We start from the raw sequence: 57,671 nt of genomic DNA, 5'->3' as shown, positions 1-57,671 counted from the left end.
AACCAACCCATCCTACAAGCACGAAAGGCATTACGGCCATAAGCATATCGAGACTTCTCCCTGCGACGCTACCAGAAAGCCAGAATAACACTTCATCCAAAACCTTTTCATTGACGACCAACATTCCGTTGGTATACGAGGAGGCAAGCGCACCCAACGCAGCTCCTGCCAAAGTGAGTTTAATCGGTGTCATCCCTCCCCGACCCAGTGATCCTAATCCGTACACCGCAAGTCCACTCAGCGCGGCGCCGAGAAAAGCAATCCACGTGAAAGCCATAATCGAATTCACGGAGAAAAACGTCAAAGCAAAGACGATAAAGAAAGATGCCCCGTAGTTAATTCCAAGTATTCCCGTATCGGCAACAGGGTTTTTAGTGAGTGCCTGAAGTAACGCCCCCGCAACTCCCAAATTCGCACCCACAACTGTAGCCACTAAAGCACGAGGTACCCGAACATCCCTGATGGCGATATGTTCATTTGTCCCATTGAATTGGGTATATGCTTCAATGGCATGCCGCCAGTTCGTGTTAATTACACCATAGACTACACTCAAATATATAAGGAGCACCATCACAAGAAATAGAATAAAGATGCCGCTAAGCTTCAAGGCCGTATTTGTTAACCGCGCGTTCATATCTGATTTTCCTTTCTCCCCAAGAACATGGATTACAATCTAATTTATGATCTCATCATAATGGAACACGCATTATTATGTCAATGATAATCATTTGCAATCGGTTTTCTCTTCAAGTGATGGTTTGGGAAATAATCTTTTTTATCCGTTCACCCTTGATTTTCCGGACTTTATTCTTCAGTTTTTTGAGTATTTCTCTGTTTCCATCTTGACAACTTCTATTTTCCTTGTTACGATCTATCTCATAAATGATAACTATTTTCAATTAGGAGGATGCACAATGCTACGACGTACTTACCAGAAAAGAAGATTATTGAGTTTAATTCTTGTAATTGTTACCTTCCTGGCTTTAACAGGATGCGGAACTTCCACAGCTTCATCAGGCACAGCGGATTCAGCGAAGACCCCTGAAACTCGAATTGTTAAGCATATTATGGGAGAATCAACAGTACCTACTACACCGAAAAGAGTCGTCGTTCTAACCAATGAAGGAACTGAAGCCCTTCTTACCCTCGGCATTAAACCCGTCGGTGCGGTCAAATCTTGGACCGGAAATCCCTGGTACGAACATATCAAGAACGATATGGAAGGAGTCCAAGTCGTTGGAGACGAAGGCCAACCGAACCTTGAAGCAATCGCTGCCTTAAAACCCGATCTCATTCTCGGGAACAAAATGCGTCAGGAAAAGATTTATACCCAACTTTCAGCCATTGCTCCGACCGTCTTTACAGAAACACTTCGTGGCGAGTGGAAGAATAACTTCACGGTTTATGCGGACGCTTTAAATAAATCGACTGAAGGACAAAAAGTCATCGGCGATTTTAACAAGCGCATCGCGGACTTCAAAAAACAAGCAGGAGACAAACTCTCTACTCAAGTTTCGATCGTTCGTTTTATGTCGGGTAAAACAAGAATCTATTATTCACAAACCTTCTCCGGTATCATCTTGAAAGAGCTTGGATTTGCACGACCTCAATCCCAAACTAAAGATGCTTTTGCTGATGATGTAACCAAAGAGCGTATTCCTGAAATGGACGGGGATATCCTCTTTTACTTCACCTATGAAACCGGTAACGGAGATGCCAACAAGGCTGAGCAAGAGTGGACTAATGACCCTCTTTGGAAAAACCTCAGCGTAGTAAAAAGCAATAAAACCTATAAAGTCGATGATGATATCTGGAACACTGCGGGTGGCGTTATTGCAGCAAATCTTTTACTAGATGATTTAGGCAAGTTCTTCTTAACAAAATAGTAATAAAGACCGGAACTAAGCTATTTGTGCTTTGTTCTGGTCTTTTGAATGCTTCTGAACTGTATTGGTAACCCCGCTGCTTTCTGTTACGCAAAGAATTAGGATATTGATGTAGGCTACCTCTAGACAGGGGAACATTATTGGACCCGTTTTGTAATCATATAGTTAATAACTAGAGTAGATATTTCAAGCACACCAGTCCACAAGATGGGCGTGGTTGATGGAAAGAGTAAACCTCCCATAATCCATGAAAGGACAACCACGTCAGTTGACCTTCTTTGCTGTGAAAACTGAAAGAATAGAATTCACTTGGAAGGAAATTACTGCTACATTATTATGCAATAACCTCTCACCCGCCCAAAAGGTGATCATTCGACTAAGTCGTTTAATTAATCTTTGTGACTGAACCTATGAATTTATTTGCGGTTTCATTTTAAATCCGGAAGCCTTTTCTGAAGGCATCCGGATTTACTTTTGGACCAAGATTTATTACTTGGAGATATTATTGAGATCCCAGCTTTTAATATCGGCTAATTCAAATACCAAATGGTAGCCACTTCACAATTGTACCGAATTGACATTAGTATGGCAATTAAATTAGATACCCAAATGATCCATCCTGGTTCGTGTTTTAACTCATGACAAGAAATGTCGAGTTAATAGAAACGAGGGGTACCTGAAACCTGAGCGGAACGGTGAGTAACGACTCCAGAACTGATATTCCGGAGCCGTTACTAAGCTTGAAAACGGACAATCAACACAGTTTAAAATTACCATTGACTAAACAAAATATTAATGCTAACATACGTTTTACATAGGTGATATTGAATATCAATTGCATTAATATAGTAGAAACTATAACTAGTTTTCTATCAGAAAAGGCTTGGTTAACAGTTATCAAATAGGAATAATGTAAAATGATAAATTTAACATTTAGTTGAGTATTTAGAATCCTTAAAAAGAGAGAGCTTATTAAGTTATCAAAATACATATCATTAATAATCATACAGAACTAAAGGGTCCTGTTTAAATCGGAAGAGGGGGAAGGTGTAATGGAAACTTCAATACTGGAGGACAAGGTAATATATGAACAACTGAGTGAAATATGTGATTGGCTTCACAAAAACCTTTACTATGATGGCTATCTAATTCGCTTATTGGACCTTATTGGCGCTACCATGGTGGGCGTAAAACCAGCTGAATTGCTCAAGATTCCTATAAGCGAAGGTGAAAGAAAAAACTTAGCTTTGGAAGAATTAAAAATCTACTTTTCGCGAGATAAAAACATCAAGTTAAGAGAAATAAAGAAACAGAATGGAAGAGTACAAGTTTTGTTTTATCATTCCACTTCTCTAGAAAATACACTTTGCAACAAAACAAACTTAAGATTTCTTAGAGGCCTTGGCTATCCATTTAAAGACGTACTAGGATATATAGGCCATCCTTCATTGAAACTGATTAAGATAAATGGATGGAAAATATATGGTAGTGAAAAGTTGTCTAATAAGAGGTACGAGAGCTTTTTACAAGCCAGGACAAAAGTACGAGAACTTATTTACCCGCTGGCTAACTACCATTAAGTATGGAACGGGAAAGATCTGTAGTGCTCCTGAATGAGAGGAGTAATTTTTTAACACACATATTGAGAATGATTATCATATTAATACTTAAGTCGCACTAATAAATTAAGTAGATATATAGGTTTCCATAGATTAAGGAGGGACATTATGCAAATTAGCAGAAGAGAATTTCTAAAATGGTCCGTCGCAGCGGCAGTAGCCCTAGGTTTAGAAGTCAGTCTTGGTAGTGTTAGCAATGTTCTTGCAGCTGAAACAGATCCACCGATTATTTGGCTTCAAGGATCAGGGTGCTCAGGTTGTACAGTATCGACGTTAAATGTTACTAATCCCACTACTATTGACAATGTTCTCTTAAACAAAATCAGTATGAAGTATAACAGCACCCTGATGACCGCTTCTGGTGACCTAGCAATGCAAACCTTAGACCAAAGTGCAACTCAATATAAGGGGCAGTTTATTCTAGTGATTGAGGGTGCAGTGCCAACTGGTGCCAATGGAAACTATTGTGTCATTGGAGAAGTTGATGGAACTCACTTAACCATGGAACAAGCTGTCTTGAAGTATGGACCAATGGCAAAATATGTGGTTGCAGCAGGAACTTGTGCTTCCTTTGGAGGGGTTTCGGCTGCAGGAGCCAATGCAACGGGTTGTCTAACCGCCAGCTCTATACTTAGTGGAAGGACTGTAAACCCTGTGGTTAATCTACCTGGATGCCCGGTTCATCCAACGGTTCTAATTCAAACACTTTTAGATTTAATTCTCATTGGCATGCCTTCACTTGATAGGTCTAACCGACCAAGTAACTATTTTGGAACAAAGATCCATAGTATGTGTCCGCGAAAAGGAACCACTGTTGTAAAACAACTGGGGCAATATGGGTGTTATAAAAACGTAGGCTGTAAAGGACCTGGTACTCAAAATGTATGCCCTTCAATGAAATGGAATAATGGACAAGCATGGTGCATTGGGGTTAACTATCCTTGTATAGGATGTGCGAATCCTGATTTCCCAGCGAATCCTCTATGTAAGGTATAATGAGTAATTTATTAAGGGAAGGGATGAAATCAATTGAGTACAATAGTATTAGATCCGATTACTCGACTCGAAGGACATTTGAAAGTTTCGGTAACCCTTGATGCCAATAATGTTGTAACCGCTGCTCAGGCAACGGGTAACTTATATAGGGATTTTGAAAATATGCTGATCGGAAGGGGTCCGAAGGATGCATCGTTTCTAACCCAACGAATTTGTGGAGTTTGCCCAGTTTCTCACGCTATTGCTTCCGCAAAGGCTACTGAACAAGCCGCAGGGTTTACGCCAAGTCTTCAGAGCTTATTATTAAGAAACTTGATTCAGGGTGCTAACTTCATCTCTAGTAATGTTTTGCACTTTTACCAACTAGCATTAATGGACTATGTTCAAGGCCCACAAATGCACCCGTGGACGCCTGGATATACGCAGGATTTCAGATTTAATGCGACCGACAGTCAAGTCTTGATTAATAACTATGTCGCAGCATTATCCATAAGAAGACAAGCACATGAAATGGGAGCCATCTTTGGCGGAAAGCTTCCCCATGTCGGCAACGTAGTTCCTGGTGGAGTTACCGCAATCCCGTCCGCGACAGACATTACAAACTTCCGCAATTATTTAAATACTATTACTACGTTCATCCAAACTACGTATGCAACTGACGTCAACAAATTAGCGTCAACTTATAGCGACTATTATACGGTAGGCAAAGGGTATGGTAATTTGATATCCTTTGGGGTCTTTGATACAAATACGTCTGGGAATAAGCTATATCCGGCAGGAACGGTAACTAATGGCACGATCGGGAGCTTTACACAGACAAATATCAAAGAATATGTGGGACATTCTTGGTATTCTTCACCATCAGGCTCTAATCCGGCCTCAGAGACTACGACTCCAAGCTTTGGTAAAGCAGGTGCTTACACTTGGTTAAAGGCACCGAGATATAATGGAGCTGCTTATGAAGCGGGTAGCATAGCAAGAACATGGCTCTCGGGAGAGTATCGTCGCGATGTTTCTGTCATGGACAGGCACTTAGCGCGCTACACAGAAACGAATAAAATTGCGGGGAATATGCAAACCTGGTTGAATCAAGTGGTTGTCGGTCAAAATCAGTTTACTAATTTAGGAACTCCTGCTTCTGGCTCTGGAATAGGGTTAACTGAGGCACCCAGAGGAGCACTCGGTCACTGGTTATCGGTTGCAAGTTCAAAAATTACGAAATACCAAATCGTTACTCCAACTTGCTGGAACGCTTCACCTATGGATGATGCTGGCATTGTAGGGCCGATGGAAAAGGCTTTAATTGGAACGAAGGTTGTAAATACTGCGCAACCCGTCGAGCTTTTAAGAATCGTTCACTCCTTCGATCCCTGCACAGGATGCTCCGTTCATGTGATGTCGCCTGAGGGACTGGAAATGTCCAACTTTGTGGTACAACCCTTAGGAGTTTAGCGATGAAGGACACGGTCATCATTGGAATTGGTAACATTCTCCTACAGGATGATGGCGTGGGAGTTCATGTCATAACACACCTTGAAAATGAAACCCTTCCATCGACGATTGAGTTAGTCGATGGAGGTACTTCCACCCTAGATACACTTGGCTACTTTTTGGACTATAGAAAGGTCATTGTGGTCGATTGTTTGAGAGCAGGCTTGAAACCAGGCACTATCTATAAAATAAAACCGGAAGATATTAAGAATTATCAAAAAGAAGACCTTTCTATTCATGATGTTCAGATCTTGGATGTTGTGAAAATGGCAAATATGATGGGTCAATATCCTGAGGTTGTTATCTTTGGTATAGAACCGAAAACAATCTCGGTTAATTTAGAAATGACGGACTTGATGTATGCCAAAATACCTGAAGTGATTGCGAATATTAAGAAAGAGCTACTCTTAGATGTCAAAGTAGTCTTAGGTGAAACTAATGCATGAAATTTCTATTATCCAAAGCGTAATTGAAATTGTCACCAAGCAAGCCCTTGAAAATAATCTAACAAAAATTAATAAAGTTTCTTTAAGAATAGGAGAGCTATCCGGTGTCATGCCTGAATCCTTAGAGTTTGCTTTCGATAGCTGTATCAAAGGTACGATGCTGGAAGAGTCCACATTGAACATAGAAATCGTAAGCGCATTAGGTGAGTGCAAGAATTGTAATCTAGAATTTCCAATAGAACATTTTAGCAAGCTATGTCCCAGCTGTAACAAGTTCTGTACGAACATTATTCGTGGGTATGAGCTTTATATCAATACCATTGAAGGAGACTAAACGATGAGTGAGATTAAGGTAGTTGCCAACATCCTCCATACAAATGAGGAGATAACCTCTCTAAATAAACGATTGCTCAATGAAAAAGGGATCTATGTTATTAACATGATGAGTTCTCCAGGTTCTGGTAAGACATCGCTGCTGGAAAAGATCATTTCAAAACTTAAAGATAGAATTAGAATTGCAGTTATTGAAGGGGACTTGTACACAACTAAGGACGCCGAAAGAATCGAGGCACAAGGGGTCCCAGTGGTTCAGATCAACACTGGGGGAGCTTGTCACTTGGATGGAAAGATGATCAAAGGTGCCTTAGATTCTTTAAACCTGGATAATGTGGATTTGCTTGTGATAGAAAATGTCGGCAATTTAGTCTGCCCAGCGGCTTTTGAACTGGGTGAAGACATAAAGATCACAGTATTGAGTACCACGGAAGGTAATGACAAACCCTTGAAATATCCGCGAATGTTTGAGAACAGTGGGGCAATTATTTTAAACAAAATGGATTTATTGGAACTGACTAATTTCGATAAAGCCGAGTTCTACAAAGACATTAACTCTCTTAATGCCTTAGCGACTATTTTCGAGACATCCTGTGTTAAAGACCAAGATCAGGGTATTGATGAATTATGCTCATGGTTAAGTCAGCAAGTGAACATTAATAGGCAGTTGTAAAGCATGTATCTGATTAATACTTTTACGAACTAAAAAGGGGGAGATCAGTGTGTGTCTTGCCGTCCCGGGAAGAGTGTTAAGCATTAAGGGGCAGATGGGGATTATCGAAGTTGGAAATATCAAAAGAAAGGTCTTTTTGCATCTAGTACCGGAGGTATCCGTCGATGATTATGTGCTTACGCATGCAGGGTGTGCTATTCAAATGATTGACGAAGTAGAGGCGAAAATTACACTTGATATATTAAAGGAGTTAGCCGAAAGTGAAGTTTGTCGATGAATTTAGATCGAGGGACTATTCCAGACTATTAGTAGAAAAGTTGCAAAATCGTTCTGGGGATAAGATTAATATCATGGAAGTCTGTGGCACTCATACTATGGCAATTTTTAGGTATGGTATTAGAGACGTTCTTCCAGCCAATGTGACGCTTATATCCGGACCGGGCTGTCCTGTTTGCGTTACTCCTCAGAGCTATATCGATACCGCCTTAGACCTTTCAAGTCGAGAGGATGTCATTCTAGCAACCTTTGGGGATATGATGAAAGTTCCGGGTAGAAAAAGCTCACTCCTAAAGAAAAAGGCGGAAGGTTCGGATATTAGACTGGTGTACTCTCCTATGGACTGCCTCACCATTGCTGCGGACAATCCTACTAAAAAGATTGTTTTTTTGGCAGTAGGCTTTGAAACAACCGCACCGATGACTGCGGTAACGGCTATTGAGGCAAGAGAAAAGGGCCTAAGCAATCTTTTTTTCTTTACAGCCCATAAAATAGTGCCCCCTGTTATGGAAGCACTGGTTACTGATAAAGAGTTGAACTTGGACGGCTTTTTATTACCGGGAAATGTTAGTGCAATTATTGGAACTGAACCTTACGAATTTCTAAGCAAGGATTTTAATATTCCTGGAGTAGTGACTGGTTTTGAACCCGTAGACATACTTCAAGGTTTATATACTTTAATAAGTTTAATAGGCAAAAAGGACTATAGTATTGCTAATGACTATAAACGAATAGTAAGAACTTCCGGCAATTCTGAAGCTAAAGAGTACATGAACAAAGCCTTTAATGTTGTTGACTCTAATTGGCGAGGAATCGGCAAGGTTCCCAAAAGCGGCTTGGAGTTTAATTGTGATTTCGAAGAGTTTGATGCCCTTAAGCATTTTAAAATTAGTTATGAAGAGTATGATGGCAGCTCGGGATGTCGATGTGGCGAGATACTGAAAGGGAAAATAAATCCAACCCAGTGTCCCCTTTTTAAGCAAGCTTGTACACCGGAAAATCCCATTGGATCTTGCATGGTATCGTCAGAAGGCACTTGTGCGGCTTATTTCAGATATTACAAATAACCCGGGAAATGGAGGAGTAAAATTGAGTGCCATAACACTAAGTCACGGAAGTGGCGGTACCCAAACCAACCAATTAATCAACGATGTATTTTTTAAATATTTCAGTAACGATATATTAAACCAGATGAACGATGCAGCTCACTTAGCCATAGACTTTAAGAAACTAGCGTTCACCACAGATTCTTTTGTGGTAAATCCGCTTTTCTTTAAGGGAGGAAATATCGGTAAACTAGCGGTTTGTGGAACAGTCAATGATTTAGCCGTAAGCGGAGCAAAACCACTTTATTTAACATGCGCCTTTATTATTGAAGAGGGCTTTTCTATGGCCGACTTAGAGATTATTGTTAAGACCATGGCAGAAGAGGCGGAGAATTCTGGGGTAAAAATCGTGGCTGGAGATACCAAGGTTGTCGAAAAGGGCAACGTCGATGGGGTATATATCAATACTTCAGGAATTGGGGGCATTTATGAAGATGTCAATATAAATTGTGCCAATGCTAAGCCAGGCGATGTAATAATCGTCAACGGTACAATAGGGGATCACGGTATGACGATAATATGTGAAAGAAACAACTTCGGTTTTGAGGGAGATTTGAGCAGTGATTGTGCCTCTTTGAATACATTAGTTGATCGCATGTTAGAGGTCTACAACGGAATTCATGTGATCAGGGACGCTACAAGAGGGGGAGTAGCATCGGTTCTTAATGAAATTAGTGACTCTAGTAATGTATCTATAGTACTCGAAGAAAATCTCCTTCCAATAAAAGAGGAAGTAAAAGGTGCAGCGGAAATGTTAGGCTTTGATCCATTATATATTGCAAATGAAGGAAAGCTCTGTGCCTTCGTACCAGAAGCTCAGGCACAGCAGGTGCTTTTGGCCATGAGAACACACCCATTAGGTAGGAATGCCGCAATCATCGGTAGAGTAACAAATGAAATAGGTAAAAAAGTATATATGAACACCATTGTTGGAGGAAAAAGACTCGTGGATAGGCCATCGGGAATTCTACTTCCTAGGATATGCTAAAGCGGTAAATGGGATTAAATCTGCAAACCATTCTTAAGTCCTCCACCTTGGTTTAGGTTGGAGGGCTTTATAACATAATTGAACGATGGGTTTTAGTGGCTTTATTTGATAAGGATGTGCATTATGACTATTAAGAGATATTTCATTGTGGTTAACGGGATTGTACAAGGTGTAGGATTTCGTCCTTTTGTCTATAATCTAGCGAATTCCTTTGATTTAAAAGGAAACGTTCATAATAATTCTGACGGTGTTCACATTGATGTTGAGGGTCATAAAGAAACTATCAGCAAATTTCTGCAAAGAATAGAACACAATCCACCGCCACTTGCCCGAATAGAAAAAATATCGATAAGAGAAGAAATAGTCAAAAACTATTCCTTTTTTGAAATTATAGAAAGCAAAAAAACATTTGATATAATAACCTTAATATCACCAGATATAGCTATTTGTAAGGATTGCGAGGAAGACATTAAAAGCTCGACAAATAGGAGAAGTGGCTATGCTTTTACCAATTGTACAAATTGTGGTCCAAGGTTTTCGATAATCAAAGCACTACCTTATGACAGAGAAAAAACCACCATGAATGAATTTAAAATGTGTAAGAAGTGTGCAAGAGATTATTCAGATCCTACAAACAGACGATTCCATGCACAACCGAATGCCTGTCAAGATTGTGGTCCAGAGCTTTGGGTTGAAGATAATGAAGGCAATAGATTAGAGATAAAGAATCCTATTAGTTTTGTTCAAAACAAGCTTGCGGATGGAAAAATATTTGCTATAAAAGGTTTAGGGGGCTATAACCTGGTCTGTGATGGAGGGAATGAAGCGGCTATCCAAACCTTAAGAGCTCTGAAAAGAAGACCCTTCAAACCGCTTGCTGTTATGATGAAAAACGTCGAAACGATTAAAAAGCATTGTAAAGTCACTGAACTTGAAGAAGAACTGCTAACAGGAATCCGCATGCCAATAATTATTTTAGATCAAAAGCAAACCTATGATTTACCAAGAGTTATTGCTCCTAATCAGAAAACTCTAGGTGTAATGCTACCCTACACTCCGCTTCACAGTTTATTATTTTCTGACAAACTTGAAACTCTGATTATGACGAGTGCCAATGTGAATGGACTTCCCATTGAATACACAGACTCCGCTGCTAGAAAGAGTCTGTCTGGGATTGTTGACTATTTTTTAACACATGATCGGGAAATTTATATGCCAATTGATGACTCTGTCTTAAGGGTGGTGGAGGAGAAACAAACGATCATAAGAAGGGCCAGGGGCTTTGCACCAGAGCCCTTTAAGGCATTAAATATGAGGGATATCTTAGCATGTGGTCCAACTATGAAAAATACCTTTTGTATCAGCAAAGACGGTTTTTTGTTTTTGAGCCAGTTTAATGGGGACCTAGAGAATTTAGAGACCTTTGAACACTATAAAAACAATATTGAGCGTTATAAAGAGTTATTTTCTTTTTCCCCAAAAGTAATCGCTCATGATCTGCATCCGGAATATTTGTCGACTAAGTACGCCTTAGACTATGATTTGCCAAAAATTGCTGTGCAGCATCATCATGCTCACATAGTTAGTTGCATGTTCGAAAACGATCTAGAACGAAAGGTCATTGGAGTTTGTTTTGACGGAACGGGCTATGGGACTGACGGCAAGATTTGGGGTGGGGAGTTTATGGTCTGTGACAGAAAGGAATTTACCAGAGTGGGTCACCTAGATTATGTTAAAATGCCTGGAGGAGAAAAGGCCATTAAAGAACCCTGGAGAATGGCAGTTTCTTATCTATATAAAGCCTTAGGGACTAGAGAAGATTGTGGAAGGTTATTTGAACTATACGGTGAAGCTGCCGAAAAGCTTACTAAATTTTTGGATTCAAATATTAATTGTCCTCAAACCTCAAGTATTGGAAGACTCTTTGATGCGGTATCACATATTATTGGAATCACAGATAAAGTGACTTATGAAGGCCAGGCAGCCATTGAACTTGAAGCCTTATCAGACATCGAAATTCAAGAAGCATATTCTTATAACATAATAAAACAGGATATGTATATAATAGAACTTTATAAAATGATCAAAGAAGTTATCATAGATAAATTTGATGGGGTATCTACTAAAATTATGGCTTCGAAATTCCAAAATGCTATTGTGAATTTGAGTGTAAGCATGTGCACTTACCTCAGAAGAGACACAGGTATCAATGAAGTTGCCTTGAGTGGGGGTGTATTTCAAAATCCCTATTTACTAAAGAAAATCTCACAAAATCTGAAGAAAGAAGGTTTTGAAGTTTATACTCATACCCACTTACCTTCCAACGACAGTGGTTTGGCTATTGGACAGATAATTATTGCTAATTCAATAATTGGAAACGATTAAAGACGAAAGCAGGGGAGACACAGAATACAAATTCTCTTGTCCAAAAGAGAATTTACCTTTTTATTGACGTTCTCAGTGTATATATTGATAGATTTAGCAAATAATATTCTAGTCAATAAATACTTTATAGGGAGGTTGAATCGATGAAAGTACAAAAAATGAATCGTCCAAATGAAGGAATTAAATGTGTTGTTAACACCTGCCACTATTATATGAGTGGAGACCACTGTACAGCAGAGATGATTGAAGTTCAACCTAAAAATGCTCATAGCACTCAAGAAACAGATTGCGCAACTTTTATGCCAGAAGGCTAAGCGTAATAGTCAATCAAGTCAAACAAAACAATATTTTTTCATTTTAATCGCAAGAGGATTCCTATCGCTAGAACAGACGCAGATAAACACAAACTAAAGTCAGCAAGGGGCAGGAAACCACACCGCAGATTTGGAAGCTCAAAGTACAAGTTTCTGCTAATATTAAAAACAGCCGACTCATACTCGGCTGTTTTTAATTTGTCTATATAAATCTTCTGAAGTTGGTCACTTAAGCCAAATATTAAGCTCTTAGTCTCATTAATCGCATACTATTTAATATTACTATTATTGCTGCGCCAGTATCACTAAGGACTGCAACCCATAAAGTAAGCCAACCAGGGAAAATTAGCACTAAGGCAGTTAGTTTAACGAGAAGGGAAAACCAGATATTTTGCTTGATAATCTTGAGCGTTTGTCTACTTAACTTTATTGCGTGAGGAAGCTTTTCGAGAATATTTGCCATTAGAACAATGTCTGCGGTTTCCATAGCCGTATCAGTTCCTGCTCCACCCATAGCTATTCCAATATTAGCTGTAGCTAATGCAGGGGCGTCATTGATACCATCACCAACCATAGCAATAACTTTTCCTTGCATTTGAAGCTCTCTAATCATATTTGCTTTGTCTGCAGGGAGTAATTCAGCGAAGTATCGATCAACTCCAGTCTCAGAGGCCACTTTTCTGGCAGTTCCTTCGTTGTCGCCAGTGAGCATAAGGATTTGTTCGATACCCAAACTCTTTAGCTTGTTCAAAGCACCAACGCTTACATCTCGTACAAAATCAGCAACTAAAATCATACCTAATATTTTTGCCCGAGTTCCTACAACGATAACGGTGTTACCTTCATTCTGTGCATTAATAAAAGGCTTTGAATATCAGGATTAATAACTAATCCCAATTCTGTAAATAGGTTCGGTTTACCAGCATAATATTGCGTTCCGTTAATAGATGCCTCAGCCCCCTTGCCGACAATAGCCTTAAAGGAATCTGCTTGCTGACTGGAAATATTGTAAGCAATAGCATAGTCTAATATTGCTAGCGCAATTGGATGTTGGGAGTATTCTTCAATAGTTCGAGCAACACTTATGATCACTTGCTCAGAGCCATCTATCGGAATAATTCGTGAGACTTTTGGTTTGCCAGCCGTTAGAGTACCATTTTTATCAAAAGCAATCACTTGCACAGTACCAGCAACCTCTAAGGAGGTACCTCCTTTAATTAAGATGCCGTTTTTGGCCGCGTTCCCAATTGCTGATACGATAGCGACAGGAGTTGATATAACTAAGGCGCAAGGGCAGGCTATTACGAGTAACTCTAATGCTTTGTAAACCACTCATGCCATGTGCCTGAACCAAGCAAAGGTGGAATAACCATGGTTAGCAGGGCTAAAACAAATACAATAGGTGTGTAAACCTTGGCAAAACGATCCACAATGGCTTGGGTTTGTGCCTTTTTCTCTTGGGCTTCTTCGACAAGATGAATAATCTTCGAGATTGTAGTATCTTCGATCAGCTTGCTAACTCTGACTTCGATTGAACCGTTCTCATTGATAGTCCCTGCAAATACGGTATCTCCAGTACTTTTGTCGACAGGAATTGACTCTCCGGTAATTGGCGCTTGATTAATACTTGAAGTTCCTGAGATAATTTCGCCATCTATGGGAATTTTTTCTTCCAGTTTTACAACAATAATATCGCCAATCGAAATATCTTCAACAGATACACGGCTCAAATCTTGGCCAATTTTTAACCATGCTTCGGGAGGTGTCAAGTTCATTAAGTCACGAATTGATTCTCGCGCCTTATCAATGGTTTTACTTTGCAGGGTGTTACCCATAGAAAACAACCAAACCACAGTTGCAGCTTCCAACCATTGCCCAATGAACCCTGCACCAAAAGCAGCTCCACGCTTTAATATAGTTTGACACTTACCAAGTCCCAATTCATGACAATCCCACGGGCCGGACACTCATTCGACACGAAATCTACCAATTAAAAATAACTGCAACCGTTGCAACCACCGTTGCAACCCGATCCAAAAATTGCAGTACGATTCAGTACGTGGCTAAAGTTAAAAACAGTATAAACCGCTGTATGACTGCATTTCAGGATTCGCTAGGGTAGCTCAGGATATATTTAAACTCACTCGTAATGTGTAGGTCATCGGTTCGATTCCGACTATTGGCTTTATTGTGATTACTACACACCTCCAGAACCTCCGATAAGGCTAATAATCTGCAGTTCTTCATTTTAACAATTATGGGAAGTTTCATAAAATGTTTATAATCTGGTCAAGCACTTAGAATCAATACAATTCGGAGGTGCTATTTTGTCATCAAATCAGACTACCCACAACAATCATTATATTCCGCAGTTTTACCTTAAAAATTGGAGCCAAGACGGTATCAACATTTATATTTACAGTTTGCTTGTCCCTGATTCCAGAAATCCCTTATTGGATGAATAATATGCTCCGCGAGAGCCATCGGCGGCTCTGTCACACCGAAATATTCACTATTACACTTTTTTGGACAGAACCTTGTCTAATATAGTAGCAATACGCTCCTGAGTACCGGGCTTGCATACTACTTGTAAAGGCTGAACCTGCATAAATTCATGGTAATCATCTGCAGATGTCACAAACACTATGCTACATGTTGACATGGAATCGGATTGCCGTATTTGTTTGGCGGTTTCGAGACCAGTCAGCTTTTTCATACTATTATCAAGAAAAAGAAGGTCAAGAATCATCCCCTGCTTATTAAGTTCTTCGAGAAGCTCTTCACCACTGCCAAATTGGTAAATATCAAATAAAACCCCCTTTTCTTGTTCATATAAATGAATGAATGCCTCCAATAACTGACGACACAAGGGCCTGTCATCGCAAATGCCAATAGTAAACAAAGCTCATCTCCTCCACATATTTAAAACGAAGCTTTTTATTGTACGGGGCGTTCGTCTTCCGTATTGTTCAGCACCAGCAGTTCGAAGCTGGCACGTTCAATATAAAGTTGTTCAGTATCTCTTTGTAACTGCTATAGCTCCGCAATCACATCGGCGGCTCTTGTTGAATAATTTTAGGACAAATAGTCCAATATGTCAATAGGACTTATCGTCCTAAGATATACTTAATTTGGTGATGCTGATGCGATTAAAAATACGTGATGTTCGTGAAGATCATGATCTAACCCAACAACAAGTTGCGGAATACCTAATGTGCGATCAATCTTTATACTCCAAATATGAGCGAGGGGAGCGTGATGTTCCACTAAATATCATGATTAAACTCGCACAGTTTTATAAAACCAGCCTTGATTACCTGGTCGGGTTTACAGAAAATAAACGACCTTATCGCTGAGCTTGCATTTTTCAGCAGCCCGCTAAAATGCTCTGGCATAGTTAGGGTGGAGTAGCCATGTTAAAAAAGAGTATGGGCAGACTTTTCGGAGTTAAATTGAAGGCAGACCGCCTGAAAGGCGCGGGGCACAGCATTCTATTTGATTTGCTACTTGATAAAGAGTTGAACGTACCATAGTTGATCCTGTATTAAAGGCGGCCGTAGGGCTGCCCTTTTGTATCTCGTTGCTAAAAATTCCTTCTCTAATTCTTAGCGCCATCCAAGTTTCCTTTCTTGATCCCCCTAGTCAATTTCTCTTTACTTCTTGGCTTGTAACATACATTTTTTGCGAGAACATGATAATATACCCTAACGGATTGGTTTTGATCCACTAGAGTCCGTTATATGATGGCGGCCCATTCGACCGCCATCGTAGAGGGCGATCCGCCTAAACCTGAGGCGGATCGAAGAGGTCGTTACTCTCTTTCCGCCATGGCTCCACCAGGTCATGGTTAAATGGTTTGTCAGGGGCGGCGAGATGGCAATAGTAATCGTGATCCAGTCGCAGTGTTTGCTAAATCCCTCTGTCATTTGTGCCCAGAATATGGCATAATACAAGGGAATTCTCATTCTCTGGTTATGAGAGAGCGTCAGTCTAGTCCATGGCCCCCAACCGGGGTGGCATCTCGATTTTTAGAGGAGCGAGATTGATATTAATGTTATTGGATGATAAATTCAAGTATACTGATAAGGGAATGATTAAAAGAGGGTCGGCTACTGTCAGGAATTGTAGAATATATGATGGAAATAAGCATGTGATGAATTGAGGGATTTATTTGAACAAGAGATATAAGCTCTGGGAAGTCGGAAGGCAGCTCACCGCAACAGCGCAGGGGAAACTAAAGGCCGATTTAGTCATTAAAAACGGCACGCTTGTCAATGTGTTTACTGGAGAAATTCTGCCCAACACAGATGTTGCCGTAAAATTCGGGCGTATTGCGTTGGTTGGCGATGCAGCGATGACTGTTGGCGAAACAACGGTTATTGTCGACGCACAAGGGATGTATCTGGTACCTGGGTTTATTGACGGGCACCTGCATGTAGAAAGCAGCCTGATGACTGTGGGAGAGTATGCGAAAGCGACGATTCCCCATGGAACTTCTTCAATCTTTATGGACCCCCATGAGATTGTCAATGTCGCTGGCCTGGACGGCATGGCTGCCATGATGGAAGACGGGGCGACAACACCGCTACGCGTTTTCACAACCATACCCTCTTGTGTGCCTGCATCGCCTGGCCTTGAAAACACAGGCAGTACCATAACGTCAGAGGATATCCAAAACACGCTGAACTGGGAAGGTGTCGAGGGACTTGGCGAAATGATGGATTATACCGGCATTTTGAGCGGTAACCCGCAAACCTGCGAAAAAGTGGAGAAAACCCTTGAGGCGGGCAAGACGGTAACCGGCCATTTTCCCCTGATGGATACGGGTGCCGCGTTAAATGCTTATATTGCGGCAGGAATTAGCTGCTGCCATGAATCGACCAGTGCACGTGAAGCTCTCGCCAAAATGCGGCTCGGCATGTATGCCATGATCAGGAAGGGGTCTGCCTGGAATGACCTGCCCGAAGTAATAAAAGCAATTACGGAGCAGACGATTGATACCCGGCTTGCTATGCTCGTTTCCGATGATTCACATGCCGACACCCTTTTGAATTGTGGGCACATGGATTATATCATTCGCCTCGCAGTTTCCATGGGTGTAAGGCCGGTGACGGCGATCCAGATGACAACCCTCAACGCTGCTTGTTGCTTCGGCATGGAACGCGATATCGGGTCGATTTCACCGGGGCGTTTTGCTGACATCAACATATTGAGCGACTTAGCTCAGGTTAGGGTTGAAAAAGTGATCATCAACGGGGAGCTTGTAGCGGAAAAAGGTAGGCTCACAGTGCCTATCGGAAGCTATGTATACCCAGAGCAGCTCAGAGCTTCGATGAAAATAACCCGAAAGATTTTGCCGAGTGACTTTATTGTAAAAGCACCTCTTGGCACGGAGACGGCAAAGGTAAGGGTGATCGGCGTTCATGACTCCAATGTGCTGACGACGGAAATGGTCGAATCCCTGCCAGTTAAAAATGGAGAAGTTAAGCTTGATGCAAAAAAAGACATCTGCAAGGTTGCGGTCATTAACAGGCACACGCCGGAAGGCGGAATGAGTGTTGGTTTTGTCCATGGCTTTGGTCTAAAAAAGGGCGCGGTCGCGTCAACCTATGCCCATGATGCCCACAATCTGGTTGTGTTAGGGATGAGTGATGCCGAAATGGCCTTTGCGGCGAATAAAGTCGTTGAATCTGACGGCGGCATGGTGGCGGTAGAGGGTGAAAAGGTTCTGTCACTGTTGAAAATGCCGATAGCTGGGCTGATGAGCGATTTATCGGCGCAGGAGGTTGCCGATGCGCTTGGTGAGCTTTCTAATGCGTGGGTAGCTCTGGGCTCGTCGCTTGCTTCACCCTTTATGACGATGTCGCTTCTTTCGCTGGTTGTGATTCCCGAAATCAGAATAACGGACAAAGGCCTTGTCAACGTTTATAATAACGGCTTTACAACGCTTTTTGCTGAATAAAAATATAGTTAAGCAGAGAGGGCCTTCAAATTGAAGGCCCTCTCTGCTTAAGCGTGTAATCGACTGACACGTTACGCCACATATCCCCTTAGAATACACAAAAATAGTTATATTTAATCCGAGTGACACTTCACATCGATAAGAGGGAGTGTTGCCCTTTACTCTGTTCGATGTTCATAGCTTGTGAAATTGAAAACAAGAATACATAATACATAGGTAATCTGGGCTTACACTTTGTAGAATTTTTATTTATACTTAATATCAGATTCATTACGCCATCTCTGGGCTAGTACTAATTAACATCAAAGTCACAGGCCAAGATGCGCGCTTCTAAACTGAAAGGGCGTTGCTAAGCTCAAACGCCCTCTTTTGGCATGGCTACAGGGACACTCGACCATCCTTGGTCAGCGCATTGGGGAAGGTATACCCTTTTTTATTTGGGAGGAATTAATAGTTATGGAAATGAAGATGCCAATGAAGATGCCAATGGTACTAGATATCATCAGCGACAATATTATTAAGCACGGTAATCCGCTGGCCTTAAAAGGGTCAGAGGCTGCTGCTTGGGCTAAAGGACTTAACTTGCCAGTTAAAGGGGAATTTCTTTTTTATACAGGTGGAGAATATCAGATGCTCCCCTTTATCGATTCGCTGGTAAAAACGATAACCCTTATGGATCAAGGTAGTAAAGTTTTTTCCATGATGATGGGAGTACGTAACATAATAGAAAAGGCTGGCATCAATGCAGAAAAAATCTATGCTTCGGTCCTGGCTAAGGACAAGGACAGATACAACTCGGTATGCTTTAAGGCTGCGAAAGTGCTCCAAGGGCTAGGGTATGAGTTCTGTTATGCGGGCAATGAAGAATTGTACAGTGGTGCCTTGCTTTATGAACTAGGCTATTTAGACGATATGCAGGAGTACGTCCAAAAAGTAGTCGAAGTGGTCAAGAAGAGCGGGGCCAAAACCATAGTCTGTCTCTCTCCGCATGCTGCAGAAGTCTTTAAGTTTGTCTATCCAAAAATGGTTAAGGATTTTGATTTCGAAATTGTTACTTTTGTTGAGTTAGTTTGGCAACGTCGGGATAAGTTGGCCAAGATTCCTTTTACGGGATCGGTCGTAATTCACGATTCATGTCGCTTAGCTCGAGAGTTAGGCATTCACCAAGAATTAAGAGATATTCTGGAGTGCGTCGGAGTAGAAGTGAAGGAAGCTCCTCGTAACCGGGAATGGACGACCTGTTGTGGCGGCCCAATTAAAATCCTGTTTCCCGAGTTATCCCACGTCATAGGAGCACGCCGTGTGAATGAGTTGAAGGCCAGCGGATCTGAGCATATTCTGACATCCTGTCCGTATTGTTTGTCAGCCTTGGAGGGCGGCCGAGCTAAAGGTGATTCGGCAATTATCGAAGATTTAATCGAATTTTTATATAGGGGGGTTGTAGCATGACAGTCGATTTAAGGAAGGACTTTGTCGAATATGCTAAGTCCCTCAATAATGCCTGCGCAGACACTAACATTCAAAAAGCTCTCACTCGTTCAGTAGACGCATACAGGAACACAGTAGCCGAAACGATGGAACGTTTTCCGCACACTCCAGCATTAGCTGAAGAAGTTCGGGAACTCAAATGCCAGTCTATGGCTAATCTAGACAAATTGCTGGAGACTGCGATGGCTTCCGTAGAGCGTAACAAAGGGAAGGCTTTTTACGCAAAGGACCATCAGGCTGCCTTGGAAATTGCCCTCGGTATAATCGGTACTAATAAAACGATTGTTAAAGGGAAAAGCATGCTAGGAGAAGAGCTTCATCTACGTGAGTATCTCGAGGAAAAAGGTAATGAAGTCTGGGAAACAGATTTGGGTGAGTTTATCCTTCAACTGCGCAAGGAACGTCCTATGCACATTCTCTCGCCCTCGATTCATGTACCGCGTGAACAAGTAGCTGAGGTTTTTAGCAAGTTCTTTAACAAAGAGGTTCCGCCTGACATTGCTGAGGAAGTAAAGGTAGTAAGAGAGTTCATGCGCGAGAAGTACTTTACTGCGGATATCGGTATTAGCGGAGCCAACGTAGTGGCTGCTGACACAGGTGCTATGGTAATAATTGAAAACGAAGGAAATGTGCGCTTGGCTACTGGTGCTCCCCCAGTCCATATCGTGATCGTAGGGGTTGAAAAATTAGTGCCAACGTTCCAGGATGCTATGAAAGTTGCCGAGGTTACTTGGCGATATGCTCAGTATGGTATACCTGGCTATGTCAATATTGTCAGCGGTCCAAGCAAAACGGGCGACATCGAAAAGGTGACGACTTATGGTGCCCATGGCCCTAAAGAATTCTATGTAATCTTCGTTGACAGTGGTCGAAGTGAGATGGCCAAACAAGAGAAGTTCAGCGAAGCTTTGAATTGTTTGCGCTGCGGCGGATGCATGTATGAGTGTCCAGTCTTTCAAGTAACAGCAGGACATTTCGGGCATATCTACATGGGCGGTATAGGCACGATCTGGACAGCATTTGTATCAGGAGGTATGGAAAAGGCAGCCCCGATGGCCTATTCCTGCCTGCGTTGTGGCAGATGTGTCGAAAGGTGCCCGATGAGCATTAATGTACCCGCTATGGTCGGAGAGCTACGCAAACGTTCAATTTATGGGGAATAGTTAAACTGACGTTCATCAAATGAGTTGGTACAAATAGCACAAAATAGCACAAAAGCTGCTTAAATAACTTGAATTGAATTGAATTAAATTGAATTAAATTAAAATTTAATTAAAATTTGTTTTGATTATCTATGTATCCAAAAGATAATACTTGATCGTAGACCTCCTAAGCGGGGGTCTTTTCTCTTTCCCAACAATTGTTTAGTAAGAACAATTGTTGGGAAAGAGAAAAGCGCAGGTTTATATCAGACCTTACGGCAATAAAACTTGATAGAAAGTTTTTAAAATTGACTGAAAAGGGGGTGTCTATAATAAAGCCGCCTGAATATAAACAGGCGGCTTTCTGGCTAATTGTTAAGATGTTAACTGATTAGAGTTCCGAGTGCTCAAGGATAATATGATCATTTTACATAATTTACAACATCCATGTTTCTGCTAACTGGAGTTTGAGAAGGATCAGCATCATAACCAACTATTAGGCATGCAACGCAACGGTATCCTTGAGGAATACCTAGTGCCTGTTGTACAGTTTTGCCAGCTTCGCTTTCGATAAATCTAGTTGGAGAGACAACATAACGTGAGCCAAGCCCCAAGGACGTAGCGGCCAATGACATATTTTCCACAGCTGCAGCGCAGTCTTGATCAGCAAACGGAGCATTCTCTATCGGCGCTGAAGTAATAATAAGTGACGGCGCACCGTATAAAGCGTTATACTCCGTTGGAGCACCCATTAGAATACGCACACCATTGTCTATTTGTTGAAGCAATTCTTTGTTTTGTACAATCGTAAAATGTCTGGTTTGGAGATTCCTAGCGGTTGGGCCAGCAATACCAGCTGATATTATGATTTCCATGTCACTTTCACAAATCTGTTGACTAGTATAGCTCATTGTTCCTTTTCTTTTTAAAATGACTTCGATAGTCTGGTTCAATATAATCAACTCCTAACTCGTTATTAGACTTCAATAACAATTATATCCATGCGATCTTACAATACAAGGGCAATGAAACATTTGGTATTGTGGGCCTGTGATTTTTACCATTTAACATTTTTTATCGGGCGAGGTTTAACCAGTTTTGCCCTTTTAGGGTTTGTTCGGTATTGGTCTTTGTGGATACTTTCTTTCATTTGGGTTTCAGAGTGCATTTCGGTACTAGCACTAAAATGCTTGGCAGTGAATTCGTATTGTTTCATGGCGATTATTTTGGTCCGAAACCACTCGGTGTGCAAGTGCTCGTCCACAAAATTATGTTGAAGAATTTTGATCAACTCTTTATCGCCGTAATTATCTTTGTGCAGTTTCTCAATTAAGTCATTATAATCCTTCATGGCTTTTTGTTCTATCATAATATCAATCGCTAACGTATCTTCTAAACCTGTCATGGATATAAGTTCCCCAGCTACTTTACCGATAATGGGTGAGATAATATCACCCAAAACTGTAGGTTTGCCACCGAGGTCTTTTATTTTCTCCCCGATTTTATCCACATGATTTTGTTCTATGTTTGCGCAACGCTCAAGGACAATGCTGCTATATCTACCTTTAAAGGCTTTGCTTTGAGCGTAGTAAAAGTCTACTTGATTCAACTCTAAAGTGTAAAACCAATTGAGTTTAGAAATGAGTGTGTCCATATCCATTGGGCTTGGCCCCCATTCATATCTTTGTTTCTAAAGAGATTATTACCCGAAAATTTAGAAGCAATACACTTTAGAACCACAGCCCACTAAAAAAGGAAAATCCTTACCTTTGTAGAGGCAGGATTCCAAGTAGTTTGCGGGCTTCAAGGGGAGTAGCGACTGAACGATCCAAGGTCTGAGCTAGGTTTACCAATCGGCTGACGAAGGGAGCATTTCCTTCCGCAAGAACCCCTTTTCGGTAATAAATGTTGTCTTCAAAACCCGTTCGTACATGTCCTCCGAGAATAATGCCGAGTGTATTCATGCTCAACTGATGCCTACCAATCCCGGAAATAGTCCAGGTTGAAGCGGAAGGGATCAAATCGAGGAGAAAAAGCAAATTTTTAGCAGTGGCTGGTAACCCTCCAGGAACGCCTAGGACAAAATTGAAGTGAAGGGGGGCGTGAAGCAAGCCTTGTTTCAATAAGGTCAACGCATTTTGAATCATTCCACCTTCAAAGATCTCAATTTCTGGTTTAACGTGATGGACTTGGCAGGCACGGGCAAACTCCCGAATCATTGGTAGAGGATTACTAAAAACATTATCCCCGAAGTTAACACTCCCAGTACTGAGGGAAGCCATCTCAGGAGCCAAGGTTACGGGGGCAACCCGTTCTTCTGCGCTCATTCCAACGGCTCCCCCAGTGGATACCTGAATAATAAGATCGGTTTCGGTCTGAATGTGCGAAATTACCTCAGCAAAGAGTGCTTTATCTTGGGACGGGTTTCCAAATCGATCACGCATATGTAAATGAACAATGGAGGCACCAGCAACGCGTACTTTAACTGCTTCATCGGCTATTTCACGAGGGGAAAGGGGTAGGTAAGGGGTTTGTTGGCGCGTGACTTCTGCGCCGACAAGGGCGGCGGTAATAATTAATTTTTCCATAAGTCCCTCCGATGGCATCAGCTTACAATATCAGAGAATGGTTTCAATATGAAGAGTGTTTAAAAGCCACGAATGCTGTGGGGATTCGAAACGTTGCTTAGCAATTGGCACCATGCAGGTTCCGCTAGCGCGACAGACAAGTATAGGTATTTCTAGGATTTCAGCGGCCGAATCGCTCCTGAGGAGAGGGGAGATAACTTTTTTTGCTTCAAAGCGCATTTGGCGCGATGTATTGCCATAGTGCGTAATAACACCAGTTGCTTCTATATAGTCTCCGGCTTTGACCGGGGCAAGAAACTCGATATTGTCATAGGCCACAAAGAGACCTTCATCTCCATCGGAGTGGATGAGTAATTCAGTGGCCACATCTCCAAAAAGTTTGAGCATATAGGCTCCGTCAACTAAACCACCGCCGTAGTGGGCATCCCCAGCACTGATGCGCAAACGAAGTTTACTTTCATACATAGATGTCACTCCTTACTTAAATTAGTCTGAGCTAGTACTCTATCAAGAACAAAGCTGGCCACATCTTCAGCATAAGTGCCTGGTCCATAACCTGCATCGTATCCTAATTCTTTGGCTAATTCGTAATTAATCCTTGGTCCTCCAGCAACGAGGACAAAACGCTTTCGTAGTCCTACTAACTCGACGAGTTCGAGCATCCGAGTGAGATTCTGGAGATGGAGGGATCTTTGGGTGACCACTTGAGAGATTAAGATCGCATCTGCAGAGACTTCGAGAGCTTTAGCCAGCAATTCTTCACAAGGGACTTGTGCCCCCAGATTATAGGCATCGATCTCAATATAACTCTCCAAACCTTTATGAGAGTTATACCCTTTCATATTCATAATGGCATCGATACCAACCGTATGGGCGTCGCTCTCGATGCAGGCACCTACGACGACCAGTTTCCGACCGAGTAAAGTACGAATGCGGTTTTCAATTTCGGGTTTTTCTAGATGTTCATGAGAAAACTTAGGAACTTCAATCTCTGTGAAGTCTACACTGACCAGAGAACTCACATAAAGGACGAAGAAGCTAAAGCCTTCCCCTAGATCCTGAGCGTGTACAACTTTCGGTTCTTGAAAGCCACATTGCAACGCAAAGCGTCGAGCGGCCTCCTGCGCTTCCTCTCCAAAAGGCACAGGTAGGGTAAAGGATAGTTGCACGATGCCATCATCAAAAGTATCCCCATAGGGATGAACTTGTTTAAGATCAACAGTAGGCAAGAAGATCCCCACCTTTATTGTAGTTCGTGGCTCGATGTTCGTGGCGTAAGAAGTTTAAGGAAAGGATTCAAGTACTGAGGATTTTTTTCAAAAACACCGTCGAGTCCTCGCCCGCCTAACGGTTTTCGGGAAATATCCGCAAACATGCCTTGCTCAAGGGCCATAAACAGGCCGATCTTTTGAATCTCTTCCAACATGCCGACCGCCTTTTGAAGGGTGGCTTGAGCACGTCGTTGTACTAAGCCGTTTTCAGTAAAAGAAATTTCTTCCTGGAGATGCCGCATGGTCTTGAAAACTAGTTTAGCGGATTCCAGACTGAGAAATCGGTCTTGCATGAGGGGGGTGTGGATTCCTTCCGTGAGCATCCCTAGCAGGTGGATGCTTTGACCAGTTAATACAGAGGCTACATTGAAGAGTGTATCCTGAACATGTCCGCGAAAGATGTCCCCAGTTATATATTTGGTAGGAGGCATGTATTTAATTGGTGAGCGGGGAAATATTTCCCGAATTAGCTGAGCTTGGGCAATTTCATAGAGAAAGGCGTCTGGGACGTCAGGGTTGATTTCCATGGCGTGGCCTAAACCTTGTTGTTCTTCTGGAAGACCAGAGAGAAAAGCAAATTGTTCGTTGAGGAAGTTAGACGCTAGGACAGTGTGCGCTGCTTCAATCGCATCGGCGGTGGTCAGATAATTATCCTCACCAGTGTTGATAATGATCCCAGCAAACCCATTAATTAATCTGGAAAAATATTGATCGATGAACGTGCGTTGCATGTTGATGTCTCGAAAGATGATGCCATACATGGAATCATTGAGCATCATATCGAGTCGTTCTAGGGCGCCCATAGCTGCGATTTCTGGCATGCAAAGTCCGGAACAATAATTTGTAAGCAAAATATAGTGGCCGAGTTCTTGCCCAACTTCGTCGAGTGCTTCGCGCATAATTCGAAAATTTTCTTGGGTAGCAAATGTGCCGCCAAAACCTTCGGTCGTTGGCCCATAGGGTACATAGTCGAGCAGACTTTGACCGGTTGAGCGAATTACAGCTACGATATCGGCCCCTTGTCGGGCAGCTACCCGCGCTTGCAAGATATCTTCATATATATTACCAGTGGCGACTATGGCATAGAGAAAAGGTTCGCTCCTTTCACTAAATTTAGTGATCAAGTCCGCGCGTCTTAGACGTTGTTGACGAATGGTTCTTATCGAAGGTAGAGCAAGGTTGGAGGCTTTCTTACCAATGCTATCCTCAGGAAAATCGGGAAGACTCTCAAAAGACAGTTCCGATCGAGCCAATCGTTCAGCTAGGGCTTGTGGTTCCGCTTGGTAGTGAAGGCAAGCTTTGGCCAACATGCGTGCGGCCCCACCTTCCAGAAGGCGTAGTTTCTTAAGGTGATCGACAACAACGTTTGGTAAGGGAATTCCCTCCGGGTCGATACCTTTTACACCAAGCAATCGAAGAACCGTGCGTTCAACACTGTCCGTACTGTGGGAGACGATAAATGGAGAGATTTGGTCAACGACGTCTTTAGCTAGAGTTCTTGCTTTTATAATAAGATTGTGATCTAGGTTAAGTTTGTTGAGCAGGTATGGGCGAGTCATGTGGAATCACCTTCCATTAGGCATAAGTCCTCTCATAAATTTTTCGAAGGCGGGGGTTTTCTCGTAAAATAGCTAAAGCGATCTCTGCATGTCCCTCGGTATAACCGTTTCCTATCAGCATGGTCACATCTTTACCTACCCCTTCCGCTCCTAGGGCTGCTGCTGTAAACGATGTGGCCATGCTAAAGAAATAAACAATTCCTTTATCCTTCGTGGCGAGGATGCTTGCCAGTTCGGTTTGTGGGATGTTGACCATATTTAAGGTGAGATCCGCCAATTTACCGTCGGTCAAGCCTTTGATTTGGTGCAACACCCAGAGCGCGTCACAGGCATCCCCTTGAAGCGGGATGACTGGAAGACCAGATTCCTTCATCCGCGCAACCCCAGCCTCAGAATGACTAATACCAATCACCTTGCCAGTGACTCCCACACGTTTGCACGCTTCGTGAAGGCATAAGAGCCCAGATTTACCGCCCCCTCCGATGACGACGACCGTATCTCCAGGTTTGACGATCTTAGCCGTTTGGGCTGGAGCACCAGCGACATCAAGTACGGCTAAAGCAAGTTTTTGGGGCATGTCTTCTGGAAGTTTCGCATAAATGCCGCTCTCAAATAAGATCGCTTCACCGCGAATCTCCACTTGATCAACATGCTTGTGTACAGCAATGATTTCAGTGATATGAAGAGGGGTTAGGGATAAAGAGACAAGGATGGCGATCCGATCGCCCACGTTTAGGGGACGGCTTTGTAAAGCGGATCCAATAGTTTTGATTTTTCCGATCAGCATACCACCGGACCCGGTCACTGGATTATGTTGTTTTCCACGCTGGATAACGGTTTCTAAGATGATTTGAGCAATCTTTGCTGGGTCTTCTTCGGCTTGGGTATTGATTTGGCTAAACGAAGCGGAATCAATGTTTAATACCTCGACCTCGATCAAGATTTCGTTATCATAAAGGGTAGAAAAATCGTTGTTTATGAATTTTGCAGGTTGAGGGAACACCCCTAAAGGTCCAAGGACACGATGCGTTCCGTATGGACAGCCTAAAGCCAACTATAAAAACTCCCTTCGCTATATAATAATACTGAATTCGTTCAGATCCACCTTAACATCAAGACTTTGTGCGGGATTACCACTCTCCCTAAATAGGGATGGTTGTCTCAAAAATGGAGGACAAGTCCGCGGATTACTTGGCATGGCGGTGGCGACGGTCGAGGTTTTCCGGTTCTAGTGAAAGTTTCTGATGGTTAAACAGCTTCAGTACGCCGACCCCAGTGTCGTTTTCTTGACAATACTCGCAAACACATACTTCTTGTAATATATTTGGCTCATCATAAACAGTTATGACTCCTTCATAGTTGCGAAGTACGACTTTATTAGGACCCATGGAGATGAGGTATTGGGGACTGACTGGAATTTTACCGCCCCCTCCGGGAGCATCGACGACATAGGTGGGAACAGCATATCCACTCGTATGGCCACGTAAGTTTTCTATTACCTCGATCCCTTTAGAGACAGACGTCCGGAAATGTTCGATGCCGGTAGAAAGATCGCATTGATAGAGGTAGTAGGGGCGGACTCGGTTTTTAACTAATTCATGCACGAGTTTCTTCATAATGTTTGGACAGTCATTGACCCCTCTCAGAAGGACGGACTGATTCCCAAGTGGAATGCCACCATCGGCAAGACGAGCAAGGGCAACTCGTGATTCGGGCGTTATTTCCTTGGGATGATTAAAATGAGTATTGACCCAAATGGGATGGTGTTTGCGCAGCACTTGTACAAGACTATCTGTGATCCTCATGGGAAGGACGACCGGCGTTCGGGTTCCGATACGAATGATTTCCACATGAGGAATAGCCCGTAAGTTAGAGAGCATATAGTCCAAACGCTCATCTGAAAACGTAAAGGGATCCCCTCCGGAAATCAAAACGTCTCGCACTTTTGGAGTTGCCCGTATGTAGTCAAGGGCCTGATTGAAATGTTCTAAAGGCAGAGCCTGATCCGTTTGACCTGCCAAGCGGCGCCGAGTACAGTGGCGGCAATACATGGAACACTGATCGGTTACCAGCAGTAAGACTCGATCTGGATAACGGTGCGTCAGGCCTGGAACCGGAGAATCGGTGTCTTCATGTAAAGGGTCAAATAGGTCATATTCGCCAACATGAAGTTCAAGAGAGGTGGGAACAGCTTGTTGGCGAACTGGACAATGAAGATCATTAGGGTTGATCAGTGAGGCGTAATAAGGGGTGACAGCCATGCGAAGGGTTTCTAGGCAATGAGCAATGCCTGCTTCTTCTCCTACGGTCAACGGTATGACCTCTTTCAGCTCATCAACTGTCGTGATCCGGTGCGAAATTTGCCAGTGCCAATCATTCCATTGATCAGCTGGAATATTGGCCCATTTTAAGAGGGGGTTACGTTTATGCATTCGGGCACGGATACCTCCTATACGTGTGTTGTTATATGATATCTTATTGCGAATGGCTCAGAACATTACCTGAATTGATACTTCTATTAGTAGGGGACCACAATCATGCTGCGATCGGCTTATATAAAATTAGATTTTGTCTATGAAGAGACAATCACTCGGGATTTTCCAACCGACGGTAAATTTTATGGCTCCACTACTCACAGGGGAATGAGATTAACTAAAACTAAGAAGTACAAAAACTAAGACGGAAAAGAAAAGATTGGAAAAATTAGAAATTAAGGATAAAATGTAAGAATCAGACCGCGATGGATCTACCTTTGGAGGTGAATTTAATGGAGTATATGCTTAGTGCGTATGCATATCATAGAATTATTACTGATATAAATGATATGCCAGTAGACTATGAATTTCTAGAAATTAATTCTGCCTACGAACTTATGACGGGATTAAAGCAAGGGGATATTATAGGTAGGAGAATTATGGAGATTGATCCAGGTATTATTAATGACGATGTCAATTGGCTTGAGTTTTATGGTAATGTGGCACTAACTGGTCAGCCCGGGGTCATTGAACATTATTCCCAACCCTCTAACCAATGGTTTCTTGTTCATACAAATTCAACTAGAAAAGGGTATTTCTCAGCGCATTTTATTGATGTCACAACGTTAAAACAAAAAGAATTTGAGTTAGTAAAAAAGAACAACCTGCTAGTTACAGCTTATGAGCAAGTCGTTACTGCGGAGAATAAATTAAAAAAAGAATTTGAAGATGTTCAAAACAACAAAGAATTAACACAGGATAGATATAGGGAAATTGTAGAAAACTCAAACGATATTATCTATAGTTGTGGCTTAGATGGGACTATCACCTCAGTCAACAAAAGTTTTTGCACCTTAGCGGCAAAAACAGCTAAAGAGATCATAGGAGCGAATATTTCCCAATTTCTGAAGCTTGAAGAGACTAACATGGCTTGGAATACCATTTTGCTGAAAGGCATTATTACTAATACAGGCGTTACAGAGCATGGTTTTACGATGCAGGATGGAAGTGTAAGACACTATCAGATAACCCTTTTTCCCATCTTCGATGTTCATAGAAAGATCATTGAGGTTATTGGCATAAATCATGATATTACAACTTCAAAACACAATGAACAAAAGATAATGCTCTTAGCTTATCGTGATTCCCTGACAAATTTGCCCAACAAAAATTTATTTTTAGATCGCTTGAACACGTCTATTTCCACATACAAAAGAACCGCTTCGAAAGCAGCGGTAATCTTGGTAGATTTGGATGATTTTAAAAAAATTAATAGTTCCTTAGGGTATAAGGTTGGAGATGCGATTTTAGTAGAGGCTGCAAAAAAACTTGTTTCTTGTATGCGAGATTACGATACTGTCGCCCGAGTAGGGGAAGATAATTTTTTGCTCTTATTCCAAGATATTAAACATAATAACGAATTATTTCCGATCATTAATAGATTGAAAAAAGTCTTAGGAGATCCTTATAACGTTCACGGTAAGCCAATGAACATAACGGCTAGTCTTGGAATATCAGTATTTCCTGATGATGGTGTTGATTCTGAAGCTATCTTAATGAATGCCGATAAAGCGATGTACAAGGCAAAAGAACTTGGCAAGAATGGTTATTACTTTTTTAACAATGACATCAAAGAAGGGCTCGAACGAAAAATTAAGCTCGAGACTATGCTTAACAATGCTATCAGTAATCAGGAATTTGAATTACACTACCAGCCCCAATACGAAGCTAGGACAAGAAGGCTACGCGGCTTTGAAGCCTTAATTCGCTGGAACAATCCAGAAGTGGGGTTGGTAATGCCAATGGAGTTTATCCCATTTGCCGAAGAAACAGGTCTGATTGTCCCTATTGGGAGTTGGGTCCTCAATACGGCCTGCAAATTATGTCACAAGTTAAATAAGGCTTATGGATTAAATCTAAATATGTCCGTGAATATTTCGCCGATACAGATTAAACAACAAGATTTTTATGAAGTAATCTCACAGGTACTTGAACATTCAGGGATTGAACCCTCTAATCTTGAGTTGGAAGTTCCAGAAAGCGCCTTTAATGGAATAGACAATGTGCTCAGTGTCTTGAAAGTCTTGAAAGATGATGGGATTAGGATTACGCTTACTGATTTTGGGACTGGAAAACTCTCAATTAGTGACTTAAAAAAACTGCCTATTAACATGGTCAAGTTAGATAAAGAATTCATTCACGAAATAGATCAGCCTAGACCTCAAGATGCTTTGGCAGAATCGATAATTTCTCTGGTGCATAAGCTTAATATTGAATTGATAGCTGGTGGAGTTGAAACTAAAAAGCAATTTGACTACCTTATCAAGGGAAATTGTGATAATATTCAAGGATATTTCTTTGAAGAACCGGTGCCCGAAAAAATGTTGGAAGGTATCATTACCAAGGGGATTTTAGAAAATGAAGCGTTAACTAGGGTGATTCAAAAAGCAGGACTAACCTATGAAGGCTTTGTAAAACAAGAAATGCTAAGAATCGGAAGGTCGTGTGATACAAAACTTTAATACCAGAGCCCAAAAGTAAGGGGCACGATGCATCGTGCCCCTTACTTTTGGCTCATTATATAATCTCTTTTATTATTAGTCATGTCATCCGATCGTGAGACTCCCGCTTGGTGTGTGCAATAGTAACCCTAAGGCGGTTAGGTAGCTAGGCAACTTACTTATTAAATATTTGTTATTTATTTATTACGAGATGGGGAGCAGTTGGTTCAAGTAGACCAGAAGCCTGAAGCTGCTGATTGTTCCTAAGTGCAAAGACGACGGTCTTTCTCATGATTTTCTCGTTCAAAGAAGAAGGAGCGAGCAGTTGCATTCTCTTCAAGTAGAGGTGAGCTGATTTTGGGACCGGCCTAAATAATTCCAGCAATAACCCTTTTGCCATTTTAAGACGATTTGCCTTCGCCAGTGCATTTAAGGACTTCAAAGCTCCAGCCAGTACAACCTCTTCTTCCATTAAATCTGTACCAAACGGGAATTGCTTGAAAAGACCTTGAGCTTGATAGGGCTTCAGTAGGGTAGATATTTTTTGGGGTAGATTATTTCTATACTCTTCAGGAATTTCATAATCCAGAGGAATCTTGCCTGCTTTTTTTGCTTGATCGAGGAGTTGCTTTTGAAATCTAGAATCAGAAATATTGATCATCCGAGCGATGACTTCCTTTTCCGGTCGGCTACGAATGTCTGCAATTCCATACTCGGTCACCACGATATCCTTAAAATGTTTGGGTATTGAACAATGCGCATAGCTAAAGACGATGTTGGATTTGAGGCTTTTGCCCGACCCTTTTGTACTTTTAATCATGATAATAACCCTGGCATCCGGAAGAACATGACCCATCGCGACAAAGTTGTATTGGCCACCGATTCCACTAACCACTTGACCATTCGCAAGTTGATCTGAGGCGATGGAGCCTAGAACACTGGCCACCATGCCAGTATTTATAAAGCGGGCATCTTTTCTCTGTAGGGTCCTTAGTTCTTCACCACCATAAAGCTGGTTAACCTTTTCGACAGCACACATGACAAAGAGTTTTCTCTCTTCTTCGCTCATATCATTAAGAGCTTGGTAAAAGGCTTTCGGACCTAAAAAGAAGGCACCCTGGATTACATAACCCTTGAGAAGTTCCTTTCCAAGCAGCTTTCGAATCTCAAGTCTGTTTTTCTCATCATTTAAATCAGCCGAGTAGATGAGCTCTCCATCGATAATAGAATGATTTTCATAGCGAAGGCCCTTTTTGAGAATTCCATACTCAGTAAGAAAGGCAAAGTCTTTGGCCTTAAGGTTTGTATGGACCGCTTTCATTTCCAGTAGCTGGTCAATGATGTCCGTAGGGATGTTGTTAGCAGATAGTTTGCCGTTATTAATTAATTTCATCAGAGGGATGCTGTCAAAAACCTTCCGCTTTAGAATTTTGCTTTTATACATCTGCATAAAGGCATCGACAAACATCTCGGATGAGCCATATAGTCCCTCGCTGAAGACTCCAGTATCTCCCCACTCCGCAATGAGTTTTTTATAGCGTTTAGTTAAGCCGACCTTGTCCAAGACTTCCTGATAGATATCATTATGTTCATTGCGCATAATAAGTCCAGAAACAATAGCATCGCCAAGGGCACCAATTCCGACTTGGATTGTGCCACCGTCTTTAATCAAGGTACTGACATTGATGCCAATCATGTGATCGGACAGGGCAACGGCAGCTTGAGGAGGGCAAAATAGTTCATAGTTATATTGTGGCCCCTGCAGAATAATGTCATAGTTTTCAGCTTCTATAACAGCATCACCATACATAAAAGGCAATTTACTATTTGCTTCCCCAATAACAACAACCTTTTCGCCTCTGGCCTTCATGGCATTCATTTTTCGAATCGTTTCCAGACAGATATCTGGGTTGCAAGCCATGGAATATGTGGTTTTGCCATTGATCTCTTGGTAACCAATTAGTTCGCCGAAGACATTGGTTCCAAGTGCTAGAGCGTCACGAACGACATGAGTATAGTGTGAAGACAAATGATTTTGCTGAGGTGTTGGATTATTCAGGTAGCTGCCCGCTTTACCGAAAAACTCGAAGACTTCAATATTATTCGGAAGTTTTCCCTCTCTGAAATCAAGCATGTAGTCAAATTCTGGAACTTCCGCAAAAACTCTATCGGAAAGAGGTTGGATAAACCTTTTTTCTAGGTCAGAGTGGCCTTTTGGTTTTTCAAGGGAGAGAGCAGTAATAATCTTTAACGAGATTTCGGGATTTCCCTTGGCTCGTTTGTATAGTTCATTAATAAAGAGAACTGGTTTACCTAGACCAAGGGTCATAGAGAAGGTGATATCCTTCCCTACATATTCAATCACTTCATCAACACATTTTGCTACGTCGTTATAGATCCTTCCTGGCTTTTCATTCAACATACTAGTCGCCTGCCATTTCTTCGAAATTTTCTAACAACAGAGAGTGAAGTTGGAGGTATATTATTAAAAGCTTAGAATATTCAATTTATGAATGGCTATTCACTCATTAATTGAATATTATCACAAATGGGTAAATAATGTAATATAAAAACAATGAATTATTTAATTAATTTGGATTATTCAAGTACATAAAAAAATATAAATAGGGGTAGTAACTAAATCGCTTTCGATTTTGATACTACCCCTATATTGTGACTATCAGAAAAAGTGGAGATGTAGAGATTCTTCAGCTTGAGTGGAACGAGTTCACTAGAAGGGAGTTAGCTGCTGATAGGTTTGCTGTCTGAGGTAGGAATTTGAGGAAGTCGGGTATTAGAAAGACTTTGGTTATTTCTTAAGGCAAATATAACTAGCTTTCTCATGATTCTTTCTTTAATAGAAGACGGTTTTTCAAGGCTCAAGCGTTCCATGAAGGGATGGGCGGATTCTGGGACTGATCTAAGGAATTCCAAGAGTACTCCCGTTCCCAGTTTAAAACGACTTCCGTTCGAGAGCCTTTTTAAACCCTTTAACGCACCACCGAGGATGATTTCGATTTCAGTTAAATCCGTCCCGAATGGAAAAGCTTGAAAAACACCGTGAGTTTGATAGGGTTTCAGTAAGGCCGCGATTTTTTCAGGTAGATTATTTCTGTACTCCTCAGGAATTTCGTAATCAAGGGGTATTTTACCCGCCTTTTTCGCCTGAGCAAGTAGCTGAACTTGAAAGCGAGAATCAGCAATATTGATTATTTCGGCAATTACCTGTTTCTCGGGTTTGCTTCTAACATCGGCGATTCCGTACTCTGTAACAATGATGTCCCGCAGATGCTTAGGTATGGAGCAATGCCCGTAACTGAAGACTATGTTAGATTTAAGACTTTTGCCAGATCCTTTGGTGCTTTTAACCATCATAATAACCCTAGCATCTGGTAGGGCATGCCCCATCGCCACAAAGTTATATTGTCCACCGATACCACTGACAACGCGACCATCAGCGAGCTGGTCTGATGCAATGGACCCGAGTAAACTTACCACCATGCCCGTGTTGACAAAACGGGCATCTTTTCTTTGTAAGGTTCTCAGTTCTTCCCCTCCATAAAGCTGATTGACCTTTTCAACACCAGACATGCCGAAGAGCTTTCTTTCCTCTTCACTCATGTCATTCAGGGCTTGGTAGAAGGCTTTAGGACCAACAAAGAACGCGCCAAGGATAACTTGACCGCCTCTCAGCTCTTTTCCAAGCAACACTCGCATTTCGCTGAGGTTTTTTTCGTCATTCATATCTGTAGCATACTCAGTTCCACCGTCTCTAATCTTACCTAACTGATAGGTAAGACCATCTTTTAGAATCCCAAATTTCGTGAGAAACGAAAAGTCTTCTTCACTCAGTTTAGAATGGATGGCTTTCATCTCAATCAGTTGCTCAATGATGTCTGAAGGAATGCTTTCAGCCGTGAGACTTCCTTCATTGATAAGTTTCATGAGGGGGATACTGTCAAAGACTTTTCTTTTTAAGATTTTGCTTTTATACATCTGCATAAAGGCATCGACAAACATCTCTGATGAACCATAAAGTCCTTTCTGGAAAACTCCAGTCCCTCCCCACTCGTCGATTAATTTTTCGTATCGTGTCACAATGTTGGTTTTTTGGAGGATCTCCTGATATACATCATTATGTTCGTTGCGTAGGATAAGCCCTGAGACAATAGCGTCACCAAGGGCGCCAATGCCTACTTGGATAGTGCCACCATCTTTAATTAAGGTGCTGACATTGATACCAATCATATGATCGGAGAGTGCGACGGGGTCCTTAGGAGGGCAAAAAAGCTCATAATCATATTGTGGTCCTTGAAGGATAATGTCATAGGTATCCGCTTCCATAACGGCATCTCCGTACATAAAGGGCATATTTTTGTTCGCTTCCCCGATAATAGCGACCTTATCTCCTTGGGCTCTTTTCTCCTTAAGTACCCTAACAGCCTCTATACTAACATCTGTGTTACAACTCATAGAATACATTGTCTTGCCGTCGATTTCTTGGTAGCCAACAAGTTGGCCGAAGACGTTTGCACCCAAGGCCATAGCATCCCGAGAAGCATGGGTGTAGTTCGTCGCTAAGTGATTCTGTTGGGCTTCCGGGCTATTTAAATATCCACCTGCTTTACAGAAAAATTCTAAGACTTCCACGTTTTTAGATAGTTTTCCTGCTCGGAAATCGAGCATATAATCAAATTCTAGAACACCTTCGAAAACCCTGTCCGAGAGCGGTCCTAGGAAACGTTTTTCTAAGTCAGTATGGCCTTTTGGTTTCTCAAGAGCCAGGGCAGTAATAATTTTAAGCTTAATTTCAGGATCCTCTTTAGCTCGCCTGTAAAGTTCATTGATAAAGAGAATAGGTTTACCAAGGGCAAGGCTCATACAGTAGGTGATATCCTTTCCGACATACTGAATTACCTCATCAACGCACTTTTTCACATCGTCATAAATTATTCCTGGAGTATCATTCATGTTATAGTCGCCTACCATTTCATTAAAATTTTAAGTTATGAATAGGTCCAACTGATAAACTGTGAAGCTAATAATTAACGAATTTTGTGAATAGCCATTCATATAACTGAATCTTATCATATTTTCGATGATAATATAATAGAATAATCAAAATAAATTAATAAATTAAATATAGTGCTACTTATCAATTAACTTAGCAGCAGGAAAGTAGTACAATCATGAGTTTGACAATATTTCGTAATAACAAAAAGCAGCCCAAGAAGCGGGACTGCTTATTAAGTAATACCTATTACCTAATATATTGTGTAATCTCTGTGAACGGAGGCTATAACGATATATTCTTTCTAAATGAAGGAATATATTGGCTTGTGGAGAATTGAAATGAGATGGATTTTAGGACAAAGTGAATTCGTTAAATAAAGAGACTTTTGACACCGAGGCAGAGCACGGGATGCCAACTCCCACTTGTTGAATTGCGCGACTTATGTGATTGGATCAATAAAAGAGTACTGGGGGAAATCCTATGTCGAGGAACGAGTTTACTTTTAGATCGGAAGAGGGAACAGAGATATTTGTTTCTACTTGGATGCCAGACGATAAGGTTACGGCTAAGGGTATTGTGCAAATAGCTCATGGTATGGCAGAAACAGGGGCGCGATATGAGAGATTTGCCAAGAAACTAACGGAAAATGGTTATATCGTCTATATTAATGATCACCGAGGGCATGGGAAAACCGCAAAGACGGTTGGAAATGTAGGGTATCTCGCAGAAACGGAAGGGTTCAAATGGTTAGTAGAAGATCTCCATCAACTTAGTGCAATCATTAAAAGGGAGAAGCCAAATTTGCCGTTGTTCTTATTGGGACACAGCATGGGTTCCTTCGTGACCCAGAAGTATATCATGTTGTATGGGCAGGAATTAAAAGGGACCATCTTAACAGGCTCTAATGGCAAACAGGGAATTATCCTTCATATAGCGCGTTTACTTGCAAAAGTTGAAGTTATGATACATGGCAGAAGGGCAAAGAGTGAAAAACTAGCCAAAATGTCTTCTGGAAGATATAACAAGGCATTTAAGCCAAATCGAACAGATTTCGACTGGTTAAGCAGAGATACTACTGAAGTTGATAAGTTTATAAATGATCCTTTCTGCGGGACTGTGTTTACGGCGGGCTTCTTTTATGATTTATTAACAGGACTAATAGAAATCGAGAACAAAAGAAATATCGCAACTGTCCCTAAAGAATTACCTATCTACATCTTTTCAGGGGATAAGGACACTGTTGGCAGACAGGGGAAAGGTATCATTAAGCTTTTCGATACTTATAAAGAAATTGGCATCAGGAATGTATCGTGTAAACTTTATAAAGACGGTAGACATGAAATGCTCAATGAAACGAATCGTGAAGAAGTAATGAGGGATGTCATTGCTTGGTTAGATGGCAATTTAGAGTGAAAAGATCTTATACAAGAAAGGATTTAAAGCTTGTTCAAGGCGGAACAAGCTTTAAATCCTTTCTTGTATAGTCAGACAATATAACTTTTAGTTATATTTTTATAGAAGGGCCCTTCTGGCCATCCCCTTGGCTACTGCGCATAAGTGCAACTAAGGCTACCGTCAGCAACTGAAGGGATAGCAGAAACCAGGTTTTTTTAAAATTGAAAGTGCGATTAAAGCAACCTTTGTCTTGACAAATAACTTTTCTGAATCTATACTGTCTATATACCCTACGGGGGTATAAAAATAATGATTAATGAATCTAAGGAAGGTGAATTTGTGAATATTTCAGTTGTGAAAAATAGATGCCCTCAAAATCATCCTTGTCCGTCAATTAAAGTCTGTCCGACTGGTGCAATTGTACAAAATGGATTCGATGCACCAAGCATTGATCCTGAAAAATGTATTGAATGTAAGGTGTGTGTGAAATATTGCCCTATGGGAGCAATACAGGCGAACTAATTATTGATACAATTTCACCAGTTCCTGAAGCTTTAATGCCAAACCCATTTTACCTTCGACTTTTAAACTACCTGTCATAAAGGCCATTGTAGCATTCAAGTCATCCTTCAGCAATTTCGAGAAATTTTTATCAGAAAGGATTAAAGTCACTTCTGGTTCCCCAAGATTTTCTTCAAAGACTTCTGCACGTCCACCTTTTAAGACAAGTTGTAAAGATCCACTTTCCTTTAGGTTCACCTGGAATACACGATCTTTTTCAGACTCGATATGGACTGGGTTTGCATTCATTTTTTCCACAAGTGCGTGTAACTCTGCTTTAACTGTCATAATTTAAATCCTCCCTTTTCTATCTTTCTAGTGAATGAGATTCTTTTCTTGCAAAATATACCATAGTATTTTCCAAACTTCAATGAAATTCTGAATGTTCATTCATTCTTATTTTCGAAGAGGCGAACTATACGATGCATTGGAACCTCTCATATAAGCTCCATTGATTGCAGTGGAAATAGTGGTGTCAAGTTTAAATTAGCAGTCTTTAGGGTTTAATGAAAATGCAAAAGAGCGCAATTGTTTTGCGCTCTTTTGCATTTCAAAGACTGATCTATGATCCTAACATCCCGGAAGACGTGTAGGCCTTCACACGATGTCGGTATCTCTTGGAAGGTGTTCATTTATTGAGGATCGTGATTGCCTTTTTCTGTCCAATTTCCTGCAAGTGTAAACTATTCCAAACCCTCAAATTGCATGTCATAGTAATGGGCATAGATTCCGCCTTTTTCGATGAGTTGCTTATGATTGCCTCGTTCTTGGATGCCGATGTCGGTCACCACTACAATTTCGTCCGAATTTTTGATCGTACTCAGCCTGTGGGCAATCACGATGGTAGTCCTGTTCTTAGAGAGTTTTTCCAGTGATTTCTGGATATATTGTTCACTTTCATTATCGAGAGATGAGGTAGCCTCGTCCAAGATTAAGATCGGAGGATTCTTTAAAAACACTCTAGCTATCGAAAGTCTTTGCTTTTGACCGCCAGAGAGTCTTACTCCACGTTCCCCTACATAGGTTTCGTAACCCTCTTCGAGAGACATTATAAACTCATGAATATTGGCATTTTGAGCAGCCTCTATGATTTCGGCATCCGTAGCGTCTGCCTTACCATACGCTATATTTCTTTTGATTGAGCCGTCAAACAGATAAACATCCTGTTGCACAATGCCGATTGTATTTCGCAACGACTCCAAGGTAACATCTTGGATATTCTTGCCATCGATGGTTATCGATCCCGCGGTGACGTCATAAAATCTCGGCAGCAGAGAACATAAGGTTGTTTTCCCCCCGCCGGACGGTCCGACCAAGGCAATGGTTTTCCCTGCCCTTATCGTTAAACTTACATTATCTAGAACACTGGAATCATCATTATAGTGAAACGACACATTTCTATATTCAATCTGCCCTACAACATCAGTGAGAGGTTCGGCGCCTGCTTTGTCCACTATATCTGGTTGAGTTTCTACAACCTCGACAAAGCGTTTGAATCCGGCGTATCCTTTCTGGAACTGTTCTGTAAAGTTAATGAGAACATCAATTGGATTGATAAAAATATTAATATATAGAACATAGATAGCCAGATCGGTGATTTTCAACGATCCCTCGGCGATGAATACCCCTCCAGATATAATGACTACAACATAGAGCAATCCCTCAAAAAAAGAATTCCAAGCGTGGAAATTCCCCATGGTTTTATAAACTTTGATTTTGGATAATAAGAAATCCTGATTGCTTAGACTGAATTTTTCACTTTCCACGTCTTCATTAGCAAAAGATTTGACCACTCTAATTCCAGAAAGACTATCCTGCACGCTGGAATTCACAGCGGCAATTTTTACTCTAATATCAGTAAATGTGGGAGCCATTTTAATATTTTTATAGACGGTGAAGAGCACCATGATAATTGTGACAAACAACAAAATTGCAGTCATTTTGACATTGATCATCATTAAGATAATAAAAGAACCGACGATTTTCAGTGCGGATATAAAAAGGTTTTCTGGGCCGTGATGAGCAAGCTCAGATATATCAAACAAGTCCGCGACTAGTTTAGACATCATTTCTCCAGTGTTGTTTTTGTCATAATAAGAAAAGGATAGCCTCTGGAAATGATTAAAAAGATCATACCTCATATCGGTTTCCATGCGAGCACCCATAATATGTCCCCATGAAATAATAAAATACTGGCAAAAATACTTTATGACGTACATCCCCAACAAGGCTATGCCAACAAAAGCTAAAGCATGCAGAATCGTTGCCTTATCTTGGGTAAACAGATTTTTGGTAAGATAACTAAGAATTTGAGGGAAGGCCAGATCAATCATGGAAACGATCAAGGCACATAACATGTCTGTATAAAAAAGGAACTTATGGGGCTTGTAATACTTAATAAACTTTTTGAGAATATTCATTTATGTGATAGGGTCCCCTCTCAGAGTTTTATGTACATTGTAACAACAGAAGTGAAGGTTGTCATGTGTAAAGTGATTCTTATCAGATATTTTTCGTGAGCAACCCTAGTACCAGACTCGCTAGTGGTGTCAATTTTCCTGATCTTATAATTAATTTGAGCAAAGTTTTTATCTTGAGAAGTCAGAAGTAGGCCGTTCGCATTATCTGCTGACGGCCTACTTTAACAATAATCAAGTTATTTGAGTGGCTTATTGCGACTATCGTGTTAGTTGTTAGCGAGTATTAAGCATTGACCTGCTTCAAAAGCTTAGCCATGTTCTTGCCAAGAGTTTGGAAGGTCTGGATGCCCTCCACATCATTTTGGACATCACCTGGATCACGGGATAAGGTTAGATTCCAATAATTCGAACTGCAAATGGTCATTTCAGCTATGCCAAAAAAGAAGTTAATAGCAGAGTAGGTAAAAGTAGAGCCGGCTCTTCGGGCAGAAACGACCGATGCTCCTACTTTTCCTTTCAGCATCGTACCGCCATTGGACTTTGAGACATAACCGCAACGATCGATAAGGGCTTTTACTTCTGTGCTTACATTACTGAAGTAGGTGGGCGAACCAATAATGATTCCATCAGCCTCTTCCATTTTCTGAATGAAAGTATTCATTTCATCATCTTTGCGCACACACCGATTATTTTCCATTTCTCGACATTTTCCACAGGCCAAGCAACCAAAGACTTTACGTCCACCCAATTGGATAATTTCTGTTTCTATTCCTTCCTTGTCTAATTCCGCCAAGACAATCTCGAGGCTTTGTTTAGTATTCCCATTAACACGCGGACTTCCGTTAAATGCTACAACTTTCATATCCGATCACTCCTAATCTTTTTAGCTTAAGTAATTGTCTAAAGTAATATTAAACGATATAATACTAATTAACAAGTACGTACCTTTGAGTACTATAGTATCCAATAGTATACCGATATCTAAAAAGGTCATAGTACTAAGTAGATATGTCTAAGGAGTGAAATGAAATGATCACGTTCAAAAATAACGAATATCAATGTTCAATGGAATTGACGTTGGCCCTTATAGGCGGAAAGTGGAAAGCTCTTATACTCTGGCATTTGAGTGATAAAATCCTTCGGTACAGTGAGTTGAGAAAAATCCTGCCAAAGGTCACGCCGAAAATGTTAACTCATCAGCTTAGAGAGCTGGAGGATAGCGGCTTGGTCAAACGATTCATATATACACAAATACCGCCTAAAGTTGAATATTCTCTGACTCAAGCGGGTAAGAGCCTGTTGCCTATTTTAGATACTTTGTGCAAATGGGGACAGAATTACGCAGACGAATATGAGAACAAAGCGAGTAATAATGAAACTCACTCAGAGTAACAAAGGATTACACTTGCTTAGAATAAGCATAATAATTTATAATTTTTATAATTGTAAAATGAAGTGAACTCTTTTAAACTATCAACATAAAAACAAGAGGGAGTCTGAAAAAAATGTACAGTTTTAAGAATGACTACACAGAAGGTGCCCATCCTAATATACTGAATGCCTTGATCGAATCAAATTTTGAGCAGGCTGAAGGCTATGGGGAGGATGGCTATACACAAAAAGCAGTTGAACTGTTAAAGCAAAGAATCGGGAGGAACGACATCGATATTCACTTGCTCTCAGGCGGTACGCAAACGAATCTTATCGCTATTTCAGCTTTCTTAAGGCCTCACGAAGCCGTAATTTCAGCTAACACTGGTCATATACTAGTGCATGAAACAGGATCAGTAGAGGCCACAGGGCATAAAATAATATCCATTGAAGAGAGTGATGGAAAACTAAACTATTTGCACATCAAGGCTGTACTCGAAGCACATACTGACGAACACATGGTAAAGCCTAAGTTGGTATATATTTCAAATCCGACTGAAATCGGTACTATCTATCAAAGAGAAGAACTAGAACAGATAAGTCGGTGTTGCAAGGAAAACAATCTCATTTTATTCATGGATGGTGCTAGATTGGGTTCAGCGTTATGTTCAGAAGAGAATAGTCTGGAATTATCCGATCTAGGAAAACTTGTAGATGCTTTCTATATTGGAGGAACCAAGAATGGAGCACTCCTGGGTGAAGCACTAGTGATCTGCTGTGATTCACTTAAGACGGATTTCCGATTTCATATGAAGCAGAAAGGAGCACTTCTCGCGAAAGGAAGACTCCTCGGCATACAATTCCTTGAGCTTTTCAGAGATGACTTGTACTTCGATCTAGCAAGGCACGCCAATAAGATGGCAGGTTTACTTAGGGATGAAATCAGCAAAGCAGGCTTCAGATTCCTGGTGAACTCGCCTTCAAACCAACTTTTCCCGATACTGCCCAATCGATTGATTACAGAACTTCAAAAGAATTATGCATTCTATATCTGGTCAGAGCTCGATAGTGATCACTCTGCAGTTCGCCTCGTTACCTCCTGGGCAACCAAAGAGGAGGCAGTATTAGCCTTTATTGAGGAGATGAAAATGTACAATTGAGTGAATGAATTTAATCTTTTTAGGAACGACAGGAAGTCGTGATGATGTTCCTTGTTTATTAGGGTAGAGTAGCTAAAACGATATGGAATTAATATCCAATTTATTATATAATTAGCCTAGGGACTAATTCTGATAACCTTCAATAGCAAGGAGATCTATGGCATGGCACATAGAAGTTTAAAATCTGGATTCCATCAATTGAGTGATCGATTAAATCAATTTCCTCAAGGTGCCCCGCCTTCTGAATATTTATTTAAGATACTTAGTGTCTTAATGAATGAAAAAGAAGCGAGGGTTATATCTGCGTTACCAATAAAACCCTTCTCCATTCAGACAGCCGGCACAGCGTTACGTAAGAGTAAGGAGGACACTGAAAAGATCCTTACTGAACTAGCTTCCCGTGCCTTATTAATTGATATTGAGAGTCCAGAGGGCGATAGGACCTTTGTTTTACCACCACCTATGGCAGGATTCTTTGAGTTTTCCTTGATGCGGATAAAAGATGATCTTAATCAGAAGTTACTATCTGAACTGTTTTACCAATATCTAAATGTTGAAGAGGATTTTGTCCGAGATTTATTTGTTACAGAAACAAAGCTCGGAAGAATCTTTGTAAATGAACATGCTTTAAATACAGTGAATAATTTACATATCTTAGATTACGAACGAACGAGCGAGATCATTAAGAAAGCCTCGACCATTGGAATAGGTATGTGTTATTGTCGGCACAAAATGAGCCATCTAGGTAAAGCTTGTGATGCTCCCTTAGATATATGCATGACCTTTGGGACTACCGCTTCAAGCCTTATCAAATATGACCATGCCAGGGAAGTTACTGTTTCAGAATGCATGGGTTTGCTTGAAAAGGCATACGATCACAATCTAGTTCAAATTGGGGAAAACGAACAAGAAGGGTTACCCTTTATCTGTAATTGTTGTGGTTGCTGTTGTGAAGCTCTTCTAGCCATCAAAAAATTTGGAACTCTAAATGCGATTAATACCACCAATTTCCTGCCTGAGATTAAGATGGATAATTGTAACGGCTGTGGAAGATGCGTCTTGGCCTGTCCAGTGGGAGCATTAAAGGTAGTATCGCAAAATGTGATAAATGGAAAAGTAATTAAAAAGGTCGCGCTGAATGAAGAGGTTTGCTTAGGTTGCGGTGTTTGTGTCAGAGCCTGTAATTGTGGATCAATAATACTTCAGCACAGGGACAAACGGGTTATAACTCCGGTAAATTCAGTTCATAGAATCGTGTTATTAAGTATCGAAAAAGGGAAACTCCAGAATCTAATTTTTGATAACCAGGCTCATTTTAGTCATAGGGCTATGGCGGCGATACTGGGAGCGATCTTAAAAATGCCTCCTATTAAGCAAATCATGGCAAGTGAACAGATGAAGTCAAAATATCTTGCGGCTTTAGTAAGAAATTATATGTAAGTTAAAAGACTTGCTTAACCAAGAACCTCCCCACTGCACGCGAAGTGGTGCATCAGAAATCCCTCACCTTTGTATTTGATAGAAGCTTAAGTTATAAATGAAGGGGAAATAAAACCGTAGCTAATTCCTTTGGTAGGATTAGCTGCGGTTTTATTTGTGTTAAAAGGACAAATTACATAGTAACTCGATCAGCATATGCTAGCAAAAAGGAGGTTTTTTGACTTGCATAACAACATAAACGCCAATGGGCAACCGAAGTGTCCTTTATTGCAATTGGGTTCCTCTGGTGTTAGCGTTAAAAAATTGCAATCTATGTTAGTAGCAGCTGGTTTTACTGTTGGGAAAATTGATGGAATTTTTGGATCCCTTACTAGATCGGCAGTTCTTGCTTTTCAAAAGAGCAAGAACCTAGTACAGGATGGAATCGTCGGTAGAAAGACTTGGACTGCACTGGGCGTAAATTGTAATACACCACCGATAAATCACTGTCCGATTCTTGTACAAGGAAACACCGGACCAGCTGTTGTAACCCTACAGGGACGCCTGAAGGCATATGGACTCTATACAGGAAATGCTGATGGAATTTTTGGACCCCTTACTAGATCGGCAGTCCTTGCCTTTCAAAAGAGCAAGAACTTAGTGCAAGATGGAATCGTCGGCAGAAAGACCTGGACTGCACTAGGCGTAAATTGTAGTTAAGGCCTCTGAGATACCTTAAGAAGTTTTGCGTACTAAACACCCAAATCCTTACAGTATAAGGGCTTGGGTGTTTCATAATGGGCCAGATAAGCATCTGAAGATATCAGAACCTCAGGAAGAAAATATTTCTCTTTCTCAAATAGTCTAATGACTTCTTGCATGTAGGTGACTAGACCTTAAATGAGTTTTATCGCATAATGAATAATTGTTTAGCCTGAGGAAATGAGATAAAATAATGAAAGGAAAAGCAAGAAAGAGATTAGGAGAAAACGTTATATGAAAAGATTTGTGTCATTGGTTATATTTGTTGTGGTTGTAAGTTTCCTCAGCATAGTAGGGTGTGCTCAAGTTCAATCTGAATCTGAGAATAAGACGACCTACCAAACTATTTCCACTGAAACGGCAAAGGAACGTTTGGAAACTGAAAAAGGAATCGTACTACTTGATGTCAGGACTGTGGCGGAAAACACTGAAAAGCGTATCCCAGGAAGTGTTCTAATCCCAGTCGAGGTTATAAAGGTTCAAGCACCGGATAAGCTTGAGGATAAAAATGCAGCAATATTCGTTTACTGTCGAAGTGGAAATCGAAGCGCGCTTGCTGCTCAAGCACTCGCAGACATGAACTATACCAATGTCTATGATCTAGGTGGTATCAATAAATGGCCATATGAAACGGAATCTGATGAAAAGTAAATGGCAGTAGGGAATGCCACTCTTTCTTGAAGTGGGAGTCTCATGATTAGATGAAAAGAACAGTAAAATCATAAATATAATCCGACAAATTTCTTCTAACATCGGAGTTACAATGGATCGAGTATGCAGTTAAGCAAAAGTTTATTTGTCTGTTTGAAACTCTTTGAAACGCTAACATCGTCGATAAAGGAAGGGATTTTTTTGTATGATTTTCTAACTAATGTTATTGTGGTCTTATTTCTCTGCGGTGTTATCATAATAATTGACATGTCTATCCAGAGGAAATACTCTCATCACATATTAGGGGTTCTTTTCGGTCTAATCACAATATTTGTTATGACCGATAAAATCATGATTACCGATGGCCGATTTTTTGATTTTCGACATATCACCATGACAATGGCGGGTTTTATCGGAGGTCCAGTGACTGCAGTGGTAGCAGCTATCATTAGTTCAATACATAGGTACAATGTGGGCGGAAGCGGTTCAATTGGCGGCATTGCCAATATTATAGTTTTTGCGTTTTTTGGAAGTATGATAGGGATGCGTTCAAAGAGTAGGCAAAATGGAAAGAGAGTACTGTTTTGGTTTACCATAGGTATAGTCATGGCCTTGATCCTAATAATTATAGTTTCCATTAACTCCCTGTTGCTGAACGATTCAGAAAATGTTCTAAGAACTGTCGCCGGCCCGTTATTAATTTTTACTCCTATAGCAACTACAATAATATTCAATTACTATTTTTGGATGTATGAATTTTTAGGTAAAGCATCGATGCTAAATACCATCATAAGCTATAGTCCCATTAACCTAATGATATTTGATGCCGATGGGCCAATCCTAATCAGTGAAAATTTAAAAAAACAATGTCAATTTTCTCCATATATTGAAAACCCGGCCCTATTTAGCTTCGATAATATATGCCGGAATCAACAACATAGAGAAATCGTAACAGAAGACGGGTGGCACTTTGTCGCTGACTTGTCTAGTTTTCTGATGCCTAATGGTAAATTCGCATGTATAGCGATCGTAAAAGATGCAACGGATGAGAAAAGAGACCAGGAGAAGCTCAGAGTAGCAATAGAACGATTTTCTAAGGCTTTTCAGTTAGGACCGCATATGATGAGTATTATTAGGAAGTCTGATCATAGATATGTTGATGCCAACCGTCGTTTCCTTGAGTCAAAGGGTTTTACTCGTGAAAATGTTATTGGTAAAACACCTACCGAAATTGGTGTGCCTATAAGCGAATGGGAAGAAATAATTGAAAATCTTGAGGAACAAGGGTCAGTACACAACATTGAAGGCTCGCTAGTTACGAAAGATGGTTCAGTAGCTACAATAATTCTTTCTGCTGAAAGGATACAGATCAACGACCAAGAATGTATTTTACTCGCGTATAACGATATTACTGAAATGAAACGAATGCAAACTGATAGAGTCGAACAACTAACTAAATACTTGACGTTAGAGGCAGACCTTTCCCGGAGCAACCAATTTATAGCAGATATTATCAATACTATGCCAGACGCTTTCTATGTCTTAGATGATCAATGGCGTTTTACATTTTTAAACAAAAAGTCAGAACAGTTATTGCTAAAAACACGAGAAGAGCTCTTGTATAGAGATTTTTGGCAGGAAATGCCCAGTGCACGAGGAACCTTATTTGAACTAAATTATCAAAAGGCCAGGAATGATTGTGTACCGATTACGTTTGAAAGTCTCGGTTTTATACATAAAAACACCTGTTATCAAGTAACAGCTTACCCCTCTCAGTTAGGTTTGTCAGTTTACTATAAGGATATTACTGAGCGAAAACTATCTAGTGAGAGATTAATGGAGTCTCAAAAACAGAAGAATTCTATTCTGGAAAGCATGACAGATTGTTTTCTGGCCATTGATAAGGATTGGCAAGTGACATTCATAAATCGCGCGGCAGAAAAAGCCCTCGGAAAAACACGGGATGAATTATTGGGTAAAAAAATGCCTGATATTATTAAGCTTAATGATATCTCATTGCAAAAATTTAATGAAGTAATAAACGAAAGAAAGTCTGTTAATTATGAAAGTCTTTCTAAAACATTAGGTAACACATGGTTCGAGATTAGTGCCTACCCTACAGAAACTGGATTAACCTGTTATTTCCGAGATATTACGAGCCGTAAAAAAGCAGATAGCGAAATTGCTAGACTTGACCGTCTCAATCTTGTGGGGCAATTGGCTGCTGGAATTGGGCACGAAATAAGGAATCCTATGACTACTGTGCGCGGTTATCTCCAATTGTTGGGTGAAAAACCTGATTATGCAGCTCAGAAATCTACATTCGAGCTGATGATTTCAGAACTAGATCGAGCAAACTCGATTATTACAGAATTTCTCTCGCTGGCTCAAACAAAACAAGCTGAACTAAAATCCCTAAACCTGAACGACATTCTAAATAATCTATATCCCCTTTTAGAAGCGGATACTTTTACCCAAAATAAGCAAATTTCCTTTATTCCAGGGAAGATCCCTAATCTAGAACTCAATGGAAAAGAAATCACCCAATTGGTTCTCAATATAATCCGTAACGGCCTTGAAGCAATGGCGGAAAGAGGTTGTTTAACTGTTAGAAGTTATGTAGAGGAGAATCAAGTAGTTCTTACGATAGAGGATGAGGGATGTGGTATTCCCCCAGAAGATCTAAAAAAGGTAGGAACCCCTTTCTTTACAACTAAAGACAATGGGACTGGCTTGGGCTTGGCAACATGCTACAAAATCGCAGAATCTCATAACGCCAAGATCCAAATTGGTTCAAGTTCTAGTGGGACAACATTCTTTATAATTTTCCCTATTCCTGAGAAGGAAAAGGAACAACATGAAATGATTGCCTAGTAGTGAACAAGGTGCTTCGCGTAACACGCGGAGCACCTTGTTTCAGTGCACCACTCGTGTGACTCCACTTAGAGGTGGGGGTGTACCCCGCTCTCTGTTTCGGTGGAGGCAGACTCCTTGCATCGAAACAGAGAGCGCCACAGAAGTCTCGATGTTCAACTTTAGTTGAATGAGTTCATTTGTGTTTAATATGAATTTGAAGTTTGACCGAAATTATTTTTCGTTTGTCCTATAACTATGTCCCAATGAGGTTTCATTTTTCATATATTAAAATAGGAAGTAAAGGAATCCGCCTTTACAACTCGACAGTAATCAAATTTAAGGAGGAAAATATGGCTCTTTTAAACTACAACAGAAGTATTGCAACAAACGTGGCAGATTCGTTTGCTATCGTGCTCACTGATTTAGATCAACTAATTTTAGAATTTGGTCTATTTGTATCGCAAGCCCAAAACTTTGTTGAGTTATTGGCAACTATCGGTTGGCAAGTGACGGGCTCTAGTCCCGTGGAACCGAATCAACCTACTATTGTGCTTACAATTGAACAAGATGGTGTTGTAGTAGCATCTGTCAATCAAGAGTCGATTCAAGATGGAGCAGATGAAGATTTAGAGATGGTAGCATCGCTCCAAGCCGTTCTCACCAATGTACTAGTAGGCCATCACGTTTATCAACTATTTGCTCGTAACAGTCAGACGGCGCAAGGGCTAATTACCATTACTGGTCCAGCTAACATTTCTGGTAAAGTTATCGGCTAATTAAAGAAGCAAGCGAGGGAGGCCTTGCTTGCTTTTTTAAAGTACTTATAATTCAGCGTACCCTATAATCTATCATAACTATATATGTTAAGTTAATAGTTGCCTAGCAGGGTTCGACAGGAAAATGTAGAATACCTAGGTTGTAAGGGGGGAACAACGTGTTTATTATTGACCGATTTGAAGGAAATTGGGCGATCGTCGAAACGGAAGATCGTCACACGTTCAATTTGCCCAGATTTATTATACCGCCTGGTGTCAAAGAAGGGGATGTCATTAACATTCAGGTGGGTATTGACTTATTTGCGACCAATGAACGAGTAAAAAAATCTAATCGCATGGTTGGAGATCTCTTCGATGAATAGAAAAGGAGTGCTTAATTGTTTTTTCACAAAAGACTGTTTATATTACCGCTAATCATTTTGTCTTTCTTTCTTCTTACAGGCTGTGGTTCAATAGAAAAAACGACAACCTCGAGTACTGCACCCACGCAAACAGATAAGGGTAGCCATTTGCAAGTTCATTTTCTTAATGTCGGCCAGGCGGACAGCATCTTAGTTATTGTACCGAACGGTCAGACAATTCTTATTGATGGTGGCAATGGTTCCGACGGCTCTGAGGTAGTGAATTATCTAAAATCCCAAGGAGTCAAAGAACTTACGGCGATTGTTGCGACTCACCCCCATGAAGACCATATTGGTGGACTAGATACGATCATTCAGAGTTATCCGCCAAAACAAGTATATATGCCAAATGCGACATCAACAACAAAAACGTTTGAGGATTTTATTAAGGCTGTCAATGCAAGTGGTGCCAAAAAAATTAGGGCTAAAACCGGAGTCAAGCTAGATGTTTCTGAGATATCGGGACTATTTTTGGCACCAAATAGTGACCAATATGAAGACCTTAATAACTACAGTGCAGTCTTAAAGATTACCTTTGGTAAGGTTTCCTTCATGTTAACAGGAGATGCCGAAGCTGTTTCAGAAGCAGAAATGTTGAAAAGTGGACAGGATTTACAGGCTACAGTGTTAAAGGTTGGACACCATGGTAGTTCGAGTTCAACCACGAGTGCCTTTCTAAATGCTATTTCTCCAAAATATTCTGTGATATCCGTAGGACTAGATAACGATTATGGGCATCCTACTCAAGTGACATTAAATAGATTAACGAAAGCGGGAGTGCCAGTCTATCGGACGGATCAAGATGGAACGATAGTTGCAACTTCGGACGGAGATACAGTAAAATTCACGACTTCCAGTTCGTCAACATCTCCTAAACCTGCACAGCCAATTCCTACTATAGCTACAGGGTCACTAGCTATATCGACAATCGATTTAAGCGGTGAAGTAGTTACTATATTGAATAGTAGTGATCAAGCGGTTAACCTAACTGGTTGGAAACTAGTTAGCGAAGTAGGCAATCAGACCTATACTTTCCCGGCGGGTACAACTATACTCGCCAGTGAGACGCTTAAAGTCATAAGTGGGGGAAATGCCCAATCAGGAAGCGGTGTCCTGGTATGGACGGACTCAAATATTTGGAATAATGACGGCGATCCTGGAGCACTTTACAATGTTGAGGGGCAAATGGTATCCAGAAAGTAACCTGTCAAGTCCAAAGGGCTGGATTTGTAGATTCATCTCTGACCTTGGGGGAACCGAAGATCTTAAGGCGAGGTTCCTCCCGCTTTAAGGTCTCTTCAATATGTTTTATATCTTCTATTTGCTGTTTATATATGGAGACATCCTCTATGGCAACCCTGTGTTTTGTGAATTCAACCTGTTCTTCACTAAGGAGAATACGAATAACATCTGTAGGCACATCTCTTTGTCCAGGGGTAGCGGAAACTTTAACTTTCTTCTCGATTACGAGCTCTTCGCGTTCAACAGGCACAAAGAATTTTTTTTCCTCGGTCAAAGATTCTCTGTAAATCTTTACTTCTCCTGTTTGCAGCCATTCTTTTGCTAGTACAAGCTGTTCTTCTTTAAGCTGAAGGGTCACAGGATTACAGGAGCTTTGTCTATCAGCGGATTTGTTTGTTGCCATATCTTTGCCCTCCAATTATTAGGAAAAACACCTCACCAATCATGGATAGAATTGGTGAGGTGTTCCAACTTTATAAATGATTATTGATATGGTTGATCGGATACATTGTCAATGACATCGGGGTTGCCAAATTCCCTGATCCGAGCTTCTTCTCGTTTAAGAGTTTCATCTATATGCTTTGTCTCTTCTATATCACGTTTGTGCGCTGAAACTTCTCCAGTTACTACCGTATGTTTATCTACATTGACTATCTCTTGACTGACTGGAATTCGAATAGTTTCTTCGTCAGCTATAGGAGAATCACTTCGCTCATTGTTTAAGGTTTTTCTTTCAATCACTACTTCTTCACGTAATAAAGGAATATCAACTGTCTTTTGTTCTTCTATGATTTCCTTACCGAATTCTACTTCACCAGTCTGCACTCTGCTTTTGTTAATATCAAGTTCCTCTTGGCGGAGAAGAAGCTTTGCGTCGTCATCCCTAGTATCGCTTTTAGTTTCGGTGTTAGTGTCATTATTAGTGTCATCTTGGTTTCCAAAGATATCGTTCCATAAACCCATAATAAATACCTCCTTCTTTATTATCATTTATATAATGCCCTTCAAAAAAACGTATTATCCTAGAATTTAAATAATTGACAAACGACTAAGCGAAGCTTACAAGGACAAGGTCAAGGTCAACAATAAAGGCTTAGGAAGGAAAAATACGCCCTGTGAGGGTGAGCCCTTGTGAATGACTTTGTATTTTACTTTTATAAATGGGCATTCTAAGATTGTGTTCGGCAAAAAAATGAATGAGGGGGACTGGCAAATGAGAAAGATGGCTGCAACTATTTTGGCTTTGGCTATGTTGGTTTTAAGCGCCGTGCCTGCCTTAGGGGCTACTGTTGATCAAGGTAAATTGAAAGAGCTTCAAGAGCTTTATCAGCAAAAGTACACGATTCAGACTCAGATTATTGAGAAGAAAGTAAAGGCCGGAATACTGGATCAAACAAAAGCCGATAAAATCATGAACAAAATGAAAGAACACCAACAAAGAATTAATCAGGATTTTGAAAAAGGTGAATTTCATGATTTTGGGCCCAAAAAAGGCTGTGGTCAGAAACCCTCGAATGCTCAAAAAACAGAATAAACTCATTCATTGTTTCATTACTGTCGGATAACAATGTTTAAGGAGCGAGTCCTATAAGGAATTTTAGGGCTCGCTCTTCATAAGTACTAACCGAATAAATTGTGTGGGCTAGTTGGACGTGGCCACAAAGGTTATACGCTCATCAACTTATATGATATAATACCAATGTTAAAAAAATTAAGGTCGGTGGGCGTAATGTTTGAACCTGTTAAATTTTATGGTAACCTATCCGAAGGCATTGTAAATCAAATTATGCAAGCAGTTAACAACGGCGAATTCAAGCCTGGTGATAAGTTACCTGCTGAACGCGATATGTGCATCATGTTTTCTGTAAGCAGGACAGTGGTTCGAGACGCTCTCAAAATGCTGGTTGGGTTAGGTGTCATTACGATCCGGCATGGTATGGGGGCATATATTAACGAAGTGGATGGAACGGAAGATGTCTCTCGATTAGCTTCACTACTACAGATTTCAAGGGGCACAGTTGAAGAACTATTTCAGGTACGGGAAGTTATAGAAAGCCAAGCCGTGATTTGGTGTACTCAGAACGCAAACGAACAGGATCTTCGGCTACTCCAGCATATTGTTCGTAAAGGAAAAGAAGTAGGAGATGCAGGAGGTGAGTCAAAACTTGCTATACTCGATGCTGAATTTCACCTGAAAATCGTGGAGGCGGCTGGTAATCGAGTTCTGCTCAGACTGATGATTAACCTATTAGATCTACTAGGAGAAAATAGGGCCAGAGCGCTAATGGTTCCAGGACGGCAACGTTTATCGGTACTGGAACATGAAACAATTTTTGAAGCAATTAATCAAAGAGATCCGGAATTGGCGCATCAGAGAATGCTAAGTCACTTGGCGAATGTTAGGGAAGCCATCCAATCGGTGGAACCTGTACCGGCTCAGGAGGAATGGGAGTAGACTTGAAAATTATTTAATTCAATCAGATTTACTTATACCAATCGATCCCATTGAAAAAAGCAACATTTTTTCTTTTAAATGCTATTGACAATAGTGAAAAAAGGGATTAATATTTAGCCATGGAAGTGGTAATACCACATACCACATACCACATACCACATACCACATAAACGCATTGCATCGATGAACTGCGAAAGATGGGGGAACGATGCGTAAGGAGTGGAAACCATTTCAACCAACATTTTGGAACCCCGAAGAATTAAATCTTACTTAAAACAAAGGAGGATATCATGAGCAGTCACAAATTTCTAGTTCACGACGATGGCGACTACGTAGGCGTTGCTATCCAAGACATTCAAACTGGCGAAGAAGTATTGGGGGTTGAACTCCATAGCGGTAAAGAATATCACGTGAAGTCAAACCACGATATTCCGCTCGGTCACAAAATCGCACTCCAAGCGATCAAGAACGGTGAAACTATCCTCAAATATGGTGAAAACATAGGAGTCGCAACCGCAGATGTTAAAATCGGCGATTGGGTACACACACATAACTTAAGAACTGCGAGGTGGGATTATGGAAACTAAGATTTTAGGATATAAAAGAGATAATGGTCGTATCGGTATCCGTAACCATGTACTAATTATCCCAGTGGATGATTTATCCAACGCTTCTTGTTTGGCCGTAGAACACAATATCGCCGGAACATTGGCAATTCCCCATCCTTATGGACGCCTTCAATTTGGTGCTGATTTAGAGTTGCACTTTAAAACCTTAATTGGTGCCGGTCGCAACCCGAACATTGCAGCTGTCGTCATCATCGGAATCGAACCGAACTGGGCGAAGCTAATTGCTGATGGAATTGCTGAGACAGGTAAACCTGTAGCGTATTTCGGTATCGAAGGGTATGGAGATCTGAAAACGATCGAAAGAGCTTCCCGTAAAGCTCAAGAGTTTGTCCAATATGCTACTTCCTTAGAAAAAGTAGAGTGTGAGCTCAAAGATCTGGTAGTCAGCTTCAAATGCGGTGAGTCTGATACAACTACAGGTTTAGCTAGTAACCCAACAGCGGGAGTTGTCGGAGATCGCTTAGTTGAAATGGGTGGCACTGTAATCTTTGGTGAAACTCCGGAAACAACGGGCGCTGAGCACATTCTTGCTAAACACTTTGCAACTCCTGAACTCGGAGCAAAATTTCTTAAGATTCATAAAGACTATATGGATCTCATCGAGTCCAAGGGTGCTGATCTTTTGGGAACTCAGCCGACTCAAGGTAACATTGCCGGCGGTTTAACGACTATCGAGGAAAAAGCACTTGGCAATATCACTAAAGCAGGAAAGACCCCGATCATAGGAGTACTTGCTCCCTGTGAAGAGCCGACGGTACCAGGACGTTACTTCATGGATACTTCCTCAGCGGCAGCTGAGTGTGTCACGAGTATGATGGCAGCTGGGGCAACCTTACACATCTTTATCACAGGACAAGGTAATATCGTTGGGAATCCCATCGAGCCCGTGATTAAAATGTCCGCTAATCCGAATACTTGTATCAATATGTCTGAACATATCGATGTGAACATTAGTGGGGTACTGTCTCGTGAAATAAACATGGAACAAGCCGCGGATAAAGTGATGGAGTGTATCATAAAAACTTCACGCGGTCGCTTAACGGATGCAGAAGCCTTGAACCATAAAGAATTTGTATTGACACGTCTCTATCCAAGTGCGTAATTTCTCCTAGAGTGAGCTATATTTCATTTAGTGTGGGTCAAATGCTCACGGTTTAAGTCCTGGGGGTCTAAGATTTAATGGAGTCATTATTAAATCTTAGACCCTTTTCTATGGTTTATATAGTTTGTTATGTTCTAAAAAACTTTGACATTGAGTTTATACGTTTATGAAAGGGGAAAAAATATGTTAATTGAGGTCCCTTATGGACGTGGAAAACAGTCTTCTAATATACCTGAATCAGTACAATGCATGTATGGAAAATTACTTCAGGTTGAACCAGAGCTTGACGCATCAATACAGATTCGGTTAGCAATAGAAAATTTAATCGGAGATATTAAGCAAGATAAACTGCTCAAAGCTCAAACAGTTGCTATTGCGGTAAGTGATATTACCCGTCCGGTACCCAGTCGATTAATTTTAGAAGAAATTATCACTTGGTTAAAACAATGGGGTATAACTGAAGACCAGATAATTGTTCTTGTAGGTGGAGGGTTACACCGCCCAGCTTCAGCTGAAGATTTAAAGTATATATTAGGAGAAAATTTATTAGACAGGATTAAAAATATTGTTTCCCATGATGCAGATAATTCGGAGATGTTAGCATTTTTAGGGACATCTGCCCAAGGGACACCTGTGTATGTTAATAAATATTTTGTCCAGGCGGATTACCGTATCGTAACGGGAATGATTGATGCTCACCAGTTTATGGGTTTTACTGCAGGGGCCAAAGGAGCTGTCATTGGTTTAGGAGGTCGTCCTACTATCACGGGAAATCATGCCCGGTTATTTAGCCCTGGTGCAGAATTAGGACGTTTAGAAAATAACCCAGCGCGTTTGGACTTAGAAGATATCGGGAAAATAATTGGTGTTGATATGATTGTTAATGTTGCGCTGAATGATAAGAAACAAGTAGTAAAAGCAGTTGCCGGACATCCAATAGATGCCCATCGTCAAGGCGCGAAATTTGCCAAAGGCGTTTTTGGAGTTCCTATGGAAACTGCCCAAATAGTTATTGCTTCACCGGGAGGATTTCCTAAAGACATTAATCTTTACCAGGCTCAGAAGGCACTAACACCTGCATTCCAGATCGTTAAAGAAGGTGGAACTATAATTTTAGTTGCCCAGTGCATAGAAGGGACAGGGGAAGAAAGCTTTGAACAAGAAATGTCTTTGCATAAAACTCCGCGTGAAGTGGTCGAATCATTTGCATCCAGAGAATTTGTAATTGGCCCTCATAAAGCTTACCTTTGGGCTCGGACTTTAGATAGAGCAAGGACAATTATTGTATCTGACCAAATTTCTGCTGCGCTTGCTAAAACTTTGATGGTAGAAGTGGCTTCATCATTGCAGGAAGCGTTGGATATGGCTCTGCCTAATTATACTTCTCCCAAAATTGCCGTTTTGCCTAATGCATCTTCAATGATACCGGTTATTAAATAACAATATAAGAATACTCCTGACTTAGAGGGGCCATGTCTTTACCTTTTACTAGAACTTGCACAAGGCTATCGCTATTTTTGTTTTTTGTACCGTCATAAAATCCAAGTATCAGAATGATCTTAAGTAGAGCCCATAGAGTTTAGCTATTCTGGTGTTTTGGAAAAGTTCTCATACCAATGCAAAAAAGTAAGGTCGGTGGGCGTAATGTTTGAACCCGTAAAATTTTATGGCAACTTATCCGAAGGCATTGAAAATCAGATTATGCAAGCAATTAACAACGGCGAACTTAAGCCTGGTGATAAGTTACCACCCGAACGTGAAATGTGTACCATGTTTTCTGTGAGCAGGACAGTGATTAGGGACGCTCTCAAAATGTTAGTCGGGCTTGGTGTCGTTACAATTCGTCACGGTATGGGGGCATATATTAACGAAGTGGATGGAACGGAAGATGTCTCTCGATTAGCTTCACTACTACAGATTTCAAGGGGCACAGTTGAAGAACTATTTCAGGTACGGGAA

General features: G+C 41.0%; 56 protein-coding genes (1 of these 56 running past the window's edge). 35 read left to right on the top strand and 21 right to left on the bottom strand.

Translation table 11 applies throughout. The annotated features are described in order from the left end of the window. Positions 1-634: the 5' portion of a FecCD family ABC transporter permease gene (locus E4K67_RS26435; RefSeq protein ID WP_135552251.1), read on the bottom strand. It extends 377 nt beyond the left edge of the window; the window shows 634 of its 1,011 coding nt (coding positions 1-634); its start codon is at positions 632-634; the stop codon falls past the left edge of the window. Between the two features lie 280 nt (positions 635-914). On the opposite strand from E4K67_RS26435, the gene E4K67_RS26430 reads away from it, so the two are divergent. From E4K67_RS26430 to E4K67_RS26375, 12 genes are all read left to right on the top strand, one after another. Beyond that, on the top strand, positions 915-1,886 hold the full coding sequence (locus E4K67_RS26430; protein ID WP_135552249.1) for an ABC transporter substrate-binding protein: 972 nt from the start codon (positions 915-917) through the stop codon (positions 1,884-1,886). 1,052 nt (positions 1,887-2,938) lie between these two features. After that, on the top strand, positions 2,939-3,466 hold the full coding sequence (locus tag E4K67_RS26425; RefSeq protein ID WP_135552247.1) for a DUF3793 family protein: 528 nt from the start codon (positions 2,939-2,941) through the stop codon (positions 3,464-3,466). 147 nt (positions 3,467-3,613) lie between these two features. Next, on the top strand, positions 3,614-4,501 hold the full coding sequence (locus E4K67_RS26420) for a hydrogenase small subunit (RefSeq protein WP_135552245.1): 888 nt from the start codon (positions 3,614-3,616) through the stop codon (positions 4,499-4,501). Between the two features lie 33 nt (positions 4,502-4,534). Further along, positions 4,535-5,953 (top strand): nickel-dependent hydrogenase large subunit, encoded by a 1,419-nt coding sequence (locus E4K67_RS26415; protein ID WP_135552243.1) that lies wholly within the window; start codon positions 4,535-4,537, stop codon positions 5,951-5,953. A gap of 2 nt (positions 5,954-5,955) precedes the next feature. After that, positions 5,956-6,438 (top strand): HyaD/HybD family hydrogenase maturation endopeptidase, encoded by a 483-nt coding sequence (locus E4K67_RS26410; protein ID WP_135552241.1) that lies wholly within the window; start codon positions 5,956-5,958, stop codon positions 6,436-6,438. After that, on the top strand, positions 6,431-6,772 hold the full coding sequence (gene hypA / locus E4K67_RS26405) for a hydrogenase maturation nickel metallochaperone HypA (protein WP_135552275.1): 342 nt from the start codon (positions 6,431-6,433) through the stop codon (positions 6,770-6,772). Before E4K67_RS26410 ends, hypA begins: the two co-directional genes overlap by 8 nt. Before the next feature lie 3 nt (positions 6,773-6,775). Continuing rightward, the gene (gene hypB, locus E4K67_RS26400) at positions 6,776-7,444 is read left to right on the top strand and encodes a hydrogenase nickel incorporation protein HypB (protein WP_135552239.1); all 669 of its coding nucleotides are present in this window, start codon (positions 6,776-6,778) and stop codon (positions 7,442-7,444) included. A 49-nt stretch (positions 7,445-7,493) separates the two neighbouring features. Then, positions 7,494-7,721: a HypC/HybG/HupF family hydrogenase formation chaperone gene (locus tag E4K67_RS26395; RefSeq protein ID WP_135552238.1), complete on the top strand. Its 228-nt coding sequence runs from the start codon at positions 7,494-7,496 to the stop codon at positions 7,719-7,721. Then, the gene (hypD, locus tag E4K67_RS26390; protein WP_135552236.1) at positions 7,705-8,787 is read left to right on the top strand and encodes a hydrogenase formation protein HypD; all 1,083 of its coding nucleotides are present in this window, start codon (positions 7,705-7,707) and stop codon (positions 8,785-8,787) included. Before E4K67_RS26395 ends, hypD begins: the two co-directional genes overlap by 17 nt. Positions 8,788-8,809: 22 nt before the next feature. After that, positions 8,810-9,814, top strand: coding sequence for a hydrogenase expression/formation protein HypE (gene hypE, locus E4K67_RS26385; RefSeq protein WP_135552234.1), 1,005 nt, complete (start codon positions 8,810-8,812; stop codon positions 9,812-9,814). 123 nt (positions 9,815-9,937) lie between these two features. Next, positions 9,938-12,199, top strand: coding sequence for a carbamoyltransferase HypF (gene hypF, locus E4K67_RS26380; RefSeq protein ID WP_135552232.1), 2,262 nt, complete (start codon positions 9,938-9,940; stop codon positions 12,197-12,199). Positions 12,200-12,342: 143 nt separating this feature from the next. After that, positions 12,343-12,513 (top strand): DUF1540 domain-containing protein, encoded by a 171-nt coding sequence (locus E4K67_RS26375; RefSeq protein ID WP_135552231.1) that lies wholly within the window; start codon positions 12,343-12,345, stop codon positions 12,511-12,513. Between the two features lie 241 nt (positions 12,514-12,754). Here the strand turns inward: E4K67_RS26375 and E4K67_RS31220 are convergent, their stop codons facing one another. Genes E4K67_RS31220 through E4K67_RS30310 form a run of 3 tightly spaced genes read right to left on the bottom strand, consistent with a single transcriptional unit; the run spans position 12,755 to position 14,453 of the window. Then, complete coding sequence (locus E4K67_RS31220; protein WP_338031921.1) at positions 12,755-13,318, bottom strand: HAD-IC family P-type ATPase; 564 nt, start codon at positions 13,316-13,318, stop codon at positions 12,755-12,757. 14 nt (positions 13,319-13,332) lie between these two features. Then, positions 13,333-13,845 carry an HAD family hydrolase gene (locus E4K67_RS31215; RefSeq protein ID WP_199242659.1) on the bottom strand — a complete coding sequence of 171 codons (513 nt, stop codon included), beginning with the start codon at positions 13,843-13,845 and terminating at the stop codon, positions 13,333-13,335. Then, positions 13,827-14,453, bottom strand: coding sequence for an HAD-IC family P-type ATPase (locus E4K67_RS30310; protein WP_206752230.1), 627 nt, complete (start codon positions 14,451-14,453; stop codon positions 13,827-13,829). Before E4K67_RS30310 ends, E4K67_RS31215 begins: the two co-directional genes overlap by 19 nt. Before the next feature lie 387 nt (positions 14,454-14,840). Here E4K67_RS30310 and E4K67_RS31675 point away from each other — a divergent pair, with 387 nt between their 5' ends. Then, positions 14,841-14,978, top strand: a complete 138-nt coding sequence (locus E4K67_RS31675) for a DUF4238 domain-containing protein (protein WP_158408584.1) — start codon at positions 14,841-14,843, stop codon at positions 14,976-14,978. A gap of 50 nt (positions 14,979-15,028) precedes the next feature. On the opposite strand, the gene E4K67_RS26360 is transcribed toward E4K67_RS31675, so the two are convergent. Next, positions 15,029-15,415: a LytR/AlgR family response regulator transcription factor gene (locus E4K67_RS26360; protein ID WP_135552229.1), complete on the bottom strand. Its 387-nt coding sequence runs from the start codon at positions 15,413-15,415 to the stop codon at positions 15,029-15,031. A 241-nt stretch (positions 15,416-15,656) separates the two neighbouring features. Here E4K67_RS26360 and E4K67_RS26355 point away from each other — a divergent pair, with 241 nt between their 5' ends. The 4 genes from E4K67_RS26355 (at position 15,657) to E4K67_RS26340 (ending at position 21,126) form a co-directional block, all read left to right on the top strand. Then, on the top strand, positions 15,657-15,869 hold the full coding sequence (locus tag E4K67_RS26355) for a helix-turn-helix domain-containing protein (RefSeq protein ID WP_199242657.1): 213 nt from the start codon (positions 15,657-15,659) through the stop codon (positions 15,867-15,869). A gap of 815 nt (positions 15,870-16,684) precedes the next feature. Continuing rightward, a complete protein-coding gene (gene ade / locus E4K67_RS26350) occupies positions 16,685-18,475 on the top strand; it encodes an adenine deaminase (protein WP_135552225.1) in 1,791 nt (596 codons plus the stop codon). A gap of 468 nt (positions 18,476-18,943) precedes the next feature. Then, positions 18,944-19,924: a (Fe-S)-binding protein gene (locus E4K67_RS26345; protein WP_135552271.1), complete on the top strand. Its 981-nt coding sequence runs from the start codon at positions 18,944-18,946 to the stop codon at positions 19,922-19,924. After that, positions 19,921-21,126 carry an LUD domain-containing protein gene (locus tag E4K67_RS26340; RefSeq protein WP_135552223.1) on the top strand — a complete coding sequence of 402 codons (1,206 nt, stop codon included), beginning with the start codon at positions 19,921-19,923 and terminating at the stop codon, positions 21,124-21,126. Before E4K67_RS26345 ends, E4K67_RS26340 begins: the two co-directional genes overlap by 4 nt. A gap of 401 nt (positions 21,127-21,527) precedes the next feature. Here E4K67_RS26340 and E4K67_RS26335 read toward each other — a convergent pair whose 3' ends face one another. The 8 genes from E4K67_RS26335 to kamA all read right to left on the bottom strand — a co-directional run bounded on the left by E4K67_RS26335 (position 21,528) and on the right by kamA (position 28,955). After that, positions 21,528-22,058 carry a nitroreductase family protein gene (locus tag E4K67_RS26335; RefSeq protein WP_135552221.1) on the bottom strand — a complete coding sequence of 177 codons (531 nt, stop codon included), beginning with the start codon at positions 22,056-22,058 and terminating at the stop codon, positions 21,528-21,530. A gap of 104 nt (positions 22,059-22,162) precedes the next feature. Then, positions 22,163-22,765, bottom strand: a complete 603-nt coding sequence (locus E4K67_RS26330) for a ferritin-like domain-containing protein (protein WP_135552219.1) — start codon at positions 22,763-22,765, stop codon at positions 22,163-22,165. Positions 22,766-22,868: 103 nt separating this feature from the next. Beyond that, on the bottom strand, positions 22,869-23,693 hold the full coding sequence (kce, locus tag E4K67_RS26325) for a 3-keto-5-aminohexanoate cleavage enzyme (protein ID WP_135552217.1): 825 nt from the start codon (positions 23,691-23,693) through the stop codon (positions 22,869-22,871). Between the two features lie 30 nt (positions 23,694-23,723). Continuing rightward, positions 23,724-24,158 carry a 3-aminobutyryl-CoA ammonia lyase gene (kal, locus tag E4K67_RS26320; protein WP_199242656.1) on the bottom strand — a complete coding sequence of 145 codons (435 nt, stop codon included), beginning with the start codon at positions 24,156-24,158 and terminating at the stop codon, positions 23,724-23,726. Between the two features lie 5 nt (positions 24,159-24,163). Continuing rightward, positions 24,164-24,922, bottom strand: coding sequence for a lysine 5,6-aminomutase subunit beta (gene kamE, locus E4K67_RS26315; RefSeq protein ID WP_135552215.1), 759 nt, complete (start codon positions 24,920-24,922; stop codon positions 24,164-24,166). 14 nt (positions 24,923-24,936) lie between these two features. Then, complete coding sequence (kamD, locus tag E4K67_RS26310; RefSeq protein WP_135552214.1) at positions 24,937-26,523, bottom strand: lysine 5,6-aminomutase subunit alpha; 1,587 nt, start codon at positions 26,521-26,523, stop codon at positions 24,937-24,939. A gap of 16 nt (positions 26,524-26,539) precedes the next feature. After that, positions 26,540-27,577, bottom strand: coding sequence for an L-erythro-3,5-diaminohexanoate dehydrogenase (gene kdd, locus E4K67_RS26305; RefSeq protein WP_135552212.1), 1,038 nt, complete (start codon positions 27,575-27,577; stop codon positions 26,540-26,542). 133 nt (positions 27,578-27,710) lie between these two features. Then, positions 27,711-28,955, bottom strand: a complete 1,245-nt coding sequence (kamA, locus tag E4K67_RS26300; protein ID WP_135552210.1) for a lysine 2,3-aminomutase — start codon at positions 28,953-28,955, stop codon at positions 27,711-27,713. Positions 28,956-29,290: 335 nt separating this feature from the next. Between kamA and E4K67_RS26295 the strand changes: the two genes are divergently transcribed. After that, positions 29,291-31,519, top strand: a complete 2,229-nt coding sequence (locus tag E4K67_RS26295; RefSeq protein WP_158408583.1) for an EAL domain-containing protein — start codon at positions 29,291-29,293, stop codon at positions 31,517-31,519. Positions 31,520-31,691: 172 nt separating this feature from the next. Here the strand turns inward: E4K67_RS26295 and E4K67_RS26290 are convergent, their stop codons facing one another. Beyond that, a complete protein-coding gene (locus E4K67_RS26290; protein ID WP_420841591.1) occupies positions 31,692-33,920 on the bottom strand; it encodes an acetyl-CoA hydrolase/transferase C-terminal domain-containing protein in 2,229 nt (742 codons plus the stop codon). Between the two features lie 320 nt (positions 33,921-34,240). Next, entirely contained in the window at positions 34,241-36,469 is a 2,229-nt protein-coding gene (locus tag E4K67_RS26285) for an acetyl-CoA hydrolase/transferase C-terminal domain-containing protein (protein WP_135552207.1), read from the bottom strand. Positions 36,470-36,992: 523 nt separating this feature from the next. On the opposite strand from E4K67_RS26285, the gene E4K67_RS26280 reads away from it, so the two are divergent. Further along, entirely contained in the window at positions 36,993-37,925 is a 933-nt protein-coding gene (locus E4K67_RS26280; protein ID WP_135552205.1) for an alpha/beta hydrolase, read from the top strand. 291 nt (positions 37,926-38,216) lie between these two features. Then, positions 38,217-38,429 (top strand): 4Fe-4S binding protein, encoded by a 213-nt coding sequence (locus E4K67_RS26275; RefSeq protein ID WP_338031919.1) that lies wholly within the window; start codon positions 38,217-38,219, stop codon positions 38,427-38,429. Here E4K67_RS26275 and E4K67_RS26270 read toward each other — a convergent pair whose 3' ends face one another. The 3 genes from E4K67_RS26270 to E4K67_RS26260 form a co-directional block, all read right to left on the bottom strand. Continuing rightward, complete coding sequence (locus E4K67_RS26270; protein WP_135552203.1) at positions 38,430-38,756, bottom strand: SCP2 sterol-binding domain-containing protein; 327 nt, start codon at positions 38,754-38,756, stop codon at positions 38,430-38,432. A 395-nt stretch (positions 38,757-39,151) separates the two neighbouring features. Next, positions 39,152-40,888 (bottom strand): ABC transporter ATP-binding protein, encoded by a 1,737-nt coding sequence (locus E4K67_RS26265; RefSeq protein WP_135552201.1) that lies wholly within the window; start codon positions 40,886-40,888, stop codon positions 39,152-39,154. Positions 40,889-41,171: 283 nt separating this feature from the next. Further along, positions 41,172-41,750, bottom strand: coding sequence for a flavodoxin family protein (locus E4K67_RS26260; RefSeq protein ID WP_135552199.1), 579 nt, complete (start codon positions 41,748-41,750; stop codon positions 41,172-41,174). 167 nt (positions 41,751-41,917) lie between these two features. Here E4K67_RS26260 and E4K67_RS26255 point away from each other — a divergent pair, with 167 nt between their 5' ends. The 4 genes from E4K67_RS26255 to E4K67_RS26240 all read left to right on the top strand — a co-directional run bounded on the left by E4K67_RS26255 (position 41,918) and on the right by E4K67_RS26240 (position 45,558). Beyond that, positions 41,918-42,280, top strand: a complete 363-nt coding sequence (locus E4K67_RS26255) for a winged helix-turn-helix transcriptional regulator (RefSeq protein WP_135552198.1) — start codon at positions 41,918-41,920, stop codon at positions 42,278-42,280. A 113-nt stretch (positions 42,281-42,393) separates the two neighbouring features. Further along, the gene (locus tag E4K67_RS26250; RefSeq protein ID WP_135552196.1) at positions 42,394-43,419 is read left to right on the top strand and encodes a threonine aldolase family protein; all 1,026 of its coding nucleotides are present in this window, start codon (positions 42,394-42,396) and stop codon (positions 43,417-43,419) included. A 162-nt stretch (positions 43,420-43,581) separates the two neighbouring features. After that, positions 43,582-44,859, top strand: coding sequence for a 4Fe-4S dicluster domain-containing protein (locus E4K67_RS26245; RefSeq protein ID WP_135552194.1), 1,278 nt, complete (start codon positions 43,582-43,584; stop codon positions 44,857-44,859). Positions 44,860-45,081: 222 nt separating this feature from the next. Continuing rightward, positions 45,082-45,558, top strand: coding sequence for a peptidoglycan-binding domain-containing protein (locus E4K67_RS26240; RefSeq protein WP_243454639.1), 477 nt, complete (start codon positions 45,082-45,084; stop codon positions 45,556-45,558). Positions 45,559-45,590: 32 nt separating this feature from the next. Here E4K67_RS26240 and E4K67_RS31390 read toward each other — a convergent pair whose 3' ends face one another. Then, positions 45,591-45,719, bottom strand: a complete 129-nt coding sequence (locus E4K67_RS31390) for a B12-binding domain-containing protein (RefSeq protein ID WP_338031918.1) — start codon at positions 45,717-45,719, stop codon at positions 45,591-45,593. Between the two features lie 115 nt (positions 45,720-45,834). Between E4K67_RS31390 and E4K67_RS26230 the strand changes: the two genes are divergently transcribed. The 5 genes from E4K67_RS26230 (at position 45,835) to E4K67_RS26210 (ending at position 51,487) form a co-directional block, all read left to right on the top strand. Beyond that, positions 45,835-46,251, top strand: coding sequence for a rhodanese-like domain-containing protein (locus E4K67_RS26230; RefSeq protein ID WP_135552190.1), 417 nt, complete (start codon positions 45,835-45,837; stop codon positions 46,249-46,251). Between the two features lie 201 nt (positions 46,252-46,452). Next, on the top strand, positions 46,453-49,125 hold the full coding sequence (locus E4K67_RS26225; RefSeq protein WP_274594914.1) for a PAS domain S-box protein: 2,673 nt from the start codon (positions 46,453-46,455) through the stop codon (positions 49,123-49,125). 371 nt (positions 49,126-49,496) lie between these two features. Beyond that, positions 49,497-49,883 (top strand): hypothetical protein, encoded by a 387-nt coding sequence (locus tag E4K67_RS26220; protein WP_243454638.1) that lies wholly within the window; start codon positions 49,497-49,499, stop codon positions 49,881-49,883. Positions 49,884-50,041: 158 nt separating this feature from the next. After that, positions 50,042-50,245 (top strand): DUF3006 domain-containing protein, encoded by a 204-nt coding sequence (locus E4K67_RS26215; protein ID WP_135552186.1) that lies wholly within the window; start codon positions 50,042-50,044, stop codon positions 50,243-50,245. Between the two features lie 15 nt (positions 50,246-50,260). Continuing rightward, positions 50,261-51,487 (top strand): MBL fold metallo-hydrolase, encoded by a 1,227-nt coding sequence (locus E4K67_RS26210; protein ID WP_135552184.1) that lies wholly within the window; start codon positions 50,261-50,263, stop codon positions 51,485-51,487. A 4-nt stretch (positions 51,488-51,491) separates the two neighbouring features. Here the strand turns inward: E4K67_RS26210 and E4K67_RS26205 are convergent, their stop codons facing one another. Continuing rightward, positions 51,492-51,929, bottom strand: a complete 438-nt coding sequence (locus E4K67_RS26205; protein ID WP_135552182.1) for a YsnF/AvaK domain-containing protein — start codon at positions 51,927-51,929, stop codon at positions 51,492-51,494. A gap of 80 nt (positions 51,930-52,009) precedes the next feature. Further along, complete coding sequence (locus E4K67_RS26200) at positions 52,010-52,489, bottom strand: YsnF/AvaK domain-containing protein (protein WP_135552180.1); 480 nt, start codon at positions 52,487-52,489, stop codon at positions 52,010-52,012. A 250-nt stretch (positions 52,490-52,739) separates the two neighbouring features. Here E4K67_RS26200 and E4K67_RS26195 point away from each other — a divergent pair, with 250 nt between their 5' ends. The 6 genes from E4K67_RS26195 to E4K67_RS26170 form a co-directional block, all read left to right on the top strand. Next, the gene (locus E4K67_RS26195) at positions 52,740-53,060 is read left to right on the top strand and encodes a DUF2680 domain-containing protein (protein ID WP_135552178.1); all 321 of its coding nucleotides are present in this window, start codon (positions 52,740-52,742) and stop codon (positions 53,058-53,060) included. A 195-nt stretch (positions 53,061-53,255) separates the two neighbouring features. After that, positions 53,256-53,981, top strand: a complete 726-nt coding sequence (locus tag E4K67_RS26190; protein WP_135552177.1) for a FadR/GntR family transcriptional regulator — start codon at positions 53,256-53,258, stop codon at positions 53,979-53,981. Positions 53,982-54,271: 290 nt separating this feature from the next. Next, positions 54,272-54,568, top strand: a complete 297-nt coding sequence (locus tag E4K67_RS26185; protein WP_135552175.1) for a UxaA family hydrolase — start codon at positions 54,272-54,274, stop codon at positions 54,566-54,568. Further along, positions 54,558-55,712, top strand: coding sequence for a UxaA family hydrolase (locus tag E4K67_RS26180; RefSeq protein WP_135552173.1), 1,155 nt, complete (start codon positions 54,558-54,560; stop codon positions 55,710-55,712). Before E4K67_RS26185 ends, E4K67_RS26180 begins: the two co-directional genes overlap by 11 nt. 183 nt (positions 55,713-55,895) lie before the next feature. Continuing rightward, a complete protein-coding gene (gene larAH5 / locus E4K67_RS26175) occupies positions 55,896-57,152 on the top strand; it encodes a nickel-dependent malate racemase, LarAH5 family (protein ID WP_135552171.1) in 1,257 nt (418 codons plus the stop codon). 204 nt (positions 57,153-57,356) lie between these two features. Continuing rightward, positions 57,357-57,671 (top strand): FadR/GntR family transcriptional regulator (locus E4K67_RS26170; protein ID WP_135552169.1); only part of this gene is annotated, 315 nt, incomplete at its 3' end.

Origin of the sequence: Desulfosporosinus fructosivorans (assembly GCF_004766045.1) — a bacterium.
Classification (GTDB): Bacteria; Bacillota; Desulfitobacteriia; order Desulfitobacteriales; family Desulfitobacteriaceae; genus Desulfosporosinus; species Desulfosporosinus fructosivorans.
The sequence above is the reverse complement of the archived record's forward strand: the minus strand, read 5'-3'. Positions and strand labels throughout refer to the sequence as shown.

Coding starts and splice junctions, on each gene's coding strand:
- E4K67_RS26430 (WP_135552249.1), top strand. CDS start 915: ATGCTACGACGTACTTACCAGAAAAGAAGATTATTGAGTTTAATTCTT.
- E4K67_RS26425 (WP_135552247.1), top strand. CDS start 2,939: ATGGAAACTTCAATACTGGAGGACAAGGTAATATATGAACAACTGAGT.
- E4K67_RS26420 (WP_135552245.1), top strand. CDS start 3,614: ATGCAAATTAGCAGAAGAGAATTTCTAAAATGGTCCGTCGCAGCGGCA.
- E4K67_RS26410 (WP_135552241.1), top strand. CDS start 5,956: ATGAAGGACACGGTCATCATTGGAATTGGTAACATTCTCCTACAGGAT.
- hypA (WP_135552275.1), top strand. CDS start 6,431: ATGCATGAAATTTCTATTATCCAAAGCGTAATTGAAATTGTCACCAAG.
- hypB (WP_135552239.1), top strand. CDS start 6,776: ATGAGTGAGATTAAGGTAGTTGCCAACATCCTCCATACAAATGAGGAG.
- hypF (WP_135552232.1), top strand. CDS start 9,938: ATGACTATTAAGAGATATTTCATTGTGGTTAACGGGATTGTACAAGGT.
- E4K67_RS26375 (WP_135552231.1), top strand. CDS start 12,343: ATGAAAGTACAAAAAATGAATCGTCCAAATGAAGGAATTAAATGTGTT.
- E4K67_RS26355 (WP_199242657.1), top strand. CDS start 15,657: ATGCGATTAAAAATACGTGATGTTCGTGAAGATCATGATCTAACCCAA.
- E4K67_RS26345 (WP_135552271.1), top strand. CDS start 18,944: ATGCCAATGAAGATGCCAATGGTACTAGATATCATCAGCGACAATATT.
- E4K67_RS26340 (WP_135552223.1), top strand. CDS start 19,921: ATGACAGTCGATTTAAGGAAGGACTTTGTCGAATATGCTAAGTCCCTC.
- E4K67_RS26330 (WP_135552219.1), bottom strand. CDS start 22,765: ATGGATATGGACACACTCATTTCTAAACTCAATTGGTTTTACACTTTA.
- kce (WP_135552217.1), bottom strand. CDS start 23,693: ATGGAAAAATTAATTATTACCGCCGCCCTTGTCGGCGCAGAAGTCACG.
- kal (WP_199242656.1), bottom strand. CDS start 24,158: ATGTATGAAAGTAAACTTCGTTTGCGCATCAGTGCTGGGGATGCCCAC.
- kamD (WP_135552214.1), bottom strand. CDS start 26,523: ATGACTCGCCCATACCTGCTCAACAAACTTAACCTAGATCACAATCTT.
- kamA (WP_135552210.1), bottom strand. CDS start 28,955: ATGCATAAACGTAACCCCCTCTTAAAATGGGCCAATATTCCAGCTGAT.
- E4K67_RS26295 (WP_158408583.1), top strand. CDS start 29,291: ATGGAGTATATGCTTAGTGCGTATGCATATCATAGAATTATTACTGAT.
- E4K67_RS26290 (WP_420841591.1), bottom strand. CDS start 33,920: ATGTTGAATGAAAAGCCAGGAAGGATCTATAACGACGTAGCAAAATGT.
- E4K67_RS26285 (WP_135552207.1), bottom strand. CDS start 36,469: ATGAATGATACTCCAGGAATAATTTATGACGATGTGAAAAAGTGCGTT.
- E4K67_RS26280 (WP_135552205.1), top strand. CDS start 36,993: ATGTCGAGGAACGAGTTTACTTTTAGATCGGAAGAGGGAACAGAGATA.
- E4K67_RS26275 (WP_338031919.1), top strand. CDS start 38,217: ATGATTAATGAATCTAAGGAAGGTGAATTTGTGAATATTTCAGTTGTG.
- E4K67_RS26270 (WP_135552203.1), bottom strand. CDS start 38,756: ATGACAGTTAAAGCAGAGTTACACGCACTTGTGGAAAAAATGAATGCA.
- E4K67_RS26265 (WP_135552201.1), bottom strand. CDS start 40,888: ATGAATATTCTCAAAAAGTTTATTAAGTATTACAAGCCCCATAAGTTC.
- E4K67_RS26260 (WP_135552199.1), bottom strand. CDS start 41,750: ATGAAAGTTGTAGCATTTAACGGAAGTCCGCGTGTTAATGGGAATACT.
- E4K67_RS26255 (WP_135552198.1), top strand. CDS start 41,918: ATGATCACGTTCAAAAATAACGAATATCAATGTTCAATGGAATTGACG.
- E4K67_RS26250 (WP_135552196.1), top strand. CDS start 42,394: ATGTACAGTTTTAAGAATGACTACACAGAAGGTGCCCATCCTAATATA.
- E4K67_RS26245 (WP_135552194.1), top strand. CDS start 43,582: ATGGCACATAGAAGTTTAAAATCTGGATTCCATCAATTGAGTGATCGA.
- E4K67_RS31390 (WP_338031918.1), bottom strand. CDS start 45,719: ATGCAAGAAGTCATTAGACTATTTGAGAAAGAGAAATATTTTCTTCCT.
- E4K67_RS26230 (WP_135552190.1), top strand. CDS start 45,835: ATGAAAAGATTTGTGTCATTGGTTATATTTGTTGTGGTTGTAAGTTTC.
- E4K67_RS26205 (WP_135552182.1), bottom strand. CDS start 51,929: ATGGCAACAAACAAATCCGCTGATAGACAAAGCTCCTGTAATCCTGTG.
- E4K67_RS26200 (WP_135552180.1), bottom strand. CDS start 52,489: ATGGGTTTATGGAACGATATCTTTGGAAACCAAGATGACACTAATAAT.
- E4K67_RS26195 (WP_135552178.1), top strand. CDS start 52,740: ATGAGAAAGATGGCTGCAACTATTTTGGCTTTGGCTATGTTGGTTTTA.
- E4K67_RS26190 (WP_135552177.1), top strand. CDS start 53,256: ATGTTTGAACCTGTTAAATTTTATGGTAACCTATCCGAAGGCATTGTA.
- E4K67_RS26185 (WP_135552175.1), top strand. CDS start 54,272: ATGAGCAGTCACAAATTTCTAGTTCACGACGATGGCGACTACGTAGGC.
- E4K67_RS26180 (WP_135552173.1), top strand. CDS start 54,558: ATGGAAACTAAGATTTTAGGATATAAAAGAGATAATGGTCGTATCGGT.
- larAH5 (WP_135552171.1), top strand. CDS start 55,896: ATGTTAATTGAGGTCCCTTATGGACGTGGAAAACAGTCTTCTAATATA.